The 57671-nt window shown below is 60.4% G+C and carries 45 protein-coding genes and 1 other annotated feature (2 of these 46 running past the window's edge); of the genes, 10 read left to right on the top strand and 35 right to left on the bottom strand.

Annotated features, from left to right (window positions below; genetic code table 11):
* Window positions 1-2179, bottom strand: partial view of an Ig-like domain-containing protein gene (locus DLM86_RS16840; protein WP_158289514.1) — the beginning only. Its footprint begins 2414 nt before the window's first position; 2179 of the gene's 4593 nt are visible here — the first part of the coding sequence; the start codon lies at window positions 2177-2179; its stop codon lies beyond the left edge, outside the window.
* A gap of 244 nt (window positions 2180-2423) precedes the next feature.
* Here DLM86_RS16840 and DLM86_RS16835 point away from each other — a divergent pair, with 244 nt between their 5' ends.
* Window positions 2424-3086 carry a DUF4362 domain-containing protein gene (locus tag DLM86_RS16835; protein WP_158289513.1) on the top strand — a complete coding sequence of 221 codons (663 nt, stop codon included), beginning with the start codon at window positions 2424-2426 and terminating at the stop codon, window positions 3084-3086.
* 60 nt (window positions 3087-3146) lie between these two features.
* On the opposite strand, the gene DLM86_RS16830 is transcribed toward DLM86_RS16835, so the two are convergent.
* The 5 genes from DLM86_RS16830 to DLM86_RS16805 form a co-directional block, all read right to left on the bottom strand.
* Complete coding sequence (locus DLM86_RS16830) at window positions 3147-4934, bottom strand: hypothetical protein (RefSeq protein ID WP_146250229.1); 1788 nt, start codon at window positions 4932-4934, stop codon at window positions 3147-3149.
* Window positions 4935-5007: 73 nt separating this feature from the next.
* Window positions 5008-6663 carry an extracellular solute-binding protein gene (locus DLM86_RS16825; RefSeq protein ID WP_110841211.1) on the bottom strand — a complete coding sequence of 552 codons (1656 nt, stop codon included), beginning with the start codon at window positions 6661-6663 and terminating at the stop codon, window positions 5008-5010.
* A gap of 63 nt (window positions 6664-6726) precedes the next feature.
* A complete protein-coding gene (locus DLM86_RS16820) occupies window positions 6727-7602 on the bottom strand; it encodes a carbohydrate ABC transporter permease (RefSeq protein ID WP_110841210.1) in 876 nt (291 codons plus the stop codon).
* A gap of 11 nt (window positions 7603-7613) precedes the next feature.
* Complete coding sequence (locus DLM86_RS16815) at window positions 7614-8579, bottom strand: ABC transporter permease (RefSeq protein ID WP_110841209.1); 966 nt, start codon at window positions 8577-8579, stop codon at window positions 7614-7616.
* Window positions 8580-8836: 257 nt separating this feature from the next.
* The gene (locus tag DLM86_RS16805; protein ID WP_110841207.1) at window positions 8837-11092 is read right to left on the bottom strand and encodes a helix-turn-helix domain-containing protein; all 2256 of its coding nucleotides are present in this window, start codon (window positions 11090-11092) and stop codon (window positions 8837-8839) included.
* A gap of 225 nt (window positions 11093-11317) precedes the next feature.
* Between DLM86_RS16805 and DLM86_RS16800 the strand changes: the two genes are divergently transcribed.
* The 4 genes from DLM86_RS16800 (at window position 11318) to DLM86_RS16785 (ending at window position 14634) form a co-directional block, all read left to right on the top strand.
* Window positions 11318-11719, top strand: a complete 402-nt coding sequence (locus DLM86_RS16800) for a VOC family protein (RefSeq protein ID WP_158289512.1) — start codon at window positions 11318-11320, stop codon at window positions 11717-11719.
* A gap of 6 nt (window positions 11720-11725) precedes the next feature.
* Window positions 11726-12898, top strand: a complete 1173-nt coding sequence (locus DLM86_RS16795) for a VOC family protein (RefSeq protein ID WP_110841205.1) — start codon at window positions 11726-11728, stop codon at window positions 12896-12898.
* A gap of 82 nt (window positions 12899-12980) precedes the next feature.
* Complete coding sequence (locus tag DLM86_RS16790) at window positions 12981-13550, top strand: histidine phosphatase family protein (RefSeq protein WP_110841204.1); 570 nt, start codon at window positions 12981-12983, stop codon at window positions 13548-13550.
* 130 nt (window positions 13551-13680) lie between these two features.
* The gene (locus DLM86_RS16785; protein WP_110841203.1) at window positions 13681-14634 is read left to right on the top strand and encodes a class I SAM-dependent methyltransferase; all 954 of its coding nucleotides are present in this window, start codon (window positions 13681-13683) and stop codon (window positions 14632-14634) included.
* A 239-nt stretch (window positions 14635-14873) separates the two neighbouring features.
* Here the strand turns inward: DLM86_RS16785 and DLM86_RS16780 are convergent, their stop codons facing one another.
* From DLM86_RS16780 to DLM86_RS16730, 10 genes are all read right to left on the bottom strand, one after another.
* Entirely contained in the window at window positions 14874-16349 is a 1476-nt protein-coding gene (locus tag DLM86_RS16780; protein WP_110841202.1) for an MFS transporter, read from the bottom strand.
* A gap of 263 nt (window positions 16350-16612) precedes the next feature.
* The gene (locus DLM86_RS16775) at window positions 16613-17401 is read right to left on the bottom strand and encodes a sugar phosphate isomerase/epimerase family protein (protein ID WP_245954665.1); all 789 of its coding nucleotides are present in this window, start codon (window positions 17399-17401) and stop codon (window positions 16613-16615) included.
* A 60-nt stretch (window positions 17402-17461) separates the two neighbouring features.
* A complete protein-coding gene (locus DLM86_RS16770) occupies window positions 17462-18976 on the bottom strand; it encodes a CehA/McbA family metallohydrolase (protein ID WP_110841201.1) in 1515 nt (504 codons plus the stop codon).
* Between the two features lie 12 nt (window positions 18977-18988).
* Entirely contained in the window at window positions 18989-19864 is an 876-nt protein-coding gene (locus tag DLM86_RS16765) for a carbohydrate ABC transporter permease (RefSeq protein ID WP_110841200.1), read from the bottom strand.
* Window positions 19865-19877: 13 nt separating this feature from the next.
* Entirely contained in the window at window positions 19878-20780 is a 903-nt protein-coding gene (locus DLM86_RS16760; protein ID WP_245954663.1) for an ABC transporter permease, read from the bottom strand.
* Window positions 20781-20852: 72 nt separating this feature from the next.
* Complete coding sequence (locus DLM86_RS16755; RefSeq protein ID WP_158289511.1) at window positions 20853-22445, bottom strand: extracellular solute-binding protein; 1593 nt, start codon at window positions 22443-22445, stop codon at window positions 20853-20855.
* Between the two features lie 91 nt (window positions 22446-22536).
* Window positions 22537-23634 carry a response regulator transcription factor gene (locus DLM86_RS31750; protein WP_146250228.1) on the bottom strand — a complete coding sequence of 366 codons (1098 nt, stop codon included), beginning with the start codon at window positions 23632-23634 and terminating at the stop codon, window positions 22537-22539.
* Window positions 23609-25276, bottom strand: a complete 1668-nt coding sequence (locus DLM86_RS16740) for a sensor histidine kinase (RefSeq protein WP_158289510.1) — start codon at window positions 25274-25276, stop codon at window positions 23609-23611. The genes DLM86_RS31750 and DLM86_RS16740 overlap by 26 nt, the downstream gene beginning before the upstream one ends.
* Window positions 25277-25460: 184 nt before the next feature.
* A complete protein-coding gene (locus DLM86_RS16735; protein WP_110841196.1) occupies window positions 25461-26621 on the bottom strand; it encodes a zinc-binding dehydrogenase in 1161 nt (386 codons plus the stop codon).
* A 53-nt stretch (window positions 26622-26674) separates the two neighbouring features.
* Complete coding sequence (locus DLM86_RS16730) at window positions 26675-27436, bottom strand: DeoR/GlpR family DNA-binding transcription regulator (RefSeq protein WP_110841195.1); 762 nt, start codon at window positions 27434-27436, stop codon at window positions 26675-26677.
* Window positions 27437-27740: 304 nt separating this feature from the next.
* Between DLM86_RS16730 and DLM86_RS16725 the strand changes: the two genes are divergently transcribed.
* Entirely contained in the window at window positions 27741-29570 is a 1830-nt protein-coding gene (locus DLM86_RS16725; RefSeq protein WP_110841194.1) for a right-handed parallel beta-helix repeat-containing protein, read from the top strand.
* Between the two features lie 65 nt (window positions 29571-29635).
* On the opposite strand, the gene DLM86_RS16720 is transcribed toward DLM86_RS16725, so the two are convergent.
* Window positions 29636-30418, bottom strand: coding sequence for a class I SAM-dependent methyltransferase (locus DLM86_RS16720; RefSeq protein WP_110841193.1), 783 nt, complete (start codon window positions 30416-30418; stop codon window positions 29636-29638).
* Between the two features lie 38 nt (window positions 30419-30456).
* Window positions 30457-30723 (bottom strand) — a binding site (T-box leader).
* Window positions 30724-30877: 154 nt separating this feature from the next.
* Complete coding sequence (locus DLM86_RS16715) at window positions 30878-31795, bottom strand: AraC family transcriptional regulator (protein ID WP_110841192.1); 918 nt, start codon at window positions 31793-31795, stop codon at window positions 30878-30880.
* A 121-nt stretch (window positions 31796-31916) separates the two neighbouring features.
* Between DLM86_RS16715 and DLM86_RS16710 the strand changes: the two genes are divergently transcribed.
* Window positions 31917-34592 (top strand): glycoside hydrolase family 78 protein, encoded by a 2676-nt coding sequence (locus DLM86_RS16710; protein ID WP_110841191.1) that lies wholly within the window; start codon window positions 31917-31919, stop codon window positions 34590-34592.
* Window positions 34593-34768: 176 nt separating this feature from the next.
* Here the strand turns inward: DLM86_RS16710 and DLM86_RS16705 are convergent, their stop codons facing one another.
* Complete coding sequence (locus DLM86_RS16705; protein ID WP_110841190.1) at window positions 34769-35533, bottom strand: transporter substrate-binding domain-containing protein; 765 nt, start codon at window positions 35531-35533, stop codon at window positions 34769-34771.
* A gap of 219 nt (window positions 35534-35752) precedes the next feature.
* Here DLM86_RS16705 and DLM86_RS16700 point away from each other — a divergent pair, with 219 nt between their 5' ends.
* On the top strand, window positions 35753-36202 hold the full coding sequence (locus DLM86_RS16700; protein WP_158289509.1) for a NanQ anomerase/TabA/YiaL family protein: 450 nt from the start codon (window positions 35753-35755) through the stop codon (window positions 36200-36202).
* Between the two features lie 276 nt (window positions 36203-36478).
* Here DLM86_RS16700 and DLM86_RS16695 read toward each other — a convergent pair whose 3' ends face one another.
* The 3 genes from DLM86_RS16695 to DLM86_RS16685 form a co-directional block, all read right to left on the bottom strand.
* Complete coding sequence (locus tag DLM86_RS16695) at window positions 36479-37327, bottom strand: DMT family transporter (protein ID WP_110841188.1); 849 nt, start codon at window positions 37325-37327, stop codon at window positions 36479-36481.
* A 373-nt stretch (window positions 37328-37700) separates the two neighbouring features.
* Window positions 37701-38450 carry an HAD family hydrolase gene (locus tag DLM86_RS16690; protein ID WP_110841187.1) on the bottom strand — a complete coding sequence of 250 codons (750 nt, stop codon included), beginning with the start codon at window positions 38448-38450 and terminating at the stop codon, window positions 37701-37703.
* A complete protein-coding gene (locus DLM86_RS16685; RefSeq protein ID WP_110841186.1) occupies window positions 38447-39727 on the bottom strand; it encodes an adenylosuccinate synthase in 1281 nt (426 codons plus the stop codon). The genes DLM86_RS16690 and DLM86_RS16685 overlap by 4 nt, the downstream gene beginning before the upstream one ends.
* A 114-nt stretch (window positions 39728-39841) precedes the next feature.
* Here DLM86_RS16685 and DLM86_RS16680 point away from each other — a divergent pair, with 114 nt between their 5' ends.
* Together DLM86_RS16680 and DLM86_RS16675 are read left to right on the top strand one after the other, a co-directional pair.
* The gene (locus tag DLM86_RS16680; protein WP_110841185.1) at window positions 39842-40720 is read left to right on the top strand and encodes a LysR family transcriptional regulator; all 879 of its coding nucleotides are present in this window, start codon (window positions 39842-39844) and stop codon (window positions 40718-40720) included.
* Between the two features lie 81 nt (window positions 40721-40801).
* On the top strand, window positions 40802-42433 hold the full coding sequence (locus tag DLM86_RS16675; protein WP_110841184.1) for a catalase: 1632 nt from the start codon (window positions 40802-40804) through the stop codon (window positions 42431-42433).
* Between the two features lie 168 nt (window positions 42434-42601).
* Here the strand turns inward: DLM86_RS16675 and DLM86_RS16670 are convergent, their stop codons facing one another.
* The 13 genes from DLM86_RS16670 to DLM86_RS16610 form a co-directional block, all read right to left on the bottom strand.
* Window positions 42602-43138 (bottom strand): cupin domain-containing protein, encoded by a 537-nt coding sequence (locus DLM86_RS16670; RefSeq protein WP_110841183.1) that lies wholly within the window; start codon window positions 43136-43138, stop codon window positions 42602-42604.
* A 20-nt stretch (window positions 43139-43158) separates the two neighbouring features.
* Entirely contained in the window at window positions 43159-43662 is a 504-nt protein-coding gene (locus DLM86_RS16665; protein ID WP_110841182.1) for a hypothetical protein, read from the bottom strand.
* 152 nt (window positions 43663-43814) lie between these two features.
* The gene (locus DLM86_RS16660) at window positions 43815-44504 is read right to left on the bottom strand and encodes a response regulator transcription factor (protein WP_110841181.1); all 690 of its coding nucleotides are present in this window, start codon (window positions 44502-44504) and stop codon (window positions 43815-43817) included.
* Between the two features lie 11 nt (window positions 44505-44515).
* Entirely contained in the window at window positions 44516-45601 is a 1086-nt protein-coding gene (locus tag DLM86_RS16655; protein WP_110841180.1) for a sensor histidine kinase, read from the bottom strand.
* Window positions 45602-45655: 54 nt separating this feature from the next.
* A complete protein-coding gene (locus DLM86_RS16650; RefSeq protein WP_110841179.1) occupies window positions 45656-46558 on the bottom strand; it encodes a phosphotransferase family protein in 903 nt (300 codons plus the stop codon).
* A gap of 232 nt (window positions 46559-46790) precedes the next feature.
* A complete protein-coding gene (locus DLM86_RS16645; RefSeq protein ID WP_110841178.1) occupies window positions 46791-47228 on the bottom strand; it encodes an Hsp20/alpha crystallin family protein in 438 nt (145 codons plus the stop codon).
* Window positions 47229-47476: 248 nt separating this feature from the next.
* Entirely contained in the window at window positions 47477-49531 is a 2055-nt protein-coding gene (locus DLM86_RS16640; protein ID WP_110841368.1) for an ABC transporter ATP-binding protein, read from the bottom strand.
* 37 nt (window positions 49532-49568) lie between these two features.
* Window positions 49569-51329 (bottom strand): ABC transporter ATP-binding protein, encoded by a 1761-nt coding sequence (locus tag DLM86_RS16635; protein WP_110841177.1) that lies wholly within the window; start codon window positions 51327-51329, stop codon window positions 49569-49571.
* A 389-nt stretch (window positions 51330-51718) separates the two neighbouring features.
* Complete coding sequence (locus DLM86_RS16630; protein WP_110841176.1) at window positions 51719-52198, bottom strand: MarR family winged helix-turn-helix transcriptional regulator; 480 nt, start codon at window positions 52196-52198, stop codon at window positions 51719-51721.
* 61 nt (window positions 52199-52259) lie between these two features.
* Window positions 52260-53276: a glycoside hydrolase family 113 protein gene (locus tag DLM86_RS16625; protein WP_110841175.1), complete on the bottom strand. Its 1017-nt coding sequence runs from the start codon at window positions 53274-53276 to the stop codon at window positions 52260-52262.
* Window positions 53277-53593: 317 nt separating this feature from the next.
* Window positions 53594-54439, bottom strand: coding sequence for a GNAT family N-acetyltransferase (locus DLM86_RS16620; RefSeq protein WP_110841174.1), 846 nt, complete (start codon window positions 54437-54439; stop codon window positions 53594-53596).
* A gap of 200 nt (window positions 54440-54639) precedes the next feature.
* Window positions 54640-55500: an isochorismatase family protein gene (locus tag DLM86_RS16615; protein ID WP_110841173.1), complete on the bottom strand. Its 861-nt coding sequence runs from the start codon at window positions 55498-55500 to the stop codon at window positions 54640-54642.
* A 399-nt stretch (window positions 55501-55899) separates the two neighbouring features.
* Window positions 55900-57671 carry the 3' portion of a bacterio-opsin activator gene (locus tag DLM86_RS16610; protein WP_110841172.1) on the bottom strand. 367 nt of this gene lie beyond the right edge of the window, so only the last 1772 of its 2139 coding nucleotides appear in the window; the start codon falls outside the window, past its right edge; its stop codon occupies window positions 55900-55902.

The following is a 57671-nucleotide window of genomic DNA, read 5'->3' as shown; positions in this document are numbered from 1 at the left end:
CGTAGAACCGGTTCCCTTCGATCAAGCCGTTCTGCACGCCGTTCTGCATGCGGATTGCGGTAATGCCCAGCTTCGCGAAATCGTTGCGCTTGAAATGGACCGTGTTGGCCAGCTCCAGCTCGATCGCGGCGTCGGGAAGCTCGTCGGGCTTGCCCGGATAGCGAAGGTGGTTGTTCTGCGCGTCGGAATGGCCGAAACTCGTGCTCGGCCGGTTCCAGGCGCTGTACCGAAACCGCAGCCCTTCGAACTGCAGGTTCCGCACCGGCCGGTCGGCGGACTCGCCGGAAATGTCCAGCAGCCGTTCCAGGACGGGCGCCACGACTTCGGCGGCGGACAAATTTTCCCACGCCCGAGGCTTGTAGTACACATATCCGTCCGTCCGGCTGTAATACCATTCCCCGGGACGGTCGATCAGCTCGTACGCGTTCTCGTAATAGACGGGCACGGTCGCGGAGGTCATCCCTTTGTTGGACGCCGCCGCCCAGCCGGGATTTTCCATGACGATTTGAGCCTTGCCGCCGGCCAGACCGACGCTCTGCACGTTCACCCGCGGATTCGTCCACTGCTCCCGGTAGACGAACTCCAATTCGCTTGCATCGCCCCATGCGGCGAGGAACGTGTCGTCCGACACGTAGCCGTCGGCCGTCTTCAGCGGGTTGGTCAGCCCGCCCTCGCTTCTGGCGCGGACGGCGCGAACGCCGTCGACGAACAGCTGCCTCGTGTTCAGCCCGCCGACATATGCTTTGTAAATGCCGTTTACGTTGTCATGCTCGGTCCAGCCGGTTATCGTCCGCCCTCCGCTGATGACCGCCTCCTCGCCGGGGTAGCTCCGGTACGTGACGAAATGGCCGTTCCGACCGGAATCGTCCGGTCCGAACCGGAGCGTATCGTCCAGCGTATACGTGCCCTCCCGCAGCAGGACGACGATATCGCCGGCCATGGCCCCGGTCAGCTGCCGGACCGCTTCCTGCGCCCGCCGGATCGTCCGGAACGGCGCCTGCTCGGTCCCCGGGCTGCCGTCGTCGCCGGACGGCGCTACGTACAGCTCCTTCCATACGGTGCGGGGCGCGACCGTGACGGCCGTTTCGCCGCGAATCGTTCCGTCGGCGTTGGCCGCATATACGGTCGCGGTCCCCGGACCGACGCCGGTCAGCTCGCCGTATTCGTCCACGGTCGCGACCTGCGGATCGTCCGTTCCCCATACGATCCGGGTATCCGTATGGTTGGCCGGCGCGATTTCGGCCTGCAGGTAGTGCCGCGAGCCGACCGGAACGGCCGAACCGACCGGGGCGATGGTTATGCCGGTTATCGGCACCACATAGACGTTGACGGTGACGGTAGCCGCCGGAATCGGCTCGAGGGGCTGCGCGGCGATGACCGCCGTCCCCGGGGAGACCCCCGTCACGACGCCGTTCGCATCGACGGACGCGATATCCGGGCGGTCGGACGACCAGCTCGCGGTGCGGACCGTCGCGTCGGCCGGCTCGAAGGCGAGCGGCAGCCTCACGGAAGCCCCCTTCGCCACACCGTAAGCCGGCTGCGGGAACGACACGCCGATCGCCGGCTTGTAGGAGGAGATTTGGAAGTCGTCGAAATACGCCGAGCCGACGCTGTCCTTGTAAATGCCCAAATAAAAGCCGTTCGGCGCGACGCCGGCCGTCCAAGGCTCGCGGGAAAGCTTCGGCGCCCCGTCGATCGACAAGTCGAAGATGCCGGCCTCCGAATCGGCCATGACGTCGACCTCGTACCAAACCCCGGCCTCGTAAGGCGCGATGGGCGTCCAGAACGTTCCGCCCTGCTTCATATAAGCGAATTGTCCTTCGTAGAGGGCGAATTTGATCACGACGGCCCCGTTTTTGAGCGTCGGCAAATAAAACACCGCCCCCGTCTGATCCGCCTTCACCTTGTACGTCATCGTCATTTTGGCGGCGCCCGCGGGAATCGTTTTCTCGATATTGTAGGAGGAGGCCGATTTGCCGTTTTTCTCCAGCTTGAGCGCTTTCCCGGCGATGCCGTCAACCTGCTCCACGACCGCCCGGACGACGTACGGATCGGGGGCGGGCTCTACCGCCGCCGGGGGAGCGGGAATTTTCCAGTTCGCCGGCTTCGTCCCCGGCGCGTACGACTCGAACGTCTCGTTCAGCAAGTCCCCCGCGGCGTATACCGGGAACGGGCCCAACAGGCCCAGCCCCAACAAAACCGCAAGGAAAGCGCAACCAATTCCCGGCCATCGAAGCAAACGACTCATCCACATCCCGCCTTTTCCACAAAATTTGGATCGTACGCCATCACTATAAGTCCGCCGGCCCTTCCCGCTCCATATTCCTTTTTCCGGTATATCGGCGAATCGGTATACAACTTTCTTGCACAAAGGGAGTATTCATTTGCAGGAAATGATTATTTTGGGAAACGGAGGAAATGAAATGAAAAAGTTCATTTTGGGGTTCGTGCTGGGAGCGTCTCTCTTCTCGCTCGCCCGAATCGAAGCGTCCGGATGGCTGGAGGAGGTCGTCCTCTACCCCGTCAAGCTTCTCGTCAACGGCAAGCTGGCGACTTCGGCGTCGGATACCGATTATCCCGTCCTGAATTACAAAGGGAGCGCCTATGTGCCCATCCGGCTCGTCGCCGAGACGATGAACGCGAAGGTGATCTTTTGGGATGAAGAGGAGAAGGTCATCTCCATTAACGATCCTCGAGCGGAGCTGCCCCGTTCCTACAAGCCGGATTTGGCCCGGCAAAACGGAGACGTCGTTTCGATTACCGAGGGAGAAGCCTACAACGAAAGCCGGCTCGCCGAGTTCGCCCTGAACGTCGAGCATCACGTCGACGATTGGGTCCGCATCGTCCGGTACACGATGGAAGGCGACCCGATCATCCGCATGGCCGTGTACGCCGACGGCGTCATCGCTTATTCGGCCGACAGCACGCGCGACCGATTCGGCGGGGCCGAAAACCGGAAAGCGGAATGCGCCTCCCTCGTCCGCACGGCCGGAGAAGCCGACGGCAAACGGTATACCGACTATACGTTGACGGGATGCGGTCCCGACCGGGAATCGATCAACCTGTACCGGTGGTTCGCGAAATGAAACGGACGGGACAACCCGGTTGTCCCGTCCGTGGCTTCCGCCCGTCCGGGCGAGCTCCGTTTACACGCCGTACGGGTCCGCCTGCAGCCGAACCCGCTCCCCTCCCGAATCGGACAGGCGGATGTCCCGCACGTACGCGTACGCCGCTCGCGGCACTTCGCCGTCCGGCTCGTCGACGTCGCGAATGCGGACCGTCTCCAAATACGCCGCGACCGCATCGAGCGACGCCTCTCCGTCCAGCACGACGACCGCCCATCCCGCTTCCAGGCGAGGGTGGACGACCGTTTCGGCGGCGCCGTTCCGTTCGAGCAGCACCTGCCGAAGCTTGAGCCGGCCTTTCTCCGGCTCGACGGCGATCCGCATCGGCACCCGCTCCTCCCTGCCGCACGGAATGCCGCGCAGCGCCGTCAGGGCGACGGTCGCCCGCGGGTACGGCAGCACCTGCCACTCCCGGCCGTCCGATCGGGTCGTCATGGCGATCGGGCGTCCCGCGTAGCGATGCACGACCCATTCGTCGGCGATGGCGGCGGCCCGGTTATGTACGCCGGACATGCTGCGTACGGTCAGCAGCACGTTTCCGGCTTGGGCGGATCGCGTTTGCACATCGGGAAAGAACGATTCCCGGAACAGCGCGGGGGCCAAATACGACGTCCGGTACGATTCGCCCGGATGCGTGCGGACCTCGTCGCCGAGATCGACGTACCACCGCACGAACGATAGCTGCTCCCCGGCAACGCTGAAGCTTGCCGGAAACGACTGCCACCCGAGCCCCCAAGTCGGCCATTGATAGCTGCCGGGAATGACCGGAAACCGGTTGAGGCTGCCGAGCCTCGTGTGACGGCCGATCCAGGAATAGGCGCGGCTGTCGTCGAAAATACGCTCCGTCCGCTCTCTCGGCACGGGCTGGCGCGTTTCCTGCGACGTCCGGCTCCCGGCCGCAAGCTCGTCTCCGAACGGTAGGAAGAGGAGCAGCCCGTTCAAGGTCAGCCGCCCGGGATCCAGCTCCCTGATTCCCCGAACGCCGGCCGCGACCCAAAGCGGATCGGGCCGTACCGTTTCCCCGGAGAAGTTATAGCTGCGGATGGCCGGCACCGGCTCTTCGCCGTCATGGAACCGCAGCATTCCGTACAGCTCCTCGATCCTTCCGCGAAGGCGGGCGCCCAACGAATGCATCCGCCCGTCCAGCACCGTCGCCGCGATCTGCAGCGAGATGACGATAACGGCGATGTAGGCGACGCTCATATTTTCTCCCCATCCCCAGCCCCGCCGTTCCGTATAATCCTCCCATCGCTCGAAAAACCGGATGCCCGCCTCGACGTACTCCTCCCTGCCCAAAATCGCCGAAACGGCCAGCAGCATGGCGCCGTCGCTTACGATCTTGTTCGGATAATACAAGGTCGGGAGAAGGCATTCGCGGCGGAACCATTCGCCGGCATGGGCCAGCATGTCGTCCATGATCCGGGCGTGGCTCGCCGGTATCGCTTCCGGATGCCACAGCCGCAGCAGCACGAGCGGGCGGACGATGAAGAAAGCCGCGTTCGTATCGTTGACGTTCGACTCTTCGGCGTACCAGCGAAACCCGCCGTAGTGCGGGTCGGCCCGGTCCGTCCGCTGCAGCTTCGCCAAAGCGCGGAGCATCTCTCCGCCTTCGGCCTCGCCCAGCCGGCCCAGCAGCGTGCCGAACGCGTAGACGTGCGCCGTTTGCCGCCCTTCGCGGCAATGCGCCAAGTGGGCGATTTCCTTCGTGTGTCCCGGGCGGTCCAGCCGGATAAGCCCTTCTTCGACGGCAAGCCGCTCCGTTTCGCGATCATAGGTCCGTTCCAGCAGCGACCGGATTTCCGGTTTCATGGCGTTCCCTCCGCTTCGTATCGATTCATCCGCCTTCAATCGGAACGCGCCCCTTGCGGGACGCGTTCGCGGCCTACTTCATCTCGTACAAATCTTTCATCAGCAGGGCGGAGTCTTTGTTGTCCCGGTACCATTTGTCGTAAAAGTCGTCCACCTTCGTCCCGCCGGCTTTCTCCCACGCCGCCTTCGCGTCCCGGATAAACTGCTCGGCCGTATAGCCGCTTCCGCCGACGATCGCCTTGTTCGCCATATCCAATATCGTTTTGTTCGCATTCGTGTTGATTTGGGCCAAATCCTGCGGCAGCAAGGGCAGGAAGTCGCGGTGCGTCACGCCGGGCATCGGACGGCTCGCGTCCACGTACGCCTTGCGTCCCTGCTTGAGCGCCTCGATCATGTCCTTCTCCGCCGGCGACGGATTCGTCTTGTTCTCGAGGCCGGTGCACGCGTCGGGAGCCAGCGAAGCCAGCATGTTCATGTCGGCGATGTAGCTGACCTCCTTCTTCGTCTTCTCCGGATCGATCGGCTCGGGACAGCCGTTTGCCCCTTTCTTGTAATGCTCCCCCTCCAAGCCGTTGCCGATCGTCGTCTTGAAGCCGTCCGAGGACATAAAGTCGATCGCGCGGATGACGGCGGCCGGGTCCTTGGCGGAGGCGTTGACGGCTCCCGTGATTTGGATCGGGTTGTTCAGCAGCGGGCTGAACTGTCCGAATTCGGTTTTCGGCAGCGCGATCGGCACGATTTCGGCATCGGGGACGTTTTTCTTCAGCGTCTCGTAATTTTTCACGTTCAAGGAGCTTCCGTAAATGCCGACTTTCCCGGCCATCCAGTCCTGCGCCGATTTCGCCCCGTTTTTGTCGGTGACGAAGTCCTTATCCGTATAGCCGGCGTCGTAGACCGTTTTCTGGAACGCGATGGCCGCCTTCAGCCGGTCCCAGTCGTGCACGATCTTGTCGTCCCGGAGCATCCACGGGTACTGGTCGGTCCCGAACAGCGTAAAGCCGTTGCCGAACATATGGTTCAGCACGATGCCGCTGATGAAGCTGAGGGCGATCCCCTGCGTATCTTTTTTGCCGTTGCCGTCGGGATCGTTCTCGGTAAACGCTTTCGCTACCGCGAGCAGCTCGTCCGTCGTCGTCGGAACCTGCAGGTTCAGCTTTTTCAGCCAATCGGCCCGAATGAACAAGTAATGGTTCGGATCCATATTGTACGGCCGGCCGAGGAAATACATCTTCCCGTCGGGCATCGTGGCCGCTTTTTTCAAGGCCGGATACCGGTCGAGCCTCGCCTTGTATTCCTTGCTGTATTGGTTGATCAGATTGTCGAGCGGCAGGAGCTGCTTCTGGTTGTACAGCTGGCCCAGGTACGACCGGTCGAACTCCATGATCAGGTCGGGAGCGGAGCCCGACGCGAACAGCACGTTGTACTTTTGCAGCGACTCCCACCGCGGAATCGGAACGAACTTGACGTCGGCCGGGCCGTTCGCGTTCACCCATTTCGTCCATCGGTTGTTGTCCATCGTGCCTTCTTCCGCCGGGATATTGCCTCTGTCGTACAGCGAGACGGTAATCGAGCCGCGCTTCTCCGCCGCGCTCGCCCCCCCGCTCCCCGTTCCGCCCGTCCCCGCGGCCGTGCCGCCGCTATCCTTGTCGCTGCAGCCGACGACGGCCGCGAGCAGCGCCAGCGCGACCCCCGCGGCCATCCGGCTTATGCTCCGCAACGTTTTTTTCATGTTTCCGTGACCTCCCCTTCGAAATACGTGAATCGTTCGTGATCCCGCGATGTTGCCGCCCGGTCAGCCTTTGATCGCCCCGATCATCACCCCTTTCGTGAAATATTTTTGCAGAAACGGGTACAGGACCAGCATCGGGACGACCATGACGATGACGCCCGCCGCCTTCATGCCTTCCGGCGTCACGTTGACCGTTTCTTCCGGCCGGAGGCTGTTGATTTCCGTCACGATCGACTGGCTGCGGATCATTTGCTGGATCAGGACGGTCAAGTTGTATTTCTCGGGGCTGTTGATGTAGATGAGCACGTTGAAAAACGAATTCCAGTACTGCACCCCGTAAAAAAGCGCGATCGTCGCCAGCATCGGCAGCGACAGCGGCAGCATGATCCGCAGCAGCAGCGCCCATTCCCCGCAGCCGTCCATCCGGGCCGCTTCCTCCAGCTCCTCGGGAATGTTCTCGAAAAACGAGCGCATGATGAGCATATTGAACGTGCTGATCAGGGCCGGGAGCCATAATGCGCCGTACGAATCGACGAGCCCGAGCTGCTTGACGACCAGGTACGTGGGAATCAGCCCGCCTTGGAACAGCATCGTGAATACGATCGCCAGCGTCCAATATTTGCGTCCGTAGAACGCTTTCCGGGACAGCGGATAGGCGGCCATAATCGTAAACGCCATGCTGAGCGCCACGCCCGCGAGCGTAATCGTCACGTTGTTGAGCAGCGCGTCGACAACCGGCGTCCCCCGGAACAGCAGCGCGTACGATTCCGTCGACCAATCGACCGGCCATAGCGTCACGAACCCGGACTGCACGGCGTCTTTGCCGCTCAGCGACAGCGCCGCGAGATGGACGAGAGGCAGCAGGCAGATCAAGCCCGCCGCGGCCAGAACGGCATAATTGAAGCCGTAAAACAGCTTTTCCGCAAACGTATCCTTCACGCGCGCACCTCCTACCATAATTCGCGGCCGAACCGTCTGGCGATCGCGTTCGCGAGCGCCACGAGGACGAGGCCGACGACCGACTCGAACAGGCCGAGCGCCGCGGTCAGGCTGAATTGGCCGCCCTGCAGCCCCATTTGGTAAATGTACGTGCTGATGACGTCCGACACGTTCGAGACGATCGAGTTTTGCAGAACATACACTTGATCGAACCCGACCTCCATGACGCGTCCCATCGCCAAAATCAGCATGAGGACGATCGTCGGGCTCAGTCCGGGCAGCGTAATATGCCGCACCTGCTTCCACTTGCCCGCGCCGTCCAGGCTCGCCGCTTCGTACAGGCTCGGATCGATCGTCGTCATCGCGGCCAAGTAGACGATGGCGCTGAACCCGGCTTCCTTCCATATGCCGGAGCCGAGGAAGATGGCGATCCACGACCCTTCGTGGAACAAGAAGGCGAACGGCTCTCCGAGCCATCTCGCCACAAGGGCGTTAATCATGCCGCTCTGCGAAAACAGCGTAACGACAATGCCCCCCACGATAACCCACGAGAAAAAATGAGGCAAATAGACGAGCGTCTGCACGGTCCGCTTGAACCACGCCCGACGAACCTCGTTCAGCAGTATCGCCAGCGCGATCGGAAAAGGAAACCCGACGAGCACCGTCAGCACGCTCAAGACGAGCGTATTGCGGATAATTTGGACGGACTGCGCCTGCGTGAACAGGTGCTCGAAATTTTGCAGGCCGACCCACCCGCTGCCCCATATCCCCTCGTAGAACGTATAGTTTTTGAACGCGATGACGAGCCCCAGCATCGGCGTATATTTGAACACGGCGTAAAATGCGACGACCGGCGCGAACATAAGCCAGAGAGGCACGTTTTGCCGGAACCGGCGGTTCGTCCGAAAGCGGCGTTCGCCCGATGCGGCTTCGCTCTTTCCGTCCGGCCGGGCGTCGATGGCGGGATTGGCCTCCATGGGGCACCTCCTTTCCGGGATGATGAGGGAATCGGCTGTCGTTTCCGTCACCACCATACCCCCGGGGAGCCGTGCCGGCAATATTCATTTTTCGCGTATACGGCCCGGGGTGTCGACGTTTTTCCCGTATAGGGCGCGAAGCCCGGTCCGCCCGGCAAGCTTCGTTTCCCGATCGGGTCGCCGGCGGCCAAGAACGAAACAACCGCCGGAGACGAATCCCCGACGGTCCGATTGCCGTTGAACATCCCCGATCCGCTTCACCCGCCACGCTCCTTGCGGAAGTCGCCGGGCGTCGTGCCGACCAGCTTCTTGAACGCGCGAATGAACGACATCGTATGCAAATAGCCGACCTTCTCGGAGACGCTCTGCACGGGCTCCTGCGTTTCCGTCAGCAGCCTTTTGGCATGCTCCATGCGCACCTTGGCCAAATAATCGACGAACTTCTCCCCGAACTCCTCCTTGAAAATGCGGCTCAGCGTCTTCACGTTCGTATCGAACGCTTCGCCGAGGAGGGCGAGCGACAGGTCCGGATTGCCGTAATGCTCCGCCACGTAATCGCGCGCCCGCGCGGCCAACGAATATTGCTCCCGGCCCATCCGCAGTCCCCGCAGCTGCCGGTCCGCCTCCCGAAGAATCGGCACGAGCTCCCGCCGTACCTCCTCGATCCATTCGAACTCGTCCGGCAGCCGCTCCAGCTCCGCCAGCCCGCCCGCCGTCCAAATATCCCGGTACTCCTGCGGCAGCTCCTGCATTTCGCGCCGGATCTGGGTTTTGAGCATGCGCACGAGGCTCGCTACGTCTTCCTTCGCATACACGCCGGCTGCGATCGTCTGCAGCGTATGCGACAGAAGCGGCTCCCAATCCGGATTGCCCAGACGGAACAGCTGGGCCGTCTCGCGCATCGCCGTCACGAGGTTATCCACCCCCGTGCCGTCGGACAGCTTGCCGAATTGCGGATCGTACACGTACACCGCGTTCGGTCCGAGCGAAACTTTGCGCTCCGCGGCCGCCGAAGCCTGCTTGTACGAATCCGGGACATCCCCCGCCGCATAAGCGGGCTCTCCGATGCCGAACGTGACGGTAAAGGCCAAGTATTGCTCCACCCAGCTTTTCGCCCGCTCCGATAGGGCTTTGATGCGGACGACCGATTGACGCGCGCCGGCCGCGTCGGATATTCGGTACAGCAGGACGAGTCGGTTCGGGGCCATCCATTCCGCCCATACGCTCTCGCCCGCGTCCGCCACGATCTCCTGGATGGCGCCGCGCAGCGTAAATTTGAACAGCGCCTGATCCCGCCGGGAATACCGCTCCGTAAACGGCTGGAAGCCGTCGATTTCGGCCACGGCGACGATCGCGCATTCGAATCGTCCTTCGATGCCGAGCTTTTCCGTCTCCCGGCTCCATTCCTCGGCCGATAACCGGACCGTGCCTTCCATCAGCTCTCTGAACAAATGGAGCCTGCGGTACAAAACGCCTTCCTCGTGCGCCTTCTCGAAGCTGTTCGTCTGCTCGATCAAGCTTTCCAGCGCGCTTCCGATAAAGTCGAATTCGTCCCCGCCGACGTCCTTGCGAACGAGAGCGTTCGGCTTCGCCGCAAACGCGTGAATGCGCCGGAGCACCTGTTCGAGCGGCCGGTAATGGCGGTGGCTGATATAGGTCATCGCGGCGATTCCTCCCGCTACGACCGCAAATCCCAAGACGACCCAGACGTACGACAACGCGGATACGAAAGCGAATCCGCTCGCCTTCTGGAGCCCGGCATACAGACTCCAGCCCGTATAGGATGAAGTCAGCACCGTCCGGTCCGCATCGCGCTGTTCGCCGGCCGGGACGCAGCGCCGGTCCGGTCCGGCGAAGCTCGCGCCGGTATCGTCGGCCAGACACAGACTCGCGCCGCCGTTCAAGTTCATGTCCCGCAGCAGCGCCTCCAGCGACCCGGCACGCACGTTGACGACGATCAGCCCTTGTTCGCCGGAATAATACGGCACCTTCTTCACGAGGGATACGATCGGCCGGGTCGGATTGTCCTCGGAGAACGGTCTCATGCTGCGTATGCCGCTCCACCAATACAAGCCGGGACGCCGCATCGCTTCCGCGACGAACTCGCGGTCCCCGAACGTCGCAAGCTCGGCGGTGAAGCTGTCCAGCAGCACTTTGCCGTCCTTCGCGCGGTACAAATAGACGGAATCGATCATCGGAAGCGGCTCCATGAAATCCCGGATCGCGTCGGTCGCCTCGTAGTAGGCGTAGGTCGGCTGTTCGCCGGGGCTGGCGAAAAAGGCGGCGACCTTCTCGTTCAGCAGCAAGTTTTTGCTCGCCATCGTGTCGACGCTCTTCAGCGTGCTCTCCACGATCTGCATCACCTGGCCGGCGAACAGCTCGCCCGCTTTCAGCGACTGCCGCTTCGTAAGCTCGTTCATCGTCATGAAAAACAGAAGCATCAGGCAAAAGACGGCCGCGAAAAAGATCGGAATATACGACAGGATCAACCGGTAAAACCACTTTTTGGGCATGACGCGCCGCTCCTATCCATCGACGGACTTATCCAACTATTGTAATCGGTATCACTCGGAATGAACATACGGAAGCCGGCAACCCGGGATTGAGGTGCATATACCATACCGCGGGGGATCGCTTCCCGCAATATTCATTTTTCTCGTCTATCGAACCGGGCCGGCCGTATGGTTGGGATTGCCGTTTCCGTTATTTGTAGCAGGTAGCGAGAATGGAGGATGCGTATGGAGAATCGGTTTATCGACGGGATCGAGTACAACGAAATTCCGGTCCCCGATCTGGATGCGGCGGTCGATTGGTATTGCGGCAAGCTGGGCGCCCGGCTCGGCTTGAGGAACAACGCCTTGGCCATCGTCGAGTTTTCGACGGGACCGAGCTTGTTTTTGGTCCGGACGGCCGACGAGACGGCGGCCACTTTCCTGGTCGACGGGGAGGACCATTATACGATCGGGTTTCGGGTTCGCGACATCGGCGGGTTTCGCGACTATTTGCTGGGACTGGGCGCGAAGGTCGGAGCCCTGCAGGATGAAGGGCGGGTCGGGCTGTTTTTCACGTTTTACGATCCGTTCGGTAATATGTTCGACGTGCACCAACCCCCGATCCGAACGAACGACAAGGAGGCGTAAATCACAATGAACAAAACGCAGATCCCCCTGCACAAACGGATCGCCGCCGTCTTCATGCACGCGGCGGACTTGAGGCGCTCGGCGGAATGGTACGGCGAATTGCTCGGATGGCCGGTCGCGGAGGAGCGGTTGAACCGCGGTCCGGTTTACCGGTTCGAATTGCCGGGGACCGCGCTTGTACTCGACAACGGCTCGTTCGACGAACCCGATCCCGGAAAACGTGCGGCGCCGCAGCCGCTCGTCATGCTGGCGTGCGACGATATCGACGCGGCCTACGACTATATCCGGACGAAGGCGGAGCCGCTGTCCGAGCCGGTGCGCGGCCCGGGAACGGCGTTTTTCGACTTCCGCGCCCCGGACGGCCGGGTGTATAGGGTGGGCCGGCCGGAGGACGGCGATGACGGGAAACCGGCGCCCGACAGCGCAAGTCCCGTTCGTCCCCGAATCGGCGGCGTTTTTATCAACGTGCGGGATATGAAGGCTTCGGCCGCCTGGATCAGCGAACTGCTCGACGTGCCGCTGCGTGCGGAGGAGACGGACGACTCTATTTATGTGATTCCGAACGTCCGGGGCGCCGACCTGATGCTCGACGATAACCGGGCGCGCCGGGGCGAAACGTTCGAAATTCCGCTCATGTTCGATTGCACCGACATCGATGCCGCATACGCGCATGCGGCCTCGCGCGGAATGAGCGTCTTTCAGCCGATCGAGCGCCACGGCGACGTGTCCTTTTTCACGCTTCGGGATCCCGACGGCAACCTGGTGATGGTGTGCCAAAGCACGGAGGGGGAGATCGACGGCTACACGCTGGTGCAGCTTCCCGTTACGGATCTTCGGCGCGCGGTCGCCTTCTATACGGAGGTGCTCGGATTCGTGCCGGAGCATCCGGAGCGGCCCGTCGCGGAACATGCGTTTCTGCGGACGAGATCGGGCGGCGGGCCGGGGCTGCACCTGCTCGAAGTCGCGGAGTCGGAGTTCAAGACCGGCCACTGGTCGCATGGCGGCAAGCCGGTGCACGGACTGGAGCTGCACAGCCGCGACATCCGTTCGCTTCACAAGCGGCTTCTGAAGGCGGGCGCCCGCATCGAGGCGGAGCCTTACTTCGTCGAGCCGTGCGGCAGGTACGTGAAGTTTTACGACCCGGACGGACATCTCCTATGCGTGAATCAAGGAATGTAGCCATGTGCAAGCCGCGGCCTAAGTCGTTCTCGTTCTACGACCCGGACGGGAACGATATCGAGGATTGGAGTAAGGAGACTCTATGAAAACGACGATCTATATGGTCCGGCACGCCGAAGCCCCCTTCGTGTTCGGCGAAGAGAGAACACGGGGGCTTTCGGCGAAGGGCGTCGAGGATGCGAAGCGGGTCGCCTCCCTTCTCGCCTCCGTCGATGTCCACGAAATGGTTTCAAGTCCGTACGCCCGCGCGAAGATGACGATTCAATACGCGGCGGAGCAAAAGAACCTCGACATCGTCGAATACGAGGAGCTCGCCGAGCGCGCGATATTAGGACTCGACCGCGAGGCCCCGTGGGACGTGCTGGTCGAGGCGATCCGGCGATCCTTTACAGACAAAGAATTCGCACTCGAGGGCGGCGAATCGACGCGTCAGGCACAGCGTCGGACGATCCCCGTTATCGAGAAGCTGCTGGAACGACACCGAGGGCGCACCATCGTCATCGGCACGCACGGCAACATCATGACGATCATCCTGAATCATTACGACGAACGGTTCGGGTTCGACTTCTGGAAATCGACATCGATGCCCGACATCTATAAGCTGACGTTCGACGGCAGCCGGCTCGAGAGCGTCGAGAGACGGTGGAGCTAGAGGCTTGGGGCCGCCGATTCGGAACGGGTCGCCGTGCGGTGCGGCGACGTCCCCTTGTTTGCCTATCGGGGGCGATCTCCCGTATACTGTCTTATGACTATTTTCCGATGAAAGCGGCGTGGTCCTACCGATGTCGATCTCTATCCGCTTCGAGAAGCTGCTGGAGCGGCAGTTCGTTCATAACGAAGGAAAAAGCTTGTTCTACGAGAAACCGGACGGGGAACCGCCGTTGACCCCCGCCGAACATACGGTGCGATTTCTGCAGAAACACGGGGGCCGCTTCGTCGATTGGGTTCGTTCCGCGGCCGAAGCGGACGACCTCCGACCTCTGCTTCGAAAGCTGGCCCGATCGTGCATGACGAGCTTCATGAAGGCGAACCCCTACGTTCATTTTCAAGCTGCGCATCATGCCGAGCTTGAGCGGTTGTACAGGCGCTCGCTGCAGGAGATATGCGGGACGCTCGTCCGCCGCGAGTTTTTGGCGGAACGGGACCTGGTCGAATGCTTTCGATGTCATTACGCGCGGCTGCGCTCGTTCCTGAGCCGAACGAACGGGACGGAGCTGTTTCGTGCCTATGCCCGCAGTCCGCATATTCCGCCGATCGCTTACGCGGAATATTCGCCGGAGCTGCAGCTGAACGTGCTCGGCCTACATGAGGACCGCTTGCTCCAGCCCATTCTCGATATCGGGTGCGGGGCGCAAGCGAGGCTCATCCGGTATTTGCGCGAATACGGTCTCGCCGCCAGCGGTCTCGATCGCTGGGAGGTCGAATGCGGCGCCGCATGGTCGTCTGCGGACTGGCTGTACGCGGATTACGGGACCGGTGTTTGGGGAACCGTCATTTCGCACATGGCGTTCTCGAACCATTTTCGCCACCACCATCTGCGCAAGGACGGTCTGGCGGAGGACTACGCCCGAGCCTACATGAACATCGTCCGCTCCCTCCGGCCCGGCGGCTGCTTCGCTTATGCACCGGGACTACCCTTTATGGAAGAACCGCTTGCCCGCGATCCGCGTTTCCGGATCGAAACGCAGCCTGTGGTCGGTGCGCTCGAGGCAACGCGGGTAATCCGCATCCGGTAGAGGCGTTCGCCGGATGCTTTACCGTGACGGCCTCCGAATCCGCCGATAGGCAGCAGAAGAGCCGCACCTGCCGATTCAGGTAGCGGCTCTTATCCGTTGCATTCGTATGGAGCGCTTGAGCGAGGCTTCGGACCGAGTATGCTGCGCAGTTCCCAAAACAAATATTCTCATACGACCCCGACGAGCTTACCGGCAAGTCGCGGGTGTCGGACTTAGCGCCGCTAGGTCAGGCGATCGAGTTAACCTCTGCCCATTATAGCGGGCTTTTTTCGTTTTTCCAGGAAAAGTAAGCCGTCCTTGCGCAAGCCCCAGGCTGCGATCCAGGCCATCAAAACGCAGCCGGTCGCGGCCAAAAATGCGTCCGAATAGTTTACAGCCTCCAAATGGTACAACGGGTTCCACGATTCGGAGGCTTCTTGGCGCGCAGACAGCAGCGCCCCCAGGATGCCTGCTCCGACGCCCGCTCCAAGGTATAAAGCACCTTGGAACAATCCGATGCCGATGCCGACCTGATCTTGCTTCAGTGCGCTTGCAGCCGCGTTATTAGCGGGAGAAGCCGTCAGTGCGAACGCGATCCCCGCGAACAAAACGCCTATAGCCACAAGGGCCGGGGACGCGCCGGAGGCCACCGTCGACAAGTAGAAGGTGGACAGGCCCATGACCGTCACGCCGGCGACGATCAGCCTTCTTGTCCCGATCCGATCCGATATGCGGCCGACAAACGGCGACAAGATCGCAACCGCCGCCCCTCCCGGGAGCAAGGTCCACCCGGCTTGTCCCGCGGAGAGCCCGTTCACTTCCACAACCATGAGGGGGACGAACACCAGAACGGCGAAATAGGCGAACATGGTAAATACGGCCACCAGGATGGAGCACACATAGTATCGGTTGCGGAACAAGGCCAAGGGGACGAACGGCTCCGCTATGGAGACAGACCGCCACACGAATGCAATCCCCGCTAGAAGCGAGCCGATAAACGAACCGATCGAAGGGAAGGAAGCGAAGCCGCTCATCCCCCCTTGGGTTACGGCGAACAACAGAAGTCCCGTTGCAAGGCCCAGCAGCGCCCCTCCGCCATAGTCGATGTTGCGCCGACGACCGTCCGGCGACTTTAAGCCAATCGACGGCAGCACGCGCAGCGCAACGATCAGAATGAAGATCGTCAGGACGAAGGTGATCCAAAACAAGGACGGCCAGCCCGCCCATTGTCCGATCGCGCCTCCGAAGATAGGTCCTCCGGCCGTTCCGACGCCGATGCTGCCGGAGATTACCCCGAGCGCTCCTCCCCGTTTGCCCGGCGGCCATAACGTTGATACGGCGACGATCGAAAGGACCGGAATCGCCGCCATCCCCGCGCCTTGAATCATACGTCCGAGCACTAGAACGGGAAGAGTCGGCGCGACAGCACACAACAGGCAACCGGCCGATAAGAGAGCTACGGCGGAGCCATACAGGCTTCTTAGCTCGATGACATCGGACAAGCGCCCATACAGCGGAACGCCGACCGCCAGAACCAGGGCGACCCCGCTCACGACCCAGCTGATTTGCGCTTCCGTTGCCGCAAATTGTTCCCTTACTAGAGGAAGAACGGGGGTGACCATATCCACGGTTATAGCGGCAACCAAAACGGATAGTGCGAACACGACCAACAGAAGCGCTTTCGAGGCCGGATTCCGGCCTGGCCCGGATGACGCGCCGTTCATAGGTACTTTCATTTTATAGCCTCCTGAATATCAATTTTTCTTTCAGGAGGCTTGATCATCCGCTTTCTTTTCCGTCCGTCTCACCGCTTCCTAAAACGAATTTCCATGCGACATACAAAAATCTTATTCAATGGATTCATATCCATCAAGGGTCAAGTTAATGTAATTAAAACTATACCGTTCCAAAACCCGCGACATGAACGTGCGTCACAAGTTCAAACAAAAAACGACCCGGCTTCCTCCTCCGAAGAGAGCCGGTTCGTTCCCATCTTCCCCTAAACCCGTACGCCGAGCTCCCGTTCGACCATCGCCGCATGCTCCAGCACGGTGTCCACCGGCGTGTCGAACTGATACTCGATAATGGACCGGAACGGATGACGCAAGCTGCGCAGCACTTCCCAGATCGGCTCCCAGGCGATCGTCCCTTCCCCGATCGGCTGATGCAGGTCGTCGACGCCGTCGTTGTCGTGCAGATGGACCGCGCCGAGCCGGTCGCCGAGCGTCCGCAGCAGCTCCGGCGTGTTCCAGCCGTTGATGTGGGCGTGCCCCACGTCCACCAGGGCGGTGATCGTCGGGATGTCCTCGAACAGCCGGACGAACTCGTCCTGATCGAACAGCGCCCCCTCGCGGAAGCCGACGTTCTCGACGGCCAGCTCGATTCCGAGCCGCTTGGCGTCGTCGCCGAGCCGCTTCAAGTTTTCGATCGACCTCGCTTGAGAAGACTTCCGCAAAAAGAGCGGCGTCGAGTACAGGCTCGGATGCAGCACCACCTGCTCTGCGCCGATATGCGCGGACCAGGCCAAGCATTCCTTATAGACGGCATACGAATATTCCGCGAGCATCGGGAAGCGGGCCGACGCCAAATTGAGCTCCCAGATCGGGGAATGGACGCTGATCGGTCCCGGATGCCCCCGGAACCGCCGAAATTCGTCGTCCCAATGGACCGGCTCCGTCCAGTTCGGTCCGTCCATCGACAGCTCGAGTCCGCCGGACCAGCGGTCGAGCAGCTCCTTGCAATCGTCGATCCGGTTCATGTAAGGCAGCATGTTGATGAATACGGTCACAACTATCCCTTCCTTCGCTATGTTCATTGTTCTTAGTTCTTCCAGCACCGATCTTTTCCGTCAATCGAGCACGATTCCAGCCTGTTCCAGCAATTGCCCCCACGTACGCAGACTGTGCCGCTTCGCACCTCGGGAAACCGGGTTCGTGAAAGCAAGCAGCCGGTCGTCCGCATCGCGGATTTCGAACCGTCTCCAGACGTAATCCCGGCCTTCCCACGAAAACGCCGTCTCGTACCGGTACGGATCACTCGCGATTTCCTTCGTCTCGACGACGCCTCCGTTCTCGATGACGCGAAGCCGCTTCCCCGCGGCCCCGGCGACGGTCAGCTCGCACCGCACCTTGACGTCCCCGGACCCGCCGTCCAGCGCCTCCGTCAAATCATCGCCGAACGCGAACTTGCTACCTCCGGCCCGGATGGCGACCTGCAGCTCCGGTCCGCGCGTGACGTAGACGCGGCCGGCGCGCAGGCCGTCCACGATCGCCTCCGGCGACAGCCGGTCGGCCAGCACGCAGGTGACCGGATCTCCGATCGAATCGGGCGGGCACCCTTCCTCGTAGCTTTCATCGGGCCGCAGATGGGTGTCCGAGCCGCCGACGCCCGGTATCCGGTAGCCGTCGTTCCAGAGCCAATTCCACAGCTCCATCGTCCGCTCGGTCAAGGCGTGGGTCGACGTCCGCGTCGGGCTGTTCCACAGTTCGAGCAAATCGATGCAGGCGAGCGGCGTATCCGGGTACCGCCATGCGAACCGGCCGGCCAGCGGATGGTTCAACGTTCGCACCGCCCCCCGCGCCGCCGCTTCCTCCATCAGCCGGTTCTGTCCCTCCTGGCTGTGCATGCCTCCGTCGTCGCTTCCGGTGCCCCAGCCGTCGATCCACTCCCGCAGCCCGAGCGCGTTCCAGTCGCCTTTGCCGAACGAGGTGAATTCGATGCCGGGAATGACGAGCGGAAGCCCTCGAGGCCAGCTCCCGGGCCATACGTTGTGCTCGGTGACGAAGAAGAAATCGAGCCGCTTCGCCTCGGCCTGGCGCGTCATTTCGCGAGGCGACAACCGGCCGTCCGACAACGTCGTATGTCCGTGCAGGTCGCCCCGGTACCAGCGCCGCTCGGGCGCTCCCCTGCACGCGCTCCAGTCGTACCGGTTCAGCGCCGCCTGGCTCCCCGCTCCTTCGCCTTCGGACCAGACGTCTCGCTCCTCGTCCCGGGTCACGATATCCTCCGGCGGCTCTCCGTCCCCGATCTCCCATTCGAGCTCGAATTCCCCGGGGACGCTTCGCACGAATTCGATCGTCCATTCGCCCGGTACGATGTCCCCGGCTACGGCGGTCGGACTCGTCCAATACGGATCCCGGTGCAGCAGCGCGGCGCCCGGCTCGATCACGTCCAGATGCGTGTACCGCATCCGCCCTTCGGGATCGCGTACGACGAGCTGGCGCCACGTCCGCGGCTTCCCGTAACCGAACCGGATCGAAAGCCACGCCGCGCGACGCTCCACCCGGAACGCGACAGCGGCTCCCGGCTCCTCCCAGCGTACCTTCGACTTCCCGCTCCCCGCGGCGTTTCCGTCCGTTGCCATGCGACGCTCCCCCTATTCCTTCAACGATCCGAGCATGGCGCCCTTCACGAAATATTTTTGCAGAAACGGATATACGATCAGGATCGGCACCGTGGTGAACAGGATGGCGGCCGCCTTCACCGTCTCCGGACTGGACAGTACGCCGGAATCGACGGCGATCGCATCGAGCCCCGAATCGGTGGCGCTCGTCGCCACCATGTTTTTCAGCTTCAGCTGCAGCGGGTACAGCTCCTTCGAGCGGATATAGATGAGCGCGCCGAAGTAGGCGTTCCACGTCCCGACGGAATGGAACAGCGCGATCGTCGCCAGCACCGGCGCCGACAACGGCAGCACGAGCCGCGCGTAGACGCCGAACTCGCCGCTTCCGTCGATCTTCATCGCATCGACGAGCTCGGAGGAGATGCCTTGGAAAAACGTCTTCATGATGAAAATGTTGTAGGCGCCCACCGCCCCCGGGATAATCAGCGCCCACAGCGTGTTGATCATGCCCAGCTCCTTGACGACGAGATAGCTCGGAATGAGCGGCACCGGAAAAATGAACGTCATCAGGATCAGCTTCAGGATCAGCTTCCGCCCCGGCATCGCCGGACGGGTCAGCGTATAGGCGAGCGCCGACGTCATGAGCAGGCAGAGCAGCGTGCCCATGACCGTAATGTAAACGCTCACCCCCATCGCCCTCCACATGTCCGCCTGGCGCAGCAGCGACGCGTAGACGTCCGCCTGGAACCCTTTCGGCCACAGGACGACCATTTTATTGTTCGCCTGCAGCGGACTGCTGAGCGAGACGGCGAGCAGGTGAACCATGGGGGCGATCATCGTGAAGCAAAGCGCAACGAAAAAGACCGCGTTCCCCCATTGGAACGTTTTCTCCGAACGCGAAATGATCATGGGTCGGATCCTCCTAGTAGATGCTTTCCCCGGTCGTCCGGCGGCTCAGCTTGTTCAGGCCGACGACGAGCACGATGCCGACGACCGCCTTGAACACGCCGATCGCCGTCGTGTAGCTGTATTGGCCGCCCATCAGACCGACGCGGTAGACGTATGTGTCGAACACCTCGCCCGCCTCCCGGACGAGCGGGTTCAGGAAGAACAGCACCTGCTCCACGTTGGCGTCCAAAATGTTGCCGATCTGCAGCAGCAGCAGGACGACGATCGCCGGCAGGAGCGACGGCAGCGTAATGTGCCACGCCTGCTTGAGCCGCCCCGCCCCGTCGACCATCGCCGCCTCGTACAAGTTCGGATTGATGCCGGAAATGGCCGCCAAATAAATGATCATCGACCAACCGACCTCCTTCCAGACGCCCAGGCCGATCACCATTCCCATGAAGTAGCGGGGCTCCGTCAAGAAGGAGATCGCCTCCATGCCGAACCACTCGCCGAGCAGCCGGTTGACCAGCCCTTGACGGGACAGCAGCTCGGTGAAGATGCCGCCGACGATAACCCAGGACAAAAAGTGCGGCAAGTACAGCATCGTCTGCGTCGCGCGCTTGAACCAGCTCAACCGGATTTCGTTCAGCAGCAGGGCGAGCAGCAGCGGGGCCGGGAACCCGAACAATATCGAGTACAGGCCGTATTTCAACGAATTTTTCAGTACGAGCGCGAACTCGGCGTATTGGAACATGAAGATAAAATGCTTCAGCCCGACCCACTTGCTGTGAAACACCCCGGCGAACATGTTATAGTCTTGGAACGCGATGACGTTGCCCGCGAGCGGGATGTACTTGAACACGAGAAAATGGGCGAGCCCGGGAAGCGCGAGCAGCAGCAGGACGACCGTATCGACCGATTTCGCTTTGCGGAACAAGAGGAAGCCTCCTTTCTGACAACAAGAAGGGCCCCCGAGCGCACAAGTACGAATGAGGGCCCCTTCCCGGACTTATTTCTTGTTAAAGGCGTTGTACCAGTCCGTCGCTTCCCGGATCGCCGCCTCGCCGCCGCGTTTTTTCCACTCCGCGACGAAGGCGTCGAATCCTTTGTCCAGCTCCTCCTTGCCGACGACGAGCTTGACGAACCAGTCGTAGAACAGACTGCCGGCGACGAAGCCCGGATTCAGCTCGGGACGACCGTCCATCGCTTTGAGCGGAGGCATGTACATCGCGTCGTTTTTCATGATCGTCGACTTGGAATCCTCATAGCCTTTCAGAATGACGTCGCTATTCGGCAGCACTTTGAGCGCCAATGGATTGTTCAAGCCGTTCTCCCTCACGTTGATCGAGAGCTGGAAAAACTCTTTCTCGTTCAGCTCCGAATTGTTCGGACCTTTCGGATCGAATTTGACCTGGCCGTTCTCTTCCGTGTAGTTGAAATCTTTGATCCCGTAAGCGAAAAACTTGTCGGCCTCCGGCGCGCTCCATGCCCAGTCGAGGAACTTGATGATCTTCTCCGGATTTTTCGTATTCGCCGGGATGACCCAGACGAAGTACACTTGGTCCGTGCCGATTTGCAGGAAGTTGTCGCCGCGCGGTCCCTTCGGCGGTACCGCCATCGTAATGGCCGCCTTCGGCTGGTTCGGGTATTGCTGGGCGGCTACGGCCGCGTATTGGTACGTGGCGGCTCCCCAGGCGGCGACGAGTCCTTTCGAAATGTCCGTCCCGCGGTCGCCCTGCTTTTTCGTAATGAAATCTTTCTCGATATATCCGTTGTCGTACAGCTTTTTGTAGAAAGCGATCGCTTCCTTCATCTCCGGCTGGATGATGTCCGGCTCCAGCTTGCCGTTGCGCATATGCCACGTGCCCGGCCGCACGCCGAACGAACCGGTGAACACGTCGTTCCACGACATGCCGTCCGTCAGCGACAGCGCCCATTCGTTGTTCGGATCGCCGTCCCCGTTCACGTCGTTCTTCTTGACCGCCTCGGCGAAGGCCAAAAACTCGTCCAACGTTTTCGGCACGCCCATCTTCAATTGATCGAGCATGTCTTGGCGGTAAAAGATGACCCGGTCCGCCGCCGCCCCGGTCAGCACCGGAATGCCGTAAATTTTGCCGTTCTTCGTCACCTTCGGGCTGTTCCACGCGACCTCCGGAATTTTCTTCTTCAAGTTCGGACCGTACTTGTCGATGAGCGGCCCGAGCTCCAGAAACACGCCGCGGTCGACCGCGCCTTGATGGACTTCCCAGTCGACGCTGCCGGTCCGCACCAGATCGGTCAGCTCGCCGGAAGCGAACCGCAGCGACAGCTGCTGGCGGAAATCGATGTCATGGCCCAAAAACTCGAAGCTGACGTTGTAGCCGGACAGCTTGCTCAGCTCGTCGTAATACTTTTGCTTCTTCTCCTCCGGTCCTTTGGACGCGAAGCCCGAGTTGTTGTGCGAGAGCAGCACGCGGATGTTGGTGTCGGCCGGCTTCGATCCGGCCTCCCCGCCGTTCGCCGCCGTCTCCCCGGAGTCGCCCCCGCAGGCGGCCAGCACCGTGCCGGCCAGCATGACCGTCGCGACCGCCGTCCAGACGGCTTTGCCCGTTTTCCTTGCCATTGTCATCCCCCCGTTAGGTTCGTAATCGATGGTGCGGTAGCCCTTTCGATATTGATTATAGAAGCCGTCCGGGCGGGTTAACATGGAATAATCAACGAAAACTTGTACGATTCCGCACCGGCTCGCCGGCTTCGGCGGCCGTGCATTTCCGGTATTCCGAAGGGGAGAAGCCGGTATGCTTTTTGAACGTTTTGGAGAAGTACGCGTAGTCCTCGAAGCCGACCGCTTCCCCGACCTCGTACACCTTGACGAACGGGTGCGCGAGCAGCGCCTTCGCCTTCTCCATCCGGTATTGGGTCAAAAACTGGTTGAACGAAACGCCGGTTTCCCGCTTGAACGTCATGCCGAAATAGTTGGGCGACAAGTCGAGATGGTCGGCGGCGTCCTTCAAGGAAAGGTCCGCCCGGGCGTAATGCCGCTCGACGAACGCCGTCACGCTCTTGATCATCCGGTTGTACGTCCACCAGTTTCGGGAAGCGCGGATTTGCTCGACCAGGCCGGTCAGCGCGGCTCGAATCGCCTCGAACAGCTCTGCGTTATCGGTAGCGCTTTCCGGCAGCGCCACGTCGGCAAGCGGCAGCGCGCTCTGGTTCCGCTCGCGCAGCTCGCCGTTCAGCACGACCGTATAGTAGGCGAACCGCTCCGCCAGCTCCGGCGGCGTCCGGTCGCGTTCGGGGACGAGCAGGGCGCGGATCCGCTCCAGCTCGCTCCGAAGCTCCTCCTCGTTCGCCTGCCAGATCGCCTTCGCCGCCCGCTCGGCGTACCCTTTCCACGGCCACATCCAGTCTTTCGGAGCGGTGCCGCTCCCGCTTTTCCGATTCAGCCGCTCGCCCACCTTCCGCATGACCGTTACGAAATAGTCCGGATCGATCGGCTTCAGCAAATAGTCGGCGACCCCGCAGCGCAGCGCGCTCTGGGCGTACTCGAAGTCGCCGTAGCCGGAGACGACGAGGTACTCGCGCCCGGGACCGCGGTCCGACAAGCTGCGGATCAGCTCCAGTCCGTCCAGCCCGGGCATCCGGATGTCGGTGATCAGCAGGTCGGGCCGCAGGGCGAGCGACAGCTGCAGCGCCTGCTCGCCGTCCTTCGCCTCGCCGACGACGGTGAACCCTTCCGAATCCCGCTCGATCAGCGTGCGCAAATTAAGCCGCACCATCCGCTCGTCATCCGCAATCAGCACTTTGTACATCGTTCACGACCCCTTTCAAGTAAGGAAGCTTCATCTGAAACACGGTCCCCCGCTCGCCGGAAGAAGCGATCTTGATCCCGTAAGGGGCGCCGAACGCGAGGCGGAGCCGGGTATGGACGTTCCACAAGCCGATCGCGCGAAACGGGCTGAAGCCGGGCCGGAGCATTTTGCCTTCCGTCACCGTCTCGAACGCTTCGTTGTACTTGTCCGCCAACTCCGGGGCCATACCTCGTCCTTCGTCCCGAACGTATAGCGAGAACAGCGATTCCTCGGCGACGCCGGATATCAGAATCTTCCCCGGCGTCAAGCCGTGCTTCTCGTAGGCGTGCCGGAACGCGTTTTCGACGAGCGGCTGCACGGTAAGACGGAACAAGTAGACGCCGTCCAGCATCGACTCGTCGACGTCCACCTCGAACTTGAGCTCCTCGAACCGCTGCTCCTGAATACGGATATAGCTCCATATATGATCAAGCTCCTCCCGCAGCGTGACGACTTGCGACGGGTTGCTCACGCTGTAGCGGAACAAGTTCGACAGATGGACGGTCATCCGGCTGATCGGCTTGACGCGAGCCAGCACCGCATAGGAATTGATGATTTCAAGCGCATTGTACAAAAAGTGCGGATTGATGCGGGACTGCTGGGCGGACAGGAGCGCCTCCCGGTGCTTCAGCTCGAGCTCCTTTTCCCGCATGCGCGCCGTATGGTTTTCCACGAGCAGCTTCTTCACCTCCCGGAACATCCGATAAAACACGAGAAAGGCCAATACGAGGATGAGCGCTCCGACGAGCAGCGTCTGCAGCTGAAGACGCGGCAGCCCGCCGAGCAGCTCGTGCATGGACATCTCCGACAGGACGCGGAAGCGCGTCAGCTTGGACGACTGGTACACCATCATTTTCCGGCCTTCCGGTCCGTCCCGGACGAGCCGGCCTCCGTCCCCGCTCATCTCCGAAGTCCAATCGGCGGGCAGAAACGTCCCCCATTTCCCGCGATCCGTGTGGTACAAAATTTGGCCGTCCTCGTCCGTTATCGCGATCGTTCCGGTTTTGCCGTACGGCTTGATGTCCGCGATTTTCATCATCGGCTGGAGCGACAGCCCCATGACGACCGCGCCGGCCGGCTCGTACGTGACGTTGTCGACAATTTTCCGGTAGACGGTCAGGACGGCGACCCCGTCTTTTTCCGTAATGCCGAGAATGCGGAAGCTTTCGTCCAGCAGCGGCATGTCGTACGGCCCCGACGCCCACGGGTGCGTCAGAAAATCGCCGAAATAGGCGCCCTTGGCGGAAACGATGGAGAAGGCGTACATGTCGTTGCGCAAATTCGGCACGAGCTCGTTCGAGAGCCGCGCCTTCAACCGGTACATGTCGTACGCGTTGGCGGGATCGAGCTTGATGAACTCCTGAACGAGCGGGTGGCCGGGAATGGCCATCGTGTCCGCCTTGATGGCGGCGAAATAGTCGTCCAGCTGCGCGTTCGCCCGCCCGATCAGCTGCTCGTTGTAATAAATCCCGCTCTCCTCGATCGTCTCCGCCGATTTGGCATACCAGACGAGGCAAAACGCCAAAAAGGGGATGCAGAAAAAGACGAAAAAAAACAGCAGCAAATTGGATTTGATCGACATCGGCCGGCGGAGCCTTCTCACGGTCACCTCTCCTTTCGCCCGTCCTTGCGCGTACGGTATCGCCATGACGTTTACAAAGTCTTTACAAAAAGAAAGCGCTTGCGTAAAAGGCGGCAAAAACATGTGACGGATAACCGTCACATGTCTCGCGCATATTTCGAATTCGTTCTTTATCTAGTACAATAAGAGAGCACCTTGTTTTTGTCTATGGGTACTGCGCGATTTCGCCGGCGTCACGCCAACGGAACGCCAGTACCGTTTTTTTCCATTCGCGATGGGCCGCCGCCTCGTTCATGGCGTCCACGAAATGCCCGACCGCCGAAACGGTCTTCGGGCGGTCCGGCAAAAGCCGCGCGAGCGTCGCCCGGCAAGCCGGATCCCGCATCGCCTCCAGCACGCCGATAAAGTCGGCCGCCGAGCTCCGGCTGCTGCCGATCATCGTTATGCCTTTCTCCAACACGTCCCGGGTATTGATCGGGACCCTCTCCTCGGTAACGCCCATCAAAATGAGGACGCCTCCCGGATTGAGCAGCTCGATCGCCTGGTTCACCGCGCTCTCGCTGAACCGTCCGCCCGTGCATTCGACGGCGACGTCCACGCCCTCTCCCGTCCCGAAATCGTACTCCTGCACGAGCGACCGCTCGGCGAAGCCGAACTCGGCGAGCTTCTCCGGCATCGCTCCGAATGCCCGCAGCCGGTCGCGGCCCAGTCCGTATACGTGGTGCAGCATCGCCGCCGTCAAATAGCCGACGGGCCCGTCGCCGAACACGGCCGCCTTTCCCCGGGACAGCCGATCGCCCGCCCGGCTGAGCGCGTGGTACGACACGGAGCACAGCTCCGACAGGACGGCGATTTCGTCCGGTATGTCGTCCGGCACCGGGATCGCACTGGCCGCCGGTACGACGAGACGGTCTTGGGCGATGCCGTCCGTCCCGCTCGCCAAAAATTTGCCGTGGGCGCAGTAATTGTCCCCGAGCCGGTCCCGGCAGACGGGGCAGCATTCGTCCGCGCTCGTCCCGTTCAGCATATAACCCGGCATGCTCGGCACGATGACGACGCGTTGGCCCGGCTTTAACCGTCCGGAGTCGTCCCGCACAATCGTGCCGATCCCTTCGTGAATCAGCGCCATCGGCAGCTTGCGCGCCATCGCCTCGGGTCTCCGCTGGCCGGTAAAGTAGCGCAGGTCGGCGTGGCAAATGCTGCCGAGCGTCGGCTCCACGACGACGTGGCCTTCCGGCACCGGGTGCCTAAGCATCGTCTCCTCCACGACACCGGCCTTAACGAGCCGGTAGGCCCGGGAGGTGACGGCTCCGTCCGTTCCGCTCGCATCGCCCGTCGTGCTTGCGGTGTTCAATTCGTATGTCATCTGTTCTCACCTCCTCTCCATGCGGCCGTCGCGTTTCCCGCGCGATGAGAGGGTCACGCCTGCAGCACGTCGACGCCCGATTCGCGGAACGCCTGCGTCTGCGCTTCCGTCGCCTCGTACCCGGTTACGAATCGGTGCAGCGCCTCGATCGGGGCGACCGTATGAAGCGACAGCTTGCCGATCTTCGTGTCGTCCGCCACGACGATAATTTCTTGCGCCGCCCGGATCATCCCCTGCTTCGTCGGCACGAGCTGGGCTTCCGGGTGCGTCAGTCCGTGCTTCGGGTGAATCGCCGGCGTCCCGATGAACGCCTTCTGCACGTGCAGCGTGCCGAGCACCTGATCGGTAAACATCCCGTTCAGCATATAGCTGGAACGGTACAGCAGCCCGCCCGTCACGATGACGGTAATGCCCGGCGCGTCCTTCAGCTCCGCGGCGATATTGATATCGTTCGTCACGACCGTAATCCCCGAACGGTGCTGGAGGTGCCGGGCGATATGCATCGTGGTCGTGCCGGAATCGAGAATGACATGGTCCCCGTCCTCGACGAGCGCGGCCGCCGCTTTCCCGATCCGCTCCTTCTGCTCGGTTTGCTCGTGAGCCCGCTCCGAGAAAGAAGCCTCGCTGTTCGCTCCCCGATCGACGACGACCCCGCCGTGCGTCCGGCGCAGCAGCCCTTCCATCTCGATCTCCGCGAGATCCCGCCGAATCGTCGCCTCGTGAACCTGAAACTGCTTGGCGAGTGCGGCAACGGTCGCGACCCGGTTTTGCTTGACGTACTCGACGATGCGCATTTTTCGTTCTACGGGCAGCATGCCGTCCCTCCTTGATTGGCGCATATGCGTTTAATTGTTCATTTAAACTCGATTTTGCTCGTTTGGTTACTTTAAGAGTAGCCGAGACGAGGGGCGGTGTCAACCGTCATTTACCGGCGCATATCGCGCGTATTTACAAGAAATTAATAAAGGTGCCGTTGATTATTCCAACGTTTCCGCGGTTTTCTCCATAGTGCCTCCTTGACGAAATAACGCGCAAAACTTTACATTTTAGTTACATAAATGAACACGGGCATCATCGCTCATCATCGGACATCCCCATCGACGAGGAGGTTTATGAAGTATGAACCGGAAAAACGAATCCGCACGAACGAATCCGGAGGCCGGACGGTCGATCAGCCGCCGCAAGCTGCTGGCCGCGCTCGGGATGGCCGGAGCGGCCGCCGCGATGTCGGCGTACGCCGGCGGCGCCGAGGGCCGGACCGTAACCGAGGCGACTTACGGGCAGAATCCTTCGCTGCTGCCGAAGGAACTGATGGATTTGAATTATTGCATCGCGACGACGATTGCCGAACTGCGGCAGACGGACCGGCCGCAGGCGGCGGCCGCCTACTATGTCACCGACGCCGGGCAAGAAGGCTTTTTCCTCCACGATCCGAACGATTCGCAATCCGCGGACAATACCGGAACCGTCCTCGTCGGCGCCTCCGGCGCGCGATTCAAGCGTGTCGTCGACGCCTATACGGTGAACGCGAGATGGTACGGGGCGAAAGGCGACGGCACGGCCGACGATACGGCCGCCCTGCAGGCCGCCCTGAACGAGTCGCTCCGCTGGCCGGCCGCGACCGTAATCGTTCCGGCGGGCACGTACCGGATGACGGGCGAGCTGTACATTTCGAAAAACACCCGCCTCGTCATGGACGACGACACGGTGCTGCTCCGGGACCATGACGGCAACGTCATGCGCAATTACCGGAAGGAGGATGTCTTCTACGGCTACGACGGCAACGGCCGCATTACGATCGAAGGCGGCGTCCTCGATTGCAATGCGACTCGGCAGCCAAGGGTATGCAACGGGATCGCGCTCGCTCACGCCGAGTACATCACGCTGCGCGGCGTCACGATCAAAGATACGCAGAGCGGCCACGGCGCCGAGCTGACGGGCGTACGCCACGTCCTGTTCGATCGGTGCCGGTTCGTCGGCTTCATGTACACGTCCCAGTATTACTCCGAGGCGATCCAGCTCGAGCCGGCGCTGAAAGCCGGATTCGCGGGACAAGCGGCCGACCATACGCCGACGCACCACGTGACGGTGACGAACTGCTTCTTCGGCGCCAGCGGAACGCCCGGCACCGTGCCGTGGCCGTGCGGCGTCGGCGCCCACGGCGCCTACCCCGACGCGTACTTCGACCACATCATCGTCCGGGACAACGTGATGGAGCGATCGTCGTACTGGGCGATCCGGCCGTTCAAGTGGAGAAACGCCGTCATCGCGGGCAACCAGATGAAGTCGGTGAGCGGCGGCATCTTCGTCTCCACTCCGGCCGCCACCTCCGCCTCGTCGCGGGACGACGCCGGCGTCTACCATCCGGTGCAGCCGGCCAGCTCGATCGTCATCGAGCATAACATCATCGATACGTCGTCGAACAACGGCATCTACGTCGAAGGGTTCCCCGAAGGAAACGGCGAGAAAATCGTCATTGCGGGCAACGTGTTCAAGCGAATCGGCGGCCAGTCGATCAGCCTTCGCGCCGACCGCTGCGTCGTCACCGGGAACTTGCTGGAGGGCGCGGGCAAAAACGGCATTTATGTCACCGACTGCTCCGACGCGATCGTCGCGGACAATATGATCCGCGACGCCGCGTTCCACGGCATCCAGCTGAACAACGCGAAGCGGGTCGTCGTCGCGAACAACTCGATCGCGAACGCCGGGCAATCCGGCGACGGCACGTACGACGGCATCGCGCTGACCGGCACGTGCTCGGACGACCGGATCGTCGGCAACGTCGTCCGGACGGAGCCGGGCAAGAAGAAGGTGCGCTACGGCTTGAACGTCGCCGCCTCGGTTACCTTGTTGACCCGGATCCAAAACGACGTCCGCTGCGGAGCGGCCGTCGCCAACCTGAACGATGTGTCCGCTTCCCCGAACACATCGTCCGAAGATTTGGCTTGACCCGCCGATCGGGTCGAGGAAGCCGCCGGCCCGAGGCCGGCGGCTTCTTATCGATGCGGCACTGTTCAATATCGGTTCTTGTTAGCGAGAAACAGGACGATCGCCTGCGGCTTGACAACGGACCCGCCGTGCTTCTCGATCGTTTCCCCAATTTCCTCGAACAATCGGGAGCGCCGCTTCTCCGGCACTAACCGGTGCCTGGAATTCGTGTTAAGCAAAGACACATAATCGCTGGCCGTGTAAGTGTCGTCCCATCGGTACGTTTTAACTTCCAGCTTATGAAACAACCCGTCCTTCAAGGTCAAGTCCGCCCTCTCTCCGATCACGGCTTCGACGGACGGAGCGTTCGAGTCGTCCAGCTGGGGCGCGTGCCTGTTGTAGCATTCCCGTATGGCATTCCATACGTCGTTGAACGCCGGCACATGAACCGTCCAAAAGAAGGCGGTTGCCCCGCCGGCGCGGAGCAAATCGAACACTTTGCGGTATCCGAACGATTGCGGCTGAATGAAATGAAACGCCGTACCGGATACGGCCAGATCGAAGCTCGCCCCATCGCTCCGCCAAGCTTCGAACTCGGAATCGATAACGGTAACGCCCGGCTTATCCTTAAACTTCGCGCGAGCCAGGTTCGCCAGCTCGTTTCCTCTTTCCACGCACGTTATCCGCTCATAGCCCAACTCCACAAAACCGCTTGTCGCTTGGCCCGTGCCGCAGCCGATTTCGAGAATGCGGTCGCTCGTCCTTAGGGACGCGTAGTTCACGATGTCGATAAACAACGGTTTCGGATAGCTCGGCCTGTACTTGTCGTATTCGCGCGCCACTTCGTTAAACGTCTCTTTTCTTTCCATATCGCGACCTCCTTAAAATAAAAAAACTCCCGTCCCGTAAAAGGGACGAAGAGTTTATCTCCGTGTTACCACCCACATTCATCCATGCTTCGCGCATGAACCTCATCTCCGGTACGGCGGCGAAACGTGCTGCTGCTTATACCCTAGCACGATAACGGGTGCACCCGTCGCATCCTACTCCCCATGAGGTTTCGAAGCGCAGCTCAGAGACCATGTTCATCGGACTTCTCTTGGCCCCCTCTCAGCCAGGCAGGGGCTCTCTGTTCAAGAATCCTCCGACTACTCTTTCCCATCGCAGCTTTGTAAAGCAATATTTGGATATTGGGAAGATACTAGCACGGCTGTTCCGCTAATGCAACCCACTTTTTCGCCTAAAGGCCCGCGTCCCCATTCCACTTCGCTTCTCGGATCGTCGGTACAACCGCTGCAGCCGAAGGAGGCTTGTTCCTCGTGCCGCCCTCAATCGGGCGCCGGCTCCTCTCCCTCCGTCTCCGGAACGCCGCGGCTCCTCTTCCGGTATTCGCGCGGCGACAGCCCCGTCTTGCGCTTGAACAAGACGTGAAAATATTTCGGGTCCTTGTAGCCGACCGACTCGGCGATTTCGTACACTTTGCGGTCCGTCGCGCGAAGCTGCTCGCAGCACGCCTCGATTTGCCGCGAGTGGACGTAGTCGGTATACGTCTGCCCCGTCGATCGCTTGAACAGCCGATGGAAATGACGCGGGCCGATGTTGACCGCAGCCGCGACCTCGGACACCGGCGGCGGATCGTCGAGGCGGCTCGCGATGAGCCGGATTGCCCGCTCCATCCGGACGTCCGCGTCGGCGAATTGCCCCCGGTCCGCGTCGCGAACGGAGCGGGCCAAGACGAGCAGCAGCTGGACGACGTACGTCACGATCATGAGCGCCCGGCCTTCCCGCTTCGCCGCGTATTCCGCGTACAGCCGCTCCATCACGTGCCGCGCGTCCGACGTGCCTTCCTCCGCGCGCAGCCATTCCGTCCGATTGCGGATGGAGACCAGCGCGCCGGTCTCCTCCTCCGGCAGCAGCAGCGAATGGCTCGCGACGATCCGGTCGAACAGCTCCAGCCCGATAATACAGTTATGGACGATCAGCGGCGACTTCGCCGAGCCGTCCGAAGGCCGAAAGACGTGGGACATCCCGACGGGGATGTAGAACAGGTCTCCCTTGCGGACCGGAATGACCCGATCGCCGATATAATGAAAGCCCTTCCCTTCGGCCACGTAGGCGATTTCCGCGAAATCGTGGGAATGCTCGACCAGATCGAACGTCTCGCTCGCCCGGTTGACGAAGACCGGAAAATCGCGCCCGAAAAACGACTGCCCTCGCAGCGCATATACCGGCCTGCGGATTGTCATGGCGGCCCCTCCGTTCACTCGTATTGATGTCAGTATAGCCCTATAAAAAAGTCTGTTTCAACCCCTATTTCGAAATCGCCGCCGTACTACAATGAAATCAATTTCGGGAAGAGGTGAACGTATGAACGAGTTGCAGGTCATCAAGCCGGTTGCGGAATACCGGACGAATCCGCTCGGCATCGACGCGGCGAAGCCGCGGCTCGGCTGGCGAATCCAATCTCGACGGCGCGGCGTCGCGCAGGCGGCTTACCGCATCCAGGTGTCCGAAGGCGACGACCGCTTCGAATCCGCCGTCGTCTGGGACACGGGCAAAGTCGCATCGGATCGCTCGGTTCACGTCGAATACGGAGGGCCGCAGCTGAAATCGCGAACCCGGTATTTTTTCCGCGTGCGCATCTGGGACCGGCACGGTACGGAGTCCGGCTGGAGCGAAACGGCCTATTGGGAAACGGGGCTGCTCGACGCCTCCGAATGGACGGCCGAATGGATTTCCGCACCGAAGCGGGATGGCGCGGAAGCCGAGCCGGCCGACTACGCGAGGAAAACGTTCGACGCCGGTCCGGGATTGAAGCGGGCGACCATCTACGCGACGGCGCACGGGCTGTACGAGCTGCACCTGAACGGCGAGCGGGTCGGCGACGCGCTGTTCGCGCCGGGCTGGACCAGCTACGCCAACCGGCTTCAATATCAGACGTACGACGTGACGCCGATGATCCAAAACGGACGGAACGCGATCGGCGTCGTGACGGGAAACGGCTGGTACAAGGGCGACATCGGCTGGCATAGCGAACGCGGCCTGTACGGCGACCGGCGGGCGGCGCTCGTCCAGCTGCATCTGACGTATGAAGACGGGCGCGAAGAGACGGTCCGATCCGACGGCTCCTGGACGATGGCGACGGGACCGATTCGGCTGTCGGAAATTTATCACGGCGAGACGTACGACGCCCGGCTGGAGCGTCCGGATTGGGCGACCGCGGACTTCGACGACGCCGGCTGGGTGCCGGTGGAGACGCTGGATGCGGACAAACGGACGCTGATCGCGCAGCAGAACGAACCGTCCCGGATCGTCGAGGACATCCGCCCGGTCGGCCTCATCCGTACGCCCGCGGGCGAAACGGTGATCGATATGGGGCAAAACATGGTCGGCTGGCTCCGGTTCACCGTCCGGGGCGAAGCCGGGCACCGGATCGTCATTCGCCATGCGGAAATTCTCGACAAGGACGGCAACTTTTACACGGGCAATTTGCGCAAGGCGAAGCAGACGATCGAATACGTGTGCAGGGGCGGAGGACCGGAGACGTACGAACCGCACTTTACGTTCCAAGGGTTCCGCTATGTGAAGCTGGAGCATTATCCGGGCGAAATCAACCTCGAACACTTTACGGGGAGAGTCATCCATACCGACATGGAGCCGACCGGACGGTTCGAATGCTCCGAGCCGCTCGTCAACCGTCTGCAGCATAACATTCTCTGGGGGCAAAAGGGCAATTTCCTCGACGTGCCGACCGACTGCCCGCAGCGCGACGAACGGCTCGGCTGGACCGGCGACGCCCAGGTGTTCATCCGAACGGCCGCCTTCCTGATGAACGTGGCGCCGTTTTTCACGAAATGGCTGGGCGATTTGAAAGCCGATCAGTTCGAGGACGGCAGCGTGCCCGCCGTCATTCCGAACGCGCTGCCAAAAAATCGCAATTCGTCGTCCGCCTGGGGCGACGCCGCGGTCATTTGCCCTTGGACGCTGTACGTCTGCTACGGGGATACCCGGGTGCTTGAGGAGCAGTTCGACAGCATGAAAGCTTGGGTCGACTATATCCGTCGGCAGGGCGACAACGAGTGGCTGTGGAATACCGGCTTCCATTACGGCGATTGGCTCGGCCTCGACGCCAAGGAAGGCAGCTACGTCGGCGCGACGCCGACCGATTTGATCGCTACCGCGTTTTACGCGCATTCGGCGGGACTGGTCGCCAAAACGGCCGAAGTATTGGGACGCGCCGAGGACGCGGAGACATACCGGACGATCCGTGAACGGGTCGTCCGCGAGTTTCGCAACGAGTTCGTCACCCCGAACGGGCGTCTCATCTCCCCGACGCAGACGGCGCACGCGCTCGCCCTCGCCTTCGATCTCGTCGACGGAGAGACATACCGCCGGACGGCCGCTACGCTCGCGAAGATGATCGAGGACAACAAGTTCCATCTGACGACCGGCTTCGTCGGCACGCCGTACTTGTGTCACGCCCTCTCCCGCAGCGGCTATCACGAGACGGCCGCCAAGCTCGTCCTGCAGCAGGAGTATCCGTCGTGGCTTTACTCGGTGCTCCAAGGAGCCACGACGATTTGGGAGCATTGGGACGGCATCAAGCCGGACGGCTCGCTCTGGAGCGACGCCATGAACTCGTTCAACCATTACGCCTACGGCTCGATCGGCGATTGGCTGTATCAAGCGCTCGCCGGTCTCGATACGGACGAGAGCGCGCCCGGCTACAAGCGGATCCGCATCCGGCCGCTTCCCGCGAGCGGATTCGACTATGCGCACGCGGCGCACGATTCGATGTACGGCACGATCGAATCCGGCTGGAGGCGGCTGGCGGACGGACGGCTGCAGGTCGACGTCGTCGTGCCGCCGAATACGACGGCGGACGTCGTGCTGCCGGGCGCGGCGCTGTCCGGCGTGGCGGAAGGAGGACGCCCGCTCGCGGAGGCGGAGGGCGTAGCCGACTGCCGGCAAACGGACGACGGCGTCCGGCTCACGCTCGGCTCGGGCGGCTACCGCTTCGTCTACGAAGCGGCGGGCGTGTAACCGGCGCCTCGCATCCGAGCCGCACTCGGACGGATGTCCGGGGCCGTGACGGTACGCGGCGCAAACCCGCGCGTTCGGACGGTTTCTTTACGCCACGCGTTCGCGCTTCGCTTTGCAACGCCAAAACGGGCAGCCGGCTTCGGCTGCCCTCTTCCGTTCGTATGCGCGCGACCGGGTTATTGTCCCGGCAGCTTGTTCGGCTTGCCGCCGAACCATTTCGCGTACAGCGTTTCATACGTCCCGTTTTTGACCACCTGCTCGATCGCGCCGTTGATGGGGCCGATATGCTTGTTCTTTTTCGGAGCGGCGATCGCGTAGCTTTCCTTGTTCAACGGCTCCCCGACGATTTTCACTTTGTCCTGCCCGCGGCCTTGCACGTATTCGCGGGCGTTGCGCTCGTCGAAAATGACGCAGTCCACCCGCTTGGACGCGAGCGCCGCATACGCCTCGTCGATGTCGGGGTACCCGACGACCTCCTTCGGCGTCCCGAGTCCGCCCGCGTACGTATAAGCGGTGGAGCCGAGCTTCGTTGCGACCGTCTTTCCTTTCAGATCGTCCTTGCCGCCGATGTCCGTATTGTCTTGGGCGGTCAGCATGACCAAGCCCGTTTGGAAGTACGGGTCCGAGAACGCCAGATTGTCTTTGCGAGCCTTGTTCACGGTCATCCCCGCGACGACAAGATCGACTTTGCCGGATTGCAGCGCTTGGGACAATTCGCCCTGACCCATCGGCACGAGCTCGTATTTCATGCCGGCCTTTTTCGCGATCGCGTCCCACAGCTCCACCTCGAAGCCTTTGTTCTCGCCGTTTTCCGTATACGTGAACGGACGGAAATTGTTCTCGATGCCGACCTTGACCGTCTGATCCCGCCCGCACGCGGACAGCGTCAACGCCGCCGCCAGCATGCCGATGCCGACGCCTCGGCGTATGGTACGTTTCATGAATGGTTCCTCCCTGCTTTTGCCAACCGTTCGTTCGCCTGTATTGTGCGTCGGCCGCCGTTCCGTTATTCACGCCTTTCCCGGCAGGAGCGCGCACCGTATCCGGACAACGGGTCGCCCCGCGAAATCGTCTTTACATTCCGGCTCCCAGCCACTACAATGAACTCGAAACCGGCATGCGTCCTGCGCACGCTACTATGTCCAATGGGAGAGATCGAATTGATACTGGATTCCATCGCCAATCTCGGCCAATACGCCGGGCTGCACCCCCGCTTCAAGCAAGCGGTCGAGTTTTTGAACGGACAAGACGTCGGCCGGCTCGAGCCGGGCAAATACGAAATCGACGGCGCCCGCCTGTACGCGATCGTGCAGGAATACGAGACGAAGCCGCGGGAGCAGGGCGTCTGGGAAGCGCACCGGCGGTATTACGACATCCAGTGCATCGTGCGCGGGCGGGAGACGTGCGGCTACGCGCCGATCGGTTCGGCCGAGGTCGCGAAGGCGTACGACGGCGACTCCGACTACGCATTGTTTGCGGCGGACGGCACGTTTTTCGAGCTGCGCGAAGGGTTTTTCGCCTTTTTCGCACCGCAGGACGTCCATATGCCGGGCATCGCCGTCGATGGACCGGCGCCGGTGAAGAAGATCGTCATCAAAGTGGAAATTTGACGATAAGACGGTTCGTGCCGGTGGGGATGGGCCGGACAAAAAAGACGAATGCAAAACAACGAGCACCTGAAGGCCGGGTGCCCGAAGCTTGGTGAAGCCCTCGTCCTTCCGGGACGACGGGTTTCTTTGTTTTTAACGAAGAATGGAATTTTGAAGGAACGGACCGGGCTTCGTACCGCTGACACTATAAGCAAACCTGCCACCGACCGAATCCACCTGTGACGTTGACAGCGATAACAAGCATGCACGTGTCCGAAGGAATAATGTTTGCTTAAACTACCCCCAAATACCAAGAATAATGACTCCAACGGTAATTAAAAAGGAGGTGAGTATGCGCCTTGTTCCTTGTTTTTCTCGAAGAATGAAGATGCCCATCACCGTTCCGAAGACAGTCCCTATCTCCCTCATTGGAGCAAGTTGTGCTACTGGTGCGAACGACAGGGCGAATAAAAAGAGCAAGTACCCTCCCGGTGCGATAATTCCGCCGAGCAGCATGATTTTCCAGTTTGCTTTTAGTTCGTTGCGTATTCCGCCCGAAGTAAATGTCGCCCATGAAAGGGCCAATAGGTTTCCAATGTTAGTCGCTTCGTTTAATACAACTGCCGATACATAATTTAGGGCGACTTTATCCACGACGATGTAGCCAGCAATACATGTTCCCACCGCTAATGCCAAGAGAGGTGCTTTTGATGATGACGGTTCATTGCGTTTGAACTTTATATTACTCACCAAAGCAATTCCTAGAACAATCGAAATAACGCCGCACCATCCCCCGGCAGTTAATTGCTCACCAAGTAAAGTCACTCCGAGCAAGGGTACTAATAATGGGCTTGTGCCCCTCATAATGGGATAAACCTGCGACAGGTCTCCCACGGTGTACGTCGCCGCGAGTAGTATAACATACAGTCCGTGCAGGATCATGGATGCAGCGACTACCAGTAAGCCTGTTCCAGCCAGTTGACTGCTGTCCCATTCAAAGATCGTCCAAGGTAAATATAGGATGATGGCGACAAGCTGACAAAACCAAAGGAAAACATTTTTATTAAGACTTTTCTTTGTATACAGGTTCCATATCGAATGGAGGAAGCCTGAACCAAGCACCAGTACAATCGCTATACCGAACATTCCATCACCTGCTCACTTTTAAAATCAGTTAATTCAACATTTTATCACCCGCATCCTAATATTGGTACGGCATACTCGACGAAGATAACCGCTAAAAAATCTGACCTTTTGTTTTTATTCGGCACCGGGCGGGGTATAGTTAGACCCATAAGCTCGTACAGCCTAGTAAAAGAGCCGCCCTACCTTGTGGGGCGGCTCTTTCCGCGCAGGAACCGAGTGCGCGATGCAGCAAAGGGGAATGCCGGTCTTAAAATCTGCTCGTGCCGAGGAGTTACCAAGTTAAACAAGCAGCACGAGCGGCGAATCAGAAATTAGAAGGATTTGTAACGGACCGAGTCGTCCGAATCAACCGCGCCGTTGCCCCTCGGCCGTTTCACGACAGCAGCAGCCGCAGTACCTCCAACGGCTCGCGCACCGTCTCGGCCAGCGCCGGATCGGGCACCGGATCGCCTCGCCGGTTGAGCCAAATGCGGCGGCGGATGCCCGCACCGGCCGCGCCGACGATGTCCGTCTCCCACAGGTCGCCGATCATGACGGCTTCGTCCGCCCGTGCGCCGCAGCGCGCAAGCGCCGCCTCGAAGATGCGCCGGTCCGGCTTGGCGGCTCCGGCTTGCTCGGAGGCGACCAGCGCGTCGATCGCTCCGGCGAGGCCGATCCGCTCCAGCTTCGCCGCCTGCACGGCCGCAAAGCCGTTCGTGACGACCGCCGCGCGCCAGCCGGCACGCCTCAGCTCCGCCAGCAGCTTCGCCGCTCCGGGAATCGCCCGCGCCGAGCGCTCGTACGCCTTCACGTAGAGGGCGGCCGCCTCCTCCGTCCGCTCCCGGCTCGCCCGGACGCCGCAAGCCTCGAACAGAAGGGCGATCCGTTCGAGGCGGCTTTGCGCCATGCCGACGCGCCCTTGCAGAACGTCCCCGTACCGCCCGTTCAGATGCCGCCAAAAGATCGCCTCCAGCTCCTCCGTCGGCAATCGCCGCAGCGCCGGGTACCGCTCCTTCATCGCCTCGATGCCCTGCCTGCACGAATAGGCGTGATCGAACAGCGTCTCGTCCAAGTCGAACAGCGCGCAGCTCGTTCGCCGCACGCCGTCCTCCTTCCCGCCCCGCTCCATCGCGGCCGCCTTCATCGCTCGAACAGCTGCTCCCGGCGCGGGCCGACGGATACTTGCCGGATCGGCACGCCGATGAGCTCCTCCAGCCGCCGCACATACGACTGCGCCTCGGCCGGAAGGTCGTCGAACGAGCGCACGTCGGAAATTTCGGTTTTCCATCCCGGCATCGTCTCGAGCACCGGCTGCGCCGTCTCCAGACGCGCTCCCGCCGGGAAGCGGCCGGATACCTCGCCGTCGGCCGTCCGGTACGCGACGCAAACCGGGATGCGGTCGAGATAGCCGAGCACGTCGAGGTTCGTCAGCGCGATTTCGGTCGCGCCCTGCACCATCGCCCCGTAGCGCGTCGCTACCGCATCGAACCAGCCGACGCGCCGCGGCCGTCCCGTCGTCGCGCCGTATTCGCCGGCGTCGCCGCCGCGCTTGCGCAGCTCCTCGGCTTCGTCGCCATGCAGCTCGCTGACGAACGGACCGGCGCCGACGCAGCTCGAGTACGCCTTCGTCACCGCGATGACGCGATCAATCGCGTACGGCGGCAAGCCGGCACCGACCGTCGCGAAGCCGGCCAGCGTCGACGACGACGTCGAGTACGGGTAGATGCCGTGGTCCGGATCGCGCAGCGCGCCGAGCTGGCCTTCGACGAGAATGCGCCGGCCGTTCCGCCACGCCTCCTGCAGCAGCTCCGTCGTGTCGCATACGTACGGCTCGAGCCGCTCCGCGTCGCGAAGCAGCTCCTCCGCGATCGCCGAGGCGTCGATTTCCGGCTTGCCGTACAAGTGGCGAAGCAGCACGTTTTTCGCTTCGACGCCCGCTTGCAGCCGATCGAGCAGCCGGTTGCAGTCGAACAAATCGGCGACCTGCACGCCGAGCTTCAAGTATTTGTCCGAGTAAAACGGCGCGATCCCTTTTTTCGTCGACCCGAACTGCCTCGCCCCGAGCCGCTCCTCCTCCAGCCCGTCGAACAGCCGATGGTACGGCAAAACGAGCTGCGCCCGCTCGGACAGCTTCACCTCCGGCGTCGGGACGCCTCTCTGCGCCAATTCGTCCAGCTCCGCGAAAAAGTCTCCGGCGTGAAACGCCACGCCCGGCCCGATCACATTGACCGTCCCCGGCCGGCACACGCCCGACGGCAGCAAATGCAGCGCGAATTTGCCGTATTCGTTTATGATCGTATGCCCCGCGTTGCTTCCTCCCTGAAAACGAACGACGACCTCCGACCGCCCCGCTAAGGCGTCCGTTATTTTCCCTTTGCCCTCGTCTCCCCAATTCGCTCCGACTATCGCCGTAACCGGCATCGATGATCCGCTCCTTTTCGACGTTGTGTTCGTCTTGCAATACCGATTATAATGGCGGTATCGTTATAAATAAAATGACAATAACTAATCTCAGCTATAAAAGGAATTGATATCGTGATCGAAAATATGGAATGGTATCGCGCCTTTTACGAGGTCGCGCAGACGGGCAGCTTTTCCAAGGCGGCGGACAATATGTTCGTTACGCAGCCTGCGGTCAGCCACGCGATCAAACGGCTGGAGGAGCGTCTCGGCGGTCCGCTGTTTTTCCGCACGCCGCGGGGCGTGAAGCTTACGGCCGAAGGCGAGACGCTGCTGAAGTTCGTCTCCCAGGCGCACCACTTCCTCGAGAACGGGGAGAAAAAAATCGCCGAAATGCGCAACCTGATGGCGGGCGAAGTGAAGATCGGCGCGGGTGACACGCTGTGCCGCTACTACTTGCTGCCGCATCTCGAATCGTTCCATCGGCGCTATCCGGACGTGAAAATCCAGGTGACGAACCGGACGACGCGAGAGACGATCGCACTCCTCAAAGAAGGGCGGATCGACTTCGGCATCGTCAACCTGCCGCTCGACGACCGCCAGCTGCGCATCCGCGAAAGCCTGACGCTGCACGACTGCTTCGTCGTCGGGGGGAGCCGCGCCGACGAGGCGGGCCGGGCCCGGTCATGGGACGAGCTGGCCGGACTGCCGCTGCTGCTGCTGGAGCGCGGAAGCAGCATTCGCCGTTACGTCGACGCGTTCGCCGAACGCCAAGGCGTCCGCATCCGGCCGGAGATCGAGCTCGGCAGCATCGAGCTGCTCGTCCAATTCGCGCGCATCGGCCTCGGCGCCGCCTGCGTCATCCGCGAGTTCGTCGCGCCGGAGCTCGCCGACGGCACACTGGCCGAGCTGCCGCTCGATCCCCCCTTGCCGCCGCGAAGCGTCGGCCTCGTCACGCTTCGCGACGTCCCGCTCTCCGCAGCGGCCCAGCGGCTGCTGGAGCTGCTGCCTTGACCGGCTCACGTGCATAATCCGGCTCCTCTCGGCAAAAAATGGTGCTATTGCCATTTCATCGCCCCAAGGAGGCTCACTTTCATGAATTCGGATCAGACGCACGGCACGCACGTTTCGGGAACCGGCGGCCCGGCGGACTCGCGCCTCGGCACCGGTGAGAACGACATGACGCTCACGAACCGCCAAGGCCACCCCATCTCCGACAACCAAAACATACGGACGGTCGGGAGCCGCGGACCTTCGACGCTGGAAAACTACCATTTTCTCGAGAAAATATCGCACTTCGACCGGGAGCGCATCCCCGAGCGGGTCGTCCACGCGCGCGGCGCCGGCGCCCACGGCTACTTCGAGGCGTACGGCAAAGTCGGCGACGAGCCGGTATCCCGGTACACCCGGGCGAAGCTGTTCCAGGAAGCCGGCAAACGGACGCCGGTGTTCGTCCGGTTCTCGACCGTCGTTCACGGCGGCCATTCGCCGGAGACGCTGCGCGACCCGCGCGGCTTCGCGGTGAAGTTTTACACCGAGGACGGCAACTGGGACCTCGTCGGCAACAACCTGAAAATCTTTTTCATTCGCGATCCGCTAAAGTTTCCCGACATGGTGCATGCGTTCCGGCCCGATCCGGTAACCGGCCTGTCCGATCCGGAGCGGATGTTCGACTTCGTCTCCAATTCGCCGGAAGCGACGCACATGATTACGTTTCTGTTCTCCCCGTGGGGGATTCCCGCCAACTACCGGCAAATGCAGGGCTCCGGCGTCAACACGTACAAATGGGTCAATGCGGAAGGTCAGGCCGTCCTCGTGAAGTACCATTGGGAGCCGGTCCGCGTCCCGATCAAAAACTTGACCAAGCGGGAAGCCGAGCAAATCCAAGGCAAAAACTACAGCCATGCGACCCAGGACTTGTACGAGGCGATCGAGCGCGGCGACTATCCGGAATGGGAGCTGTTCGTCCAAATCATGAGCGACGACGAGCACCCCGAGCTCGATTACGACCCGCTCGACCCGACGAAGCTGTGGGACCGCGACAAGTTCCCGTTCCTTCCCGTCGGCAAGATGGTGCTGAACAAAAACCCGGAAAACTATTTCGCCGAAGTGGAGCAGGCGGCGTTCGGCACCGGCGTCCTCGTCGACGGGCTCGACTTCTCCGACGACAAGCTGCTGCAGGGAAGGACGTTCTCGTATTCGGACACGCAGCGGTACCGCGTCGGCACGAATTATTTGCAGCTGCCGATCAACGCGCCGAAAAAACGCGTGGCGACGAACCAGCGCGACGGGCAAATGACGTATTTCGTCGACCGCGCGCCGGGGCAAAGCCCGCACGTCAACTACGAGCCGTCGTCGATCGGCGGGCTGCGGGAGGCGACGCCGGCCGGGCGAGAGCATGAGCCCGCCTATGACGCGAAGCTCGTCCGCAGCCGGATCGAGCGGACGAACGACTTCAAGCAGGCCGGCGAGACGTACCGCAGCTTCGAGGATTGGGAGCGCGACGAGCTGATCGCCAACTTGACCGACGCGCTGCGCGTATGCCGGCCGGACATTCGCGACCGCATGATCGGCTACTTCACGGAGGCCGATCCCGAGTACGGGCGCCGGGTGGCGGAGTCGCTGGCGAAGGCCGCCTCGGCGGCCGACGGGCGGATAGGCTCGCCGTCCGGGCAGCAGGGCGTCGAGATGGCCGACGAGATGGGCCGGACGACGGACGGCTATTGAGCCGGGCGTCGGTCCGGGGCGGCGACGGGCAGACGGCGCGCCGATACGAGCACCTCATTTCCGCCCGATCGGCGCAACACCGCCCGCAGCGCGTCCATCCAGCCCCACGCAAAAAAGCAGTCTTATCGACTGCTTTCGAGCGGTTTCGGTAAGTTCATCCGGAGACCGTTACATGCGGTACCCGATCGCAGCCGCGATCTTGGCCAACCCCCCCAGAGCGATGCGCTGCATCCATCTGGGGGGCCCTTCGATATATCCGTCCATCGTTTTCCAAAGAAGCCCCAGCCACAGCGGATTGCTCGGAATCCCTTTGGCGTTCAGCTTCCCCTCGGCTTCAAGCTTGTGCAATAGCTTGAACATGCTCCAGTGCAGGCCGGGCGGGCGAACTTCGTGCATGACGCGCAATAGGGGCGCGCCCTCCTTCCATGCCTGGTGAACCTGCTCGGGTTCAATCCGGACCGACTCCCCGGGTCCGGCAACGATTGTCTTCCCATCGATCAGGAAGCGCATGTTCCCTTCGACAATCGAAAACGTTTCTTGAAGGATCGGATGCGAATGCGGTCCATTCATGGCGCCCGGGCGAACGATCGCATGCTCCAATCGCAAATACTCTCCTTCGCGATCCGTGCCGTAGTGTTGAAGCGTAACCGCGTTTCCGTCCGCGAAGGTCAAGGTTTGGCCGATTGCTTGGTGCAGATCCTGCATGACGCATCACCTCTCGGGCATTATACTTCTGATTTCGGTTCGCTCTGACGGAAAACATTTAAAAATCCCATGAAGATGAAAATCGATCCGGCCGCATTGCACAATAAGCGGAACCAATGGACGATAATAAATTCGTTATAAGCTTGCTGCAGAACATCCGCGGAATGCACGGCCGCTCCTTCGATAAACATGATTTCATTTCGCGGCCATTCCCAAATGACCGAGGCCGCCCCTTCCGCGAACATCATGAGTACGCTCAAGACGATCCACATCCGCGCGTTCTTCCGGCGCCAGCTGAACAGAACGGCGATAATGCCCGTTACCCAGCTGATGAACCCCAGCGGCGGAAAATAAGTGTGAGGACTTGCGACCTTCATGAAATCCATCGCGGTTTCCAGCGAGTTCGGAATATCGTGAAAAATATTCGGGTACACCATAAAGGTGTTCAGCAGCATGGAGCCTAACAAAATCCACTGCACCCAAAGGTGCGACGTGACGGTCAAAATCGGAAGCTTTATTTTCATGAATCGGTTCCTCCTTGGACTTGGCTATGGTCGGTCTGACAGCTCTTATCATAACGGCCAGTTGTTGAAAAACTATTTTGCATTTCTTAAGCCATTCTTAAATAAAAAAAGCCCCGAGCTAAGAAATATCCGCTCCAAGGCCAATGGAAACCTTATTCTTTTCTGAAACGGTACCCGACGCCCCAAATCGTCTCGATATATTGGGGGTTGGACGGATCCTCTTCGATCTTTTCACGAATTTTTCGGATGTGAACGGTGATGGTCGAGCTGTCGCCGACGGAATCCGCCGACCAAATCCGTTCAAACAGATGATCTTTACTGAACACCCTATTGGGATTGGATACCAGGAAGACGAGAAGCTCATATTCTTTGGCCGTCAACGTTCGTTCGACTCCTTGGACGAACACGCGGCGGGAACGAGTGTCTACCGTCAGCTCGCCGATTTTGATCACATGGCGATCGCCGTCCCTTTGGATAAGGCGATTATATCGGGCGATATGCGCTTTTACGCGGGCAACCAGCTCGTTAGGGTTGAACGGCTTCACGATGTAGTCGTCCGCGCCGCGATCAAACCCGCGAATTTTATCGATATCCTCATGTTTCGCGGTAACGATCAATATCGGAACGTCGACGTCTTTCCGAATTTTTTTGCAAAGCTCGAGGCCGTCGATTCCCGGAAGCATGAGATCCAGCAGAATGAGGTCATACGCGTGAGACAGCGCTTTCTGCAAGCCTTCTTCTCCGGTAAGCGCGATGCTGCTTTCGATCCCGTAAGACTCCAAGTAGTCTCGCTCCAGTTCGGCGATGTGCCGCTCGTCCTCAATAATTAATATTTTCGGCATACCGTGCTCCCTCATCTCCCGGGTTTATTCAGACGGAAAAAAATCGTCGTACCGGACCCGATTTCGCTTGCCGCCCCTATCTGTCCGCCATGAGCTTCGATGATTTGCTTGGCAATGGCCATCCCGAGTCCGCTTCCGCCGGTCGACGAGTTCCGGGCGGCATCCGCCCGGTAAAAGCTGTCAAAGATGTGCGGCAAGGACTCCGCGGAAATTCCGCTCCCATTATCCTCTACCTCGACCCTTACTTGACCGGGCTCGGAGCTCAGCCTGACCTCGATCACCTTTGGTTGCTTGTCCATATACTTCAGACTGTTTTGAACGATATTTTCCACGACCCGCCTTACTTGAGTCCGGTCCGCCATGACGACATACGATTCGTCGCGGTTGTATTTGAAAATCGTTTGTCCCCCGTCCGGTTCGAACGTATAGCGCAGCTCTTCCAAGTAGTCCGCCAAAAACGGCCGCAGATCGACTTCCTCGAGCACCATCGGCACCTTTTGGAGATCAAGCTTGGAGTACAAAAACAGCTCGTCGATCATCTTCTCCATCGCGCCGGCGTTCATATAAATAATTCGGGCATAGTGCTCCACCTTATCGGGCGAATGGGCCACGCCATCCATAATCCCCCGCGCATATCCTTTGATCGAGGTCATCGGCGTCCGCAGGTCATGCGAAATGCTGGCGATCAGCTCCTTGCGATTTTCCTCGTACTTGGACTGAAGCTCCTTGGCTTCCAGCAATTTGCCCCGCATGCGCTCGAAGAGGGACGCGAGCTCGCCGAGCTCGTCGTTGCTGCTTGCCGTTAAGGAAAACGCCAAATTGCCCTGCGCGATCTCCTTTGCCGCCTTGGTGAGCATCCCGACCTGCCGCAGGATGCTTCTGGAAACAACCGTCGTGATGATCGCGTTTGAAACCGTTATGGCAACAAGCAAGCCCGTCACCCGGATCGTCGTAAACAGCTGAAGGTCCGCTTGAAAGTTGCGCTCCAGCGCGTAGAACAAAATATACCCGGCGATGAACTCGATCAATAGAAACATGGCGAAGGGAACGACGATCATGGCAATATTGGACAGAATCAATTTCTTCTTAATAGACATCCGGCACCGCCCCATGGTAGTCATCCGAACATTCGACGAGGAGCGACTTCGTCCTTATGCGCGATTCATCCGCGCATCCTCTTCGAGTATGTCTAATCCTTCGGAAACCCATCCCTTCTCCCCGGACCGTATTCCTTCCAACAGGTAGCCGACTTGGTCGAACGTAACCAAGAATGAAACTTTTTCGATGCGTGCATCCGGATCGACCTGTCCTCTATAAGCCATCACTTGGCGGGTAAACGTCTCGCCGCAATCCTCCAAGAGGTACACGTAATCGCAATCGGGATCACCTATCGCCGCATCGCCGAAATCGATCACGCCCGTTAATTCGGTCATTGCGGGATCCATCAAGTAGTGATCGGGCGACAAGTCGCCATGGATCAATGCCGGTGTATACGAACCGTATTCCGGGTTTTGCAAATACGTTTGAAAACGAAGGGAGAGATAGGTTTGTAGGGGCTCTTGAAGCAGCGGGAATACCTCTTTCTTCGCGGATTCCATCAGCCGTACGATCTCGTCCTGCAGGTTTCGAACCGGTACTCCGGCCTGAATGGCCGTCTCGACAGGAAATGCGCTCAAGGCGTCCATGAAGTCCGCCAGTCGACGGGCGAGTCCGTCCTTTCCTTTATCGGTGAGCGAGGACATCCCGTCTTCCCCCACTATTTCGCCCGGAACTTTCCGATAGCCGACAAATGGGCGACCGTCGCTTTGCCGTCCGACATATTGAAATTGGGGGATGCCGACTTGCAGCCGGTCGGCCAGCAGCGGCAGCAGCCGTATTTCTTTGAGCAGTTCATCGGCACCTTGCTGACTTTTGGGAAAACGAAAAACCCATTCTCCGTTGACGAGAGCCGCCTCATTCCTGAAACCTTCGCCTAGCGATTCCAATGTTTGAATGCGCAGATCCGGAAACTGATCCGCGATCGCCGCTTTTACAAGATGGAGTTCCTTTCGCATCCTATAGGTCTCCCCTTAACCATCGTATCGTGAGACGGGATTGCCGCTCAATCCAATTTCGATCATGGAACGGTTGTTCGGCACGACCGCTCCTAAGAGATGTCGTAAAAAAATTATAACGTTGCCGCTGTCTTGCCGCAAATCGCTTGTTTTTACGTTGCCAGAAACGAAGCGAGGGTGCCCTCGGCCATGCTCATGGCTTTCGGGACACCCTCGTTTTCGCGTACGCCGCTCAGTGAAAATCGATATCGATTTTTTTGCGCGGAGGCGGCTGCAGCTTCGCCATCCGAATTTCGAGCACGCCGTTCCGGTACGACGCCTTCACGTTGTCGTCGTCGACCGCGGCCGGCAGCTCCACAGACCGTTGAAACCGGCCGTAAAACCGCTCCTGGCGGTGCATCCGCTCCTCCTGCACCTCATGCGTCCGCGTAAGCGTCCCGGACACGGTCAGGACGTTGCCCCGCACGTCGATGTCGACGTCCTCCTTCTTCTCGAGACCGGGCAGGTCGCACGTGGCGACGACCTCCGTATCGGTCTCGTAGACGTCGATCCGGTGCGCACCGAATTGCTGCTCCCCTCGGACGAACGCGGGAAAATCGTTGAACAGCCGGTCCAAATCCCGCTTAAAGCCGTCCAAATTGCGGAACGACTCGTAAGGAATCAAAGGCATGGCGTTATTCCTCCTCGGTACGTATCGTCTGCGCGTCGCGCCGCGCGTCGCCACCGCACAAGCGCCTCCCGTAGCCGGGACGCGTCATGGTCCGCCCACAGTCCGGTTATCCGCGCGGTACGATCGGGCGCGACCGCAGCCTGCATGGATAGTTTCCCAAATCGTCCCTCCGCCTATACAGCCGCCAGTCTCTCTACCGCCGGTCTGCAAAAAAAGAGGGAGAGCCCGTCTCCCCGCCACCGGTTTCGTCAACCGGCCGCGGTAGGCGTCAGCTCTCCCTGCTGGATTTGATACATCTGATAATATTTCCCCCCGCGCCGCATCAGCTCGTCGTGATTCCCCCGTTCGACGATTTCGCCCCGGTCGAGAACGAGGATCAGGTCGGCGCTCTTGATCGTCGACAGCCGGTGCGCGATGACGAACGTCGTGCGTCCCTTCTTCACGACCTCGAGCGCGTTCTGGATGAGCGCCTCCGTCTCCGTGTCGATGTTCGACGTCGCCTCGTCGAGGATGAGAATCGCCGGGTCGAAGGCGAGCGCCCGGGCGAACGAGATCAGCTGCCGCTGCCCCGCGGACAGCGTGCTCCCCTTCTCGATGACCGGCTCGTCGATCCCTTTCTCCAAATGCTTCAGCAGCCGGTCGGCTCCGACGTCGGCGAGCGCCTTCTCGATCCGCTCGCGCGTAATGGCGGGATCGTCCAGCGATACGTTGGAAGCGATCGTCCCGGTGAACAGGAACGGATCCTGCAGCACGATGCCCATATGATCGCGCAGCGTCTGTCTCGGCATGCCGCGAATGTCCGCTCCGTCGATCGTAATCGTGCCTCGCTCCGCGTCGTAAAACCGGAACAGCAGGTTCAGAATCGAGCTTTTGCCCGAGCCGGTATGGCCGACGAGCGCTACCGTCTGCCCCCGCTTCGCCTCGAAGCTGATGCCTTTCAGCACGTGTTCGCCTTCCTTGTAGGCGAACCAGACGTCGTCGAACTTGACGTTGCCCTCGAACCGTTTCATTCGGCGGTCCGATACGTCTTCCCCGCTCTCGTCGAGCAGCACGAACACCCGCTCCGCGGAGACGAGCGCCGTTTCCAGGTTCGGCAGCTGGTTGACGATGTTGACGATCGGGTTGAACAGCCGGTTCAAATAATCGACGAACGCGTACAGGACGCCGAGCGTGACGAACGCTCCCGTATCGCTCAGCGACGCGCCGCCGAAGTACCAGATCAGCGCGACGAAGGCGACGTTGCGGATGACGCCGACGAGGTTGTGGCCGGTCAGCGAGTTCAGGCTGAGCAGCTTGTTGCGGTAGTTGAACAGCTTCGAATTGACCGTTTCGAATTCCGCCTCGATTTTCCGCTCTCCCCGAAACGCCTGAATGACCGGCATTCCTTGGATCGACTCGTTGACCATCCCGTTAATTTCGCCGACGGCCGCGCGGATCGTCCGGTTGTACCGCTTCGCCTTCCGTCCGTACACGTAAACCCAGACCGCCATCGCCGGCAAGACGAACAGGCAAATGCCGGCCAGCTGCGGGTCGAGAATGAACAGCGCCGTATAAATGCCCGCCATATAAATCGCGCCGGTAAAAAAGTTGGCCAGCACCGTCACGTACAGCTCGCGGATCGTCTCCGTGTCGTTCGTCACCCGCGAGACGACTTTGCCGGCCGGCAAATCGTCGAAGTAGCGCACCGGCATCCGGTTCAGCTGGCCGAACACGTCCGTCCGCATGTTGCGCACGATCCGGTTCGCCGACGACTGCAAGTAATAGCGCTGCCCGTACGAGAACATCGCCGAGACGACGAGCAAGCCGAAGTACAACCAGCATAGCCGGACGAGGCCGCCCACCTCCGGTCGGAAGAAGGCGAAGACGTCCGCGGCCGACAGCTTGCGCGCGGTATACGACCGGCTGTCCGTTCCCGCCTCGACGACGAGCTCGCCCTGCTCCGTCACGCGGCGGGAGCCGTCGAACGCGATCGGTCCCGGCACGAAGTAAAAGCCGGAGCCGACCTGCAGGACGCGCACTTCGGCGCCCTTCGGCTCGCCTTCCGCGAACCGGTCCCCCCGCTTGTAGCGCACCCCGTCGAATTCGACGACGCCCGGCCCGCCCGCTTCCGTCCGGTACCACGGCCGCTCGATGCCGGACACGTGCTCGTCGATCATCCGCTTCGCCACGAACGGCCCGGCGAGCTCCGAGCCGACGGCGACGGCCAGCATGAGCAGCGCGAGAAGCAGCTGCGCCTTGAAGCCGAGCGCGTACCGAAGCAGCCTCGCGATCGTCTGGCCTTTGCTGCCCGCCGACCGGTCCATCTCGAGATCGTAATGTTCCGTTTCCTGACTCATGCCGTCACCCGCTTTCGCTTTCTCGTTTCGTTTCCAGCTGCTGCACGTCGTACTGCTCCTTGTACCAGCCGCCCAGCTTCATCAGCTGCTCGTGCGTCCCCTGCTCCGCGATGCGCCCTTCGTCCAGCACGACGATCCAATCGGCATGCTGAATCGCCGACAGCCGGTGCGTGGCGATGAGCGTCGTCTTCCCGGCACGCGCGGAACGGATATTGGCGACGATTTCCGCCTCCGTCCGCGCATCGACGGCGGACATCGCGTCGTCGAGCATCAGGATCGGCGGATCGGCGACGAGCGCCCGCGCGATCGAGACGCGCTGCTTTTGGCCGCCGGACAGCGATACCCCTTTCTCGCCGACCATCGTCTCGAGCCCCTCCGGCAAAAACGTCATGTCTTTGCGCAGCGCCGAAGCGGCGATCGCCCGATCGAGCAGCTCGTCGGGGACGGCCCCGTCCCGGCTGCCGAACGCGATGTTCGCGCGCACCGTCCGCGAGAACAGGAAATGCTGCTGCGGCACGTAGCCGTACCACGACTTGAGCCGGTCCGGCGCGATGCGCTCGATCGGCACGCCGGAGACGGCTACCGTCCCTTTCCCCGGAGGATATTCCCGCAGCAACTGCTTGATCAGCGTCGTCTTGCCGCTGCCGGTCCGGCCCGCGATGCCGAGCGTCATGCCGGGCTCGAGCACAATCGTGACGTCGCGCAAGTTGTCGACCGGCGAGGACGGATACCGGAACGTCACGTTCCGGAACTCGATCCGGCCGGGAGACTCGACGTCGACCGGCGACTCGGGCTCGGCGACGTCCGGCTTGTAGCCGAGCGTCGCGCCGACCCGGTCGAGCGAGGCGTTGCCGCGCTGCATAATGTTGATCAGCTCGCCGATCGCGAACATCGGCCAGATGAGCATCCCCAAGTAGACGTTGAACGAGACGAGGCCGCCGATCGTCAGCTCGCTTTGGTAGACGAGGTAGGCACCGTAGCCGATGCCGATTAGGTAGCTGGCGCCGGTGACGATTTTCATTGTCGGCTCGAACAGGGCGTCGATGCGGACGACGGCCAAGTTTTTGTTCAGCACGTCTTTCGTCACGTCGGCGAACCGCTTCTCCGCGGCCCGCTCCTGCACATAGGCGCGGATGACGCGAATGCCGGATATCGTCTCGAGCACGCCGTCGTTCATCCGGCCGAACGCGTCCTGCGCGTCCATGAACCGGCTGTGGATCCATTTGCCGTACAGGCTGACCATGATCGCCATGATCGGCAGCGGCAGGATGGCGGCCAGCGTCAGCTTCCACGACACGAACACGGTCATCGTCACGAGCAGCGTCGCCATCCACAGCGTCGAATCGAGAAGCGTCAAGATGCCGAATCCCGCCGTCTGCGACACCGCCTGCAGGTCGTTCGTGGCGAGCGCCATCAAGTCGCCGGTCCGGTTCCGTTCGTAAAACGTCGGCGTCATTTTCAGAAAATGCCGCATGAGCCGCGAGCGCATCATCTTCTCGACCACGAAGGCGCCCCCGAACAGTTTGTACTGCCACAAGTAGTTGATCGCGTACGCGACGGCCGTGATGCCGACGAGAAGCAGCAGCGTCGTCGTCAGCTTCTCCCAGGTCAAGCCGTCCAGCTGGATGGCGTCGATCGATTTGCCGACGATCATCGGGGGGACGATTTCCAGAACCCCCGACACGATCAGCAGCACGACGGCGATGGCGTACCGTTTCCGCTCCAGCCTGAAAAACCATCCGAGCTTTTGCAGCACCGTAAGCATGGCTCTCTCTCTCCTCTCTATGTACAAAAAAACACACCGCCCGCGGGCGGTGTGTCTGCTTCTCGTTCAAGAAAGCACGCGCCACGCGGTTGGCGTGACTGCGCCTGGATGCCGTTTCGGACGCCGAAAACCGCGTTACCGGTCCCGTGTCGAATCCCCGTCCCCCAAGGAAGTCGCGCCATATTCGATGATGCTCGGAAACGTACCCCGGCGGCTTGCGCGATGGCGCACTTCAATCATCGACATAACGGTCACTCCCTTCGGCAGTTTTTTACGGATAATGGTAACGTACCACGCCCCCGTTTCCGGTGTCAATCGGTCTTCGGATGAAAAAACGGTTAAAACGATGTTTGCGGGATTCGGGCGGGAACCGGTATCCGAAAACCAAGTTAGTCGCTTAAGCTCCGGATATACTTTTCCCGTTGCTGGAGCATATAGTCCGAAGCTTTCTTCATCGTTTCGGCGAAACGCAGGCTTTCTTCCTCACCCAAATGTTGCACGAGACCGACGAACATGGCAAGACGCGCCTCATGGATAAGCCGGATATACGCTTTGCCTTTATCCGAAAGACGGATTCGGACAATTCGCCGATCGGCGGGATCGGCATGACGTTGGACGAGCTCCTGAGCTTCCAGACTATTGATATGCTGCGTTACCGTCGGCGAAGTAACATTCAGCTTTTCGCTTATTTCCGAAACCATCAGCCCCGGACTGTCGTCCTTTTCGTTCGTGCTGATGAAGTGGAGAACCATGATCTCGCCCGGCTTTTTGTTGAATATCGAACGATTCTGCATCGCATTTCCGCTGACCTGCGACTGGAAGTACGATTCCATCAGCCGTTCCGCGATTTTGTTCAGCTTATCCGCCAATCCGCTCACTCCTCGAATACGAATGCATCGAACTTTTCCTTGCTGTGTTCATCCGTTCGATCTAAGACTCCAAGGCGGCATATCGCGCCGCGATGGTGCGAAATACCTCCTTGGGCTCCCAAGGCATGTCGGGGTAAGTCGTGCCGCGGCCCTCTTTCAGTACCCGCACGATCCCGTAAGACGATCGATCGAAGTCGCGATCGGGGTCTTCGTCGTAAGGCAGATTGTAGCTGGCAAACGTGCACCAAAATGCCGTGTCGACTCCGGCTTCCTCGAATAGGTCGACGCTTTCGTTGAAGTATCGGCTCTGTTCGGACTCATCGCGCTCGTAGCGGCCCGTCAGTCGAACGGCACGCGCCCCCTCCCACTCGACGACGGTTCCCCGTGCACCCAGTCCGCCCGCCCCCTTGAAGGTCGTACATCCGAACTCGGATATCGCCAGAGGCTTATCCGAGCGGGCCAGCTTCTTGATGGCATCCGCATAGAGATGGGCGATGTCGGCGGATTTGTAGGCATCTAGAGCGATGAAATCGAAAGGCTGCCAGTTGACGGGCTCGGTAGGCAGAGCCGCGTATGTGACGCGCCCCCCGAACCGGGCTCGCACTATGTCTACGGCGCGCTGCAGGAAGTCGTTGAGAGGCGTGGATAGTCCCGCAAGGGCGGCACGGAAAACCGCCGGATCGGACAAAATCGCGAGGCGCTCCTCCAGCGTTTCGCCGGGCAGGAAGCCGCGGGTAAAGAGCATGAGCTCGGCCCCCGTTACCATGACTACCTCCGCCCCCGCAGCTCGGAGACGTTCGGCGCGGTCGGCGCAATCCGCTAGCAGGGCAAGCAGCTCGTCTTGGCCAAGATCGTTCGTGAACGGCGAGAACCATACCTCCAGGCCCGCTGCCGCCGCCGCTTGAGCGGCGGCCTCCAGACGTTCGGGCTCGCCGCCCGTCACTCGTACGGCCGTGCAATGCAGGTCGCTCCGTATTATTTCCATCTCCCTGCGCACTCTCTCCGCATCAAAATCGGGGTGAGTACTCGTTCCTTCGCTTAGAAATCCCGTGTCATAGGTCAACCCGCGCGCACGCATACCAAATCGACTCCTTTCGTTTTTCCATACATAGCTCAAAAAAATAATTAGGTAACCAAATAAATTAGTAACCTAATTATATGCAAAGAAGTGCAGACGGTCAACAAAACGGTTAGTCGACGGAAGTTGCCCAAACATGAAAAATGGGTTACACCCCTCGGATTTGGACCGTTCGGGGATAACCCATCGTATCGTTTTATCGTTTATTTCAAGTCGGACGACCGAGGGAGTCGATATGCGATAGCGGCGACCTCCGCTCTAGGGATGTACGCTTTTTCGGAGCCAGCGAACTAATATATCCGTTAGTTGAAAATAATTCATTTCCCATGTCTGCTCGGTTCATGAAACATTGGGGTATAGACTGAACAAAACAAATTGTATTTTCTATCCTCTATAAATCCTAGTTTTTGTGCCATTCGAAAGGAGGGCACGTTCTGAGTATCGCAAGTCCAATTCGGTAGTACACCTCGACTCAAACAATCCCGAATGAAATTCCTCGCAAGCTGAAAACCAAGCCCCCGACCACGCGCAGATTTATTCACTTGGATGGAGAGCTCCGCCAACCCACCCCCAAGAAATGCGGCATTACACAGTCCCATCACACTGCCATCTGATGACAAAGCGATCCATCCAACATCATGCTGCAAATAATTTTCTGCACTTCCCCAAAGACCTTCTATCTCCCTGCGCAACCATTCATGCGACTGAAGCGTTGCTGCATTTATTCGAAACATGTCTTTGTTGGTTTCGATTGGTCCTAGAGCTTCGAAGACGTGTCTGTCAAATTTAAATTGTGTCCTGCCGATACGAAATACCTTATAACCGAATATGCGAAAAATGATTTGATCCCATGTTTCGGAGGCCGTTGACCAGAATAATCTAAAGCTACCGGAAGAAACATTTGAAAAAAAATGTTCTTTCATCGTAGCAACGAATCCTTCGATAAATTCCTTATCGACAGCGTGGCCAATCAAACGCCCCCCGATGAAATCGCTGGACATTACAGCGGCACACCGAGGATGATCTTGGTTGTCTACAAAGACGATTCCATCAATCGTTTCTTCTAAAATGGAGAGCGGATGGGGCGTAAACACCGATTCCATTCCAGAGAATAACCCCTTAACAACATGATACTGATCTCTTTCCATGCGAACAAAGGACATTTAGGACTCCTCCATTGGAGAGATTCTTCCTTTAGCTACATTGTCACAATACGGACCATTTTTTCAAAGAAATAAGGCAGCAGCGGCCGCGCGTAGTCCGTTCCCTGGCCCGCCGTTGTTTTCACCCTAACCCAATTGCCGTGAAGCTGTTGTCCCTGTCATCCCTCCGTCAGATGTACCGTCGAATTTGGAGCAAGGCATTATAATTGCTCGAACGATTGCCTCAAATCGTCTGATAAAATCGAATACCCCCATAATTTCTCAATCTGTTCGATGGCTACTTTAGTACGCCACAACCCTTTTACTGTTTCAGCCGATTCATAGGTTGTTGTGCAATCCCGAACGATATTAGTCATGTAGCCGTGTGAATGCATATTTCGAATGCCGTAAGAGCTGTTAATGACACATTCGTCTGTCTCGAATCCCATATAAAAAAGGACTCTAATACCTCTACTCCGCAAAAGGCGTTCGAATTGTTCTTTGGAGTAAATGAGCAGATCTCCATCTTGTGGCTCGACTTCAATCGGTATCTTGATTTGATCGTATACACGTCCTTGCTCATTCATCCACCGGACATTGAAAACATCGTCTCTATGTTTGGCCTTCCAGTCTTCCCTCCATTCGAATTCGGGAAAAGAAGCTGAGTTTTCTTCCATGCCGGCCACGCGGGAATCCTGAAGTGCGTTCAATCGAGCCCGTTCTTCCTCGGTTGTCGATACGTACCACTGGGGATATTGGTTCAAAAACATAGGATGATTGCAATGGAAAATCTGAATGCCCTGTTGCCGCAGTGAACGTACTACTGGCGTTATTTTATTCTGAATGATCTCTTTCTTTCTTAGTGCATGGGAGATACCTCTTTCCGTACTTAACTCCCAGCCCAAGGAATCAACGACAGGACCGTCCTCCCATCCAAAATTCCACAGATCGACGAGAGCAATTCCAATCTCTTCACATCGAAAAGTGAAGCGGGATGACGAACGTACAAAGCTTGCTTCCGAATATGGTACGCCGGGGCGCGGCGATCTGGGGGTGAATTCCAGGTCCATCGTAACATCCATAACCAACACCTCCTGAAACGATTTTCGTTACAACAGTGGAAAATCCTTCAAGCCTCTTTCATCGTTCAAAAAAAATGGACCCTTCCGTTCCTCTGAAACGGATGTCCATATAAGGTCTATAACACTATACCTCCGATTAATTCTATGTTACCCTCAGTTCTCAAGAACTCAGGCACGTGTAAATGCTGCAGCCAATACAGCTCCCGTTAGCCGCCGACGATGCCCGGAATATCGTGATCGGATGGAAAGGCCGCAAGCTGGGACTTGGGCTGTAACCGGTCCGGCCGTTCGGCCTCCCCCCGCTTGCTAATCAACGCATCGGCAAACTCGGTTTCGCAGCAGCTTCAGCAGCGGGGCCTTTCGGTATTTTGCACATGCCTCCCACGATTGCCGCTTGCCTTAACCGGCCTCGTTGCTCCGTTCCGTCAACGATAGTGCAAGCACATGAGCCAAATGGCTCACCGCCTGCCGCGAATGCCGGTAAAATGTCGTGCGGCTCATATGGAACGCCTCCGCCAGCTCGTTCTTGTTCAGCTCCTTGTGCAGAAAGCTGTCCCGCAATATCCGCTGCTCGAGCCCGGTCAACGGAAACGGCGGAGGCTCGGCGGTCAGGATCGCCTGCACGTGCGCTTGCAAGCCAGCCCCTGGTATGCGCAGCCGCCGGACGACGGGCAACCGCTCCAACGCATCAACGTCGAACAGATGCCGAAGAATTTGTCTCGCCTCGTCCGTCTCGACCTTCGCTTCCGCCCCGTTCCCAGACCGGAAATCCCGCTCTCGGTCGTTCCGTTCGTTCATCCAATCCGGCCCCGTCTGCCGGATGAACGCTTGAACCCAACGGTCGAACATACTTTGTCGGAAATCCAACTCCCACCGGGTCAATTCGACCTCCGCCGCACCGGCGGGGCGAATCTTGTCCTTTTCCTCAAAGCCCAGCATCGAGAAAAGGCCGTTCAGCTTCGGGTCGGCCGACACCATGATGCCCCGCCAGCCGCTTGTCATCTCGATCAGCCACCGCTGCATGAGCAGGGCGCCCAGCTCTTCCGGGCCGTACAGGGACTGGCCGACGTCGACGGCGGCCAGCAGCACGCATAAGGTGTCCGCCGATTCCGGGGGGACATGGCGCAGACGCTCCCCTTCTTCCCCGAGCATCGGGAGAAGCGACGGCGCGTATCGCTCCAGCAGCGGTACGGTCGAAGCATGAAGCCGGAATCCGGCGCAAAATCCGAGCGGCCTTCCTCCCTCGTCGCGCACGATGCAGATTCCTTCCGGACTATGTCCGGCGATTTCGTCCAGAACGTCGTGGCAATCCTCCGCCCGGACCAGCTCCGAGTGCCAGTCGGATCGAGCGAGCGAATCGGCCAGAAACCGATGCAGGCAGGGCAGATCCTCCGGTCGATACGGCTCGGTCTCTCCCGGCCGCAGAACGGACGAGAAGTCGGCGTAAGCGTGGGCGGAGGGCAGAAATTCGCGATACAGCTCGAGCACGTGGGCCGCGATGCGCATGCGCGTCCGCCGATCCGCCTCGCGGAACCGGTCGGCCAGCAGCCGCAGCGTCCTGTGGCGCAGCGCTCGGAATTGCTCCGGGTGGCGGCTGCTGTAATCGTCCCGCAGCAGGCGGGATACCACTTGGTGCAGCGACAAACCCCAGGGCGTTGCACGGACGAACGATAATGTCCCCAGCTCCTGGAAGGCGGACGCATCGATCGGCTCGTCCAGCAAATGGTTTAACGTCGACGGATCGGCCGCCGGCAGCAGCGACAGCACCGCTAGCGCGCGGTGGAGCGGAGGCGAGGCCGCTTCCCGAAGCCACTCGGCGGTCAGCATGGCCGGAATTTCATTCAGTCCTTGCCGGGACTCCCCCTCCCTGGATCGCAGCAGATCGACGGTCAGGGCGAGAAGCATGGGATGGCCATCCGTCTTCCGGGCGATCTCCGTCTGCACGCCGGGCTCCAAGCCGCTTTCGCGCAAGTAGGCCACCACGTCCTCCCGCGCATGCAGCCCAAGCGGGAACGACTCGATCCGCCCGCCCCAATACGGATTCGCTCGCCATTTGGCGGACAGGCCGCTGCGCGACGCGATGACGAGGAGCACGCCGGCCGAAGGAAGCAGCGGCAGGAAGCTGGACAGGAGCCAGCCCTCCAGCCAATCGAGGCGCTCGCCGTTATCCA

This window comes from Paenibacillus flagellatus, assembly GCF_003217775.1.
Lineage (GTDB): Bacteria > Bacillota > Bacilli > Paenibacillales > NBRC-103111 > Paenibacillus_AB > Paenibacillus_AB flagellatus.
Note: the sequence above shows the minus strand (reverse complement) of the source record. Positions and strands in the feature narration are given on the sequence as shown.

Bases quoted from the DNA above. Each gene is read 5' to 3' on its own strand.
- DLM86_RS16835 (WP_158289513.1), top strand. From the start codon at position 2,424: ATGAAAAAGTTCATTTTGGGGTTCGTGCTGGGAGCGTCTCTCTTCTCG.
- DLM86_RS16830 (WP_146250229.1), bottom strand. From the start codon at position 4,934: ATGAAACCGGAAATCCGGTCGCTGCTGGAACGGACCTATGATCGCGAA.
- DLM86_RS16825 (WP_110841211.1), bottom strand. From the start codon at position 6,663: ATGAAAAAAACGTTGCGGAGCATAAGCCGGATGGCCGCGGGGGTCGCG.
- DLM86_RS16815 (WP_110841209.1), bottom strand. From the start codon at position 8,579: ATGGAGGCCAATCCCGCCATCGACGCCCGGCCGGACGGAAAGAGCGAA.
- DLM86_RS16805 (WP_110841207.1), bottom strand. From the start codon at position 11,092: ATGCCCAAAAAGTGGTTTTACCGGTTGATCCTGTCGTATATTCCGATC.
- DLM86_RS16800 (WP_158289512.1), top strand. From the start codon at position 11,318: ATGGAGAATCGGTTTATCGACGGGATCGAGTACAACGAAATTCCGGTC.
- DLM86_RS16795 (WP_110841205.1), top strand. From the start codon at position 11,726: ATGAACAAAACGCAGATCCCCCTGCACAAACGGATCGCCGCCGTCTTC.
- DLM86_RS16790 (WP_110841204.1), top strand. From the start codon at position 12,981: ATGAAAACGACGATCTATATGGTCCGGCACGCCGAAGCCCCCTTCGTG.
- DLM86_RS16785 (WP_110841203.1), top strand. From the start codon at position 13,681: ATGTCGATCTCTATCCGCTTCGAGAAGCTGCTGGAGCGGCAGTTCGTT.
- DLM86_RS16780 (WP_110841202.1), bottom strand. From the start codon at position 16,349: ATGAAAGTACCTATGAACGGCGCGTCATCCGGGCCAGGCCGGAATCCG.
- DLM86_RS16770 (WP_110841201.1), bottom strand. From the start codon at position 18,976: ATGGCAACGGACGGAAACGCCGCGGGGAGCGGGAAGTCGAAGGTACGC.
- DLM86_RS16765 (WP_110841200.1), bottom strand. From the start codon at position 19,864: ATGATCATTTCGCGTTCGGAGAAAACGTTCCAATGGGGGAACGCGGTC.
- DLM86_RS16755 (WP_158289511.1), bottom strand. From the start codon at position 22,445: ATGGCAAGGAAAACGGGCAAAGCCGTCTGGACGGCGGTCGCGACGGTC.
- DLM86_RS31750 (WP_146250228.1), bottom strand. From the start codon at position 23,634: ATGTACAAAGTGCTGATTGCGGATGACGAGCGGATGGTGCGGCTTAAT.
- DLM86_RS16735 (WP_110841196.1), bottom strand. From the start codon at position 26,621: ATGACATACGAATTGAACACCGCAAGCACGACGGGCGATGCGAGCGGA.
- DLM86_RS16730 (WP_110841195.1), bottom strand. From the start codon at position 27,436: ATGCTGCCCGTAGAACGAAAAATGCGCATCGTCGAGTACGTCAAGCAA.
- DLM86_RS16725 (WP_110841194.1), top strand. From the start codon at position 27,741: ATGAACCGGAAAAACGAATCCGCACGAACGAATCCGGAGGCCGGACGG.
- DLM86_RS16720 (WP_110841193.1), bottom strand. From the start codon at position 30,418: ATGGAAAGAAAAGAGACGTTTAACGAAGTGGCGCGCGAATACGACAAG.
- DLM86_RS16715 (WP_110841192.1), bottom strand. From the start codon at position 31,795: ATGACAATCCGCAGGCCGGTATATGCGCTGCGAGGGCAGTCGTTTTTC.
- DLM86_RS16710 (WP_110841191.1), top strand. From the start codon at position 31,917: ATGAACGAGTTGCAGGTCATCAAGCCGGTTGCGGAATACCGGACGAAT.
- DLM86_RS16705 (WP_110841190.1), bottom strand. From the start codon at position 35,533: ATGAAACGTACCATACGCCGAGGCGTCGGCATCGGCATGCTGGCGGCG.
- DLM86_RS16695 (WP_110841188.1), bottom strand. From the start codon at position 37,327: ATGTTCGGTATAGCGATTGTACTGGTGCTTGGTTCAGGCTTCCTCCAT.
- DLM86_RS16690 (WP_110841187.1), bottom strand. From the start codon at position 38,450: ATGAAGGCGGCCGCGATGGAGCGGGGCGGGAAGGAGGACGGCGTGCGG.
- DLM86_RS16685 (WP_110841186.1), bottom strand. From the start codon at position 39,727: ATGCCGGTTACGGCGATAGTCGGAGCGAATTGGGGAGACGAGGGCAAA.
- DLM86_RS16675 (WP_110841184.1), top strand. From the start codon at position 40,802: ATGAATTCGGATCAGACGCACGGCACGCACGTTTCGGGAACCGGCGGC.
- DLM86_RS16670 (WP_110841183.1), bottom strand. From the start codon at position 43,138: ATGCAGGATCTGCACCAAGCAATCGGCCAAACCTTGACCTTCGCGGAC.
- DLM86_RS16665 (WP_110841182.1), bottom strand. From the start codon at position 43,662: ATGAAAATAAAGCTTCCGATTTTGACCGTCACGTCGCACCTTTGGGTG.
- DLM86_RS16660 (WP_110841181.1), bottom strand. From the start codon at position 44,504: ATGCCGAAAATATTAATTATTGAGGACGAGCGGCACATCGCCGAACTG.
- DLM86_RS16655 (WP_110841180.1), bottom strand. From the start codon at position 45,601: ATGTCTATTAAGAAGAAATTGATTCTGTCCAATATTGCCATGATCGTC.
- DLM86_RS16650 (WP_110841179.1), bottom strand. From the start codon at position 46,558: ATGCGAAAGGAACTCCATCTTGTAAAAGCGGCGATCGCGGATCAGTTT.
- DLM86_RS16645 (WP_110841178.1), bottom strand. From the start codon at position 47,228: ATGCCTTTGATTCCTTACGAGTCGTTCCGCAATTTGGACGGCTTTAAG.
- DLM86_RS16640 (WP_110841368.1), bottom strand. From the start codon at position 49,531: ATGGACCGGTCGGCGGGCAGCAAAGGCCAGACGATCGCGAGGCTGCTT.
- DLM86_RS16635 (WP_110841177.1), bottom strand. From the start codon at position 51,329: ATGCTTACGGTGCTGCAAAAGCTCGGATGGTTTTTCAGGCTGGAGCGG.
- DLM86_RS16625 (WP_110841175.1), bottom strand. From the start codon at position 53,276: ATGCGTGCGCGCGGGTTGACCTATGACACGGGATTTCTAAGCGAAGGA.
- DLM86_RS16620 (WP_110841174.1), bottom strand. From the start codon at position 54,439: ATGTCCTTTGTTCGCATGGAAAGAGATCAGTATCATGTTGTTAAGGGG.
- DLM86_RS16615 (WP_110841173.1), bottom strand. From the start codon at position 55,500: ATGGATGTTACGATGGACCTGGAATTCACCCCCAGATCGCCGCGCCCC.